Origin of the sequence: Catenuloplanes japonicus (assembly GCF_000717135.1) — a bacterium.
GTDB lineage: Bacteria > Actinomycetota > Actinomycetes > Mycobacteriales > Micromonosporaceae > Catenuloplanes > Catenuloplanes japonicus.
In genome coordinates, this window is record NZ_JNXY01000020.1 from 112,028 (window position 1) to 169,165 (window position 57,138).

General features: G+C 71.8%; 47 protein-coding genes, 1 tRNA gene and 2 pseudogenes (2 of these 50 only partly in view). 23 read left to right on the plus strand and 27 right to left on the minus strand.

Going from position 1 to position 57,138, the window contains the following annotated elements:
- The 3 genes from OP04_RS26370 to ahcY form a co-directional block, all read left to right on the plus strand.
- On the plus strand, positions 1-277 hold the final stretch of the coding sequence (locus tag OP04_RS26370; protein WP_033342516.1) for a citrate synthase 2. It extends 818 nt beyond the left edge of the window; 277 of the gene's 1,095 nt are visible here — the last part of the coding sequence; the start codon falls outside the window, past its left edge; the stop codon is at positions 275-277.
- 964 nt (positions 278-1,241) lie between these two features.
- Positions 1,242-1,685 (plus strand): nitroreductase/quinone reductase family protein, encoded by a 444-nt coding sequence (locus OP04_RS26375; RefSeq protein WP_033342517.1) that lies wholly within the window; start codon positions 1,242-1,244, stop codon positions 1,683-1,685.
- A 174-nt stretch (positions 1,686-1,859) separates the two neighbouring features.
- Positions 1,860-3,266, plus strand: a complete 1,407-nt coding sequence (ahcY, locus tag OP04_RS26380; RefSeq protein ID WP_033342518.1) for an adenosylhomocysteinase — start codon at positions 1,860-1,862, stop codon at positions 3,264-3,266.
- 42 nt (positions 3,267-3,308) lie between these two features.
- On the opposite strand, the gene OP04_RS26385 is transcribed toward ahcY, so the two are convergent.
- Positions 3,309-4,481 (minus strand): LolA family protein, encoded by a 1,173-nt coding sequence (locus OP04_RS26385; RefSeq protein ID WP_033342519.1) that lies wholly within the window; start codon positions 4,479-4,481, stop codon positions 3,309-3,311.
- 99 nt (positions 4,482-4,580) lie between these two features.
- On the opposite strand from OP04_RS26385, the gene OP04_RS26390 reads away from it, so the two are divergent.
- Together OP04_RS26390 and OP04_RS26395 are read left to right on the plus strand one after the other, a co-directional pair.
- A complete protein-coding gene (locus OP04_RS26390) occupies positions 4,581-5,240 on the plus strand; it encodes a response regulator transcription factor (protein ID WP_033342520.1) in 660 nt (219 codons plus the stop codon).
- Positions 5,241-5,302: 62 nt separating this feature from the next.
- On the plus strand, positions 5,303-6,625 hold the full coding sequence (locus tag OP04_RS26395; protein ID WP_033342609.1) for a sensor histidine kinase: 1,323 nt from the start codon (positions 5,303-5,305) through the stop codon (positions 6,623-6,625).
- A gap of 29 nt (positions 6,626-6,654) precedes the next feature.
- Here the strand turns inward: OP04_RS26395 and OP04_RS54825 are convergent, their stop codons facing one another.
- Both OP04_RS54825 and OP04_RS26405 read right to left on the minus strand, forming a co-directional pair.
- Positions 6,655-10,359, minus strand: coding sequence for a tetratricopeptide repeat protein (locus tag OP04_RS54825; protein ID WP_232323746.1), 3,705 nt, complete (start codon positions 10,357-10,359; stop codon positions 6,655-6,657).
- A gap of 104 nt (positions 10,360-10,463) precedes the next feature.
- The gene (locus OP04_RS26405; RefSeq protein ID WP_033342522.1) at positions 10,464-10,928 is read right to left on the minus strand and encodes a MarR family winged helix-turn-helix transcriptional regulator; all 465 of its coding nucleotides are present in this window, start codon (positions 10,926-10,928) and stop codon (positions 10,464-10,466) included.
- A gap of 83 nt (positions 10,929-11,011) precedes the next feature.
- Here OP04_RS26405 and OP04_RS26410 point away from each other — a divergent pair, with 83 nt between their 5' ends.
- On the plus strand, positions 11,012-11,530 hold the full coding sequence (locus OP04_RS26410) for a VOC family protein (protein WP_033342523.1): 519 nt from the start codon (positions 11,012-11,014) through the stop codon (positions 11,528-11,530).
- A gap of 21 nt (positions 11,531-11,551) precedes the next feature.
- Here the strand turns inward: OP04_RS26410 and OP04_RS52010 are convergent, their stop codons facing one another.
- From OP04_RS52010 to OP04_RS26425, 4 genes are all read right to left on the minus strand, one after another.
- Complete coding sequence (locus OP04_RS52010) at positions 11,552-11,728, minus strand: DUF4236 domain-containing protein (RefSeq protein ID WP_085066785.1); 177 nt, start codon at positions 11,726-11,728, stop codon at positions 11,552-11,554.
- 84 nt (positions 11,729-11,812) lie between these two features.
- Positions 11,813-12,268: an RrF2 family transcriptional regulator gene (locus OP04_RS26415; protein ID WP_033342610.1), complete on the minus strand. Its 456-nt coding sequence runs from the start codon at positions 12,266-12,268 to the stop codon at positions 11,813-11,815.
- Positions 12,269-12,343: 75 nt separating this feature from the next.
- Positions 12,344-13,207 carry a helix-turn-helix domain-containing protein gene (locus tag OP04_RS48615; protein ID WP_063746691.1) on the minus strand — a complete coding sequence of 288 codons (864 nt, stop codon included), beginning with the start codon at positions 13,205-13,207 and terminating at the stop codon, positions 12,344-12,346.
- Between the two features lie 184 nt (positions 13,208-13,391).
- A complete protein-coding gene (locus tag OP04_RS26425) occupies positions 13,392-13,823 on the minus strand; it encodes an SsgA family sporulation/cell division regulator (RefSeq protein WP_033342524.1) in 432 nt (143 codons plus the stop codon).
- A 351-nt stretch (positions 13,824-14,174) separates the two neighbouring features.
- On the opposite strand from OP04_RS26425, the gene OP04_RS26430 reads away from it, so the two are divergent.
- Positions 14,175-14,585: a TIGR02611 family protein gene (locus tag OP04_RS26430; RefSeq protein WP_232323747.1), complete on the plus strand. Its 411-nt coding sequence runs from the start codon at positions 14,175-14,177 to the stop codon at positions 14,583-14,585.
- Positions 14,586-14,661: 76 nt separating this feature from the next.
- Positions 14,662-14,733, plus strand: a tRNA-Val gene (locus tag OP04_RS26435).
- A gap of 394 nt (positions 14,734-15,127) precedes the next feature.
- Here OP04_RS26435 and OP04_RS54830 read toward each other — a convergent pair.
- Both OP04_RS54830 and OP04_RS52015 read right to left on the minus strand, forming a co-directional pair.
- Positions 15,128-15,391 (minus strand): annotated as a pseudogene (locus OP04_RS54830) (hypothetical protein); the annotation flags it as partial.
- A pseudogene (locus tag OP04_RS52015) lies at positions 15,383-16,066 on the minus strand (hypothetical protein); the annotation flags it as partial. The pseudogenes OP04_RS54830 and OP04_RS52015, both read right to left, overlap by 9 nt.
- A 356-nt stretch (positions 16,067-16,422) precedes the next feature.
- Here OP04_RS52015 and OP04_RS26450 point away from each other — a divergent pair.
- Both OP04_RS26450 and OP04_RS26455 read left to right on the plus strand, forming a co-directional pair.
- Positions 16,423-17,115: a helix-turn-helix transcriptional regulator gene (locus OP04_RS26450; RefSeq protein ID WP_198153983.1), complete on the plus strand. Its 693-nt coding sequence runs from the start codon at positions 16,423-16,425 to the stop codon at positions 17,113-17,115.
- Between the two features lie 111 nt (positions 17,116-17,226).
- On the plus strand, positions 17,227-18,423 hold the full coding sequence (locus tag OP04_RS26455) for a macrolide family glycosyltransferase (RefSeq protein ID WP_033342526.1): 1,197 nt from the start codon (positions 17,227-17,229) through the stop codon (positions 18,421-18,423).
- Between the two features lie 2 nt (positions 18,424-18,425).
- On the opposite strand, the gene OP04_RS26460 is transcribed toward OP04_RS26455, so the two are convergent.
- The 7 genes from OP04_RS26460 to OP04_RS26495 form a co-directional block, all read right to left on the minus strand.
- Complete coding sequence (locus tag OP04_RS26460) at positions 18,426-19,064, minus strand: DedA family protein (protein WP_033342527.1); 639 nt, start codon at positions 19,062-19,064, stop codon at positions 18,426-18,428.
- 70 nt (positions 19,065-19,134) lie between these two features.
- Positions 19,135-19,785 (minus strand): response regulator, encoded by a 651-nt coding sequence (locus OP04_RS26465; RefSeq protein WP_033342528.1) that lies wholly within the window; start codon positions 19,783-19,785, stop codon positions 19,135-19,137.
- Entirely contained in the window at positions 19,782-21,203 is a 1,422-nt protein-coding gene (locus OP04_RS26470; protein ID WP_033342529.1) for a sensor histidine kinase, read from the minus strand. Before OP04_RS26470 ends, OP04_RS26465 begins: the two co-directional genes overlap by 4 nt.
- Positions 21,204-21,300: 97 nt before the next feature.
- Positions 21,301-22,884 (minus strand): hypothetical protein, encoded by a 1,584-nt coding sequence (locus OP04_RS26475; RefSeq protein WP_157240364.1) that lies wholly within the window; start codon positions 22,882-22,884, stop codon positions 21,301-21,303.
- A 9-nt stretch (positions 22,885-22,893) separates the two neighbouring features.
- Positions 22,894-24,828 carry a DUF4153 domain-containing protein gene (locus OP04_RS26480; protein ID WP_157240366.1) on the minus strand — a complete coding sequence of 645 codons (1,935 nt, stop codon included), beginning with the start codon at positions 24,826-24,828 and terminating at the stop codon, positions 22,894-22,896.
- Between the two features lie 119 nt (positions 24,829-24,947).
- A complete protein-coding gene (locus OP04_RS26490) occupies positions 24,948-26,108 on the minus strand; it encodes a HAMP domain-containing sensor histidine kinase (RefSeq protein WP_332309681.1) in 1,161 nt (386 codons plus the stop codon).
- Entirely contained in the window at positions 26,105-26,782 is a 678-nt protein-coding gene (locus OP04_RS26495; protein ID WP_033342531.1) for a response regulator transcription factor, read from the minus strand. The genes OP04_RS26490 and OP04_RS26495 overlap by 4 nt, the downstream gene beginning before the upstream one ends.
- Positions 26,783-27,032: 250 nt before the next feature.
- Here OP04_RS26495 and OP04_RS26500 point away from each other — a divergent pair, with 250 nt between their 5' ends.
- The 3 genes from OP04_RS26500 to OP04_RS26510 all read left to right on the plus strand — a co-directional run bounded on the left by OP04_RS26500 (position 27,033) and on the right by OP04_RS26510 (position 32,032).
- Positions 27,033-27,314: a DUF2087 domain-containing protein gene (locus OP04_RS26500; RefSeq protein WP_157240368.1), complete on the plus strand. Its 282-nt coding sequence runs from the start codon at positions 27,033-27,035 to the stop codon at positions 27,312-27,314.
- Positions 27,315-27,470: 156 nt separating this feature from the next.
- Positions 27,471-29,537 (plus strand): DNA gyrase/topoisomerase IV subunit B, encoded by a 2,067-nt coding sequence (locus OP04_RS26505; protein WP_033342533.1) that lies wholly within the window; start codon positions 27,471-27,473, stop codon positions 29,535-29,537.
- Between the two features lie 14 nt (positions 29,538-29,551).
- Positions 29,552-32,032: a DNA gyrase/topoisomerase IV subunit A gene (locus OP04_RS26510; protein ID WP_033342534.1), complete on the plus strand. Its 2,481-nt coding sequence runs from the start codon at positions 29,552-29,554 to the stop codon at positions 32,030-32,032.
- A 1,159-nt stretch (positions 32,033-33,191) separates the two neighbouring features.
- Here the strand turns inward: OP04_RS26510 and OP04_RS26515 are convergent.
- On the minus strand, positions 33,192-35,015 hold the full coding sequence (locus OP04_RS26515) for a LamG-like jellyroll fold domain-containing protein (protein ID WP_051799069.1): 1,824 nt from the start codon (positions 35,013-35,015) through the stop codon (positions 33,192-33,194).
- Between the two features lie 228 nt (positions 35,016-35,243).
- Between OP04_RS26515 and OP04_RS26520 the strand changes: the two genes are divergently transcribed.
- The 3 genes from OP04_RS26520 to OP04_RS26530 all read left to right on the plus strand — a co-directional run bounded on the left by OP04_RS26520 (position 35,244) and on the right by OP04_RS26530 (position 38,048).
- Positions 35,244-35,639 carry a YciI family protein gene (locus OP04_RS26520; protein WP_198153991.1) on the plus strand — a complete coding sequence of 132 codons (396 nt, stop codon included), beginning with the start codon at positions 35,244-35,246 and terminating at the stop codon, positions 35,637-35,639.
- A complete protein-coding gene (locus OP04_RS26525) occupies positions 35,636-36,832 on the plus strand; it encodes an RNA polymerase sigma factor (RefSeq protein ID WP_198153985.1) in 1,197 nt (398 codons plus the stop codon). Before OP04_RS26520 ends, OP04_RS26525 begins: the two co-directional genes overlap by 4 nt.
- Positions 36,833-36,941: 109 nt before the next feature.
- Entirely contained in the window at positions 36,942-38,048 is a 1,107-nt protein-coding gene (locus OP04_RS26530) for a glycoside hydrolase family 19 protein (RefSeq protein ID WP_033342537.1), read from the plus strand.
- A gap of 111 nt (positions 38,049-38,159) precedes the next feature.
- Here OP04_RS26530 and OP04_RS26535 read toward each other — a convergent pair whose 3' ends face one another.
- Both OP04_RS26535 and OP04_RS26540 read right to left on the minus strand, forming a co-directional pair.
- A complete protein-coding gene (locus OP04_RS26535) occupies positions 38,160-38,816 on the minus strand; it encodes a class I SAM-dependent methyltransferase (protein WP_033342538.1) in 657 nt (218 codons plus the stop codon).
- A 147-nt stretch (positions 38,817-38,963) separates the two neighbouring features.
- Positions 38,964-39,590 (minus strand): PadR family transcriptional regulator, encoded by a 627-nt coding sequence (locus OP04_RS26540; protein WP_033342539.1) that lies wholly within the window; start codon positions 39,588-39,590, stop codon positions 38,964-38,966.
- An 81-nt stretch (positions 39,591-39,671) separates the two neighbouring features.
- Here OP04_RS26540 and OP04_RS50125 point away from each other — a divergent pair, with 81 nt between their 5' ends.
- Positions 39,672-40,160: a SitI3 family protein gene (locus tag OP04_RS50125; protein WP_051799071.1), complete on the plus strand. Its 489-nt coding sequence runs from the start codon at positions 39,672-39,674 to the stop codon at positions 40,158-40,160.
- A gap of 11 nt (positions 40,161-40,171) precedes the next feature.
- On the opposite strand, the gene OP04_RS26550 is transcribed toward OP04_RS50125, so the two are convergent.
- Both OP04_RS26550 and OP04_RS26555 read right to left on the minus strand, forming a co-directional pair.
- Complete coding sequence (locus tag OP04_RS26550) at positions 40,172-42,304, minus strand: 3-hydroxyacyl-CoA dehydrogenase NAD-binding domain-containing protein (RefSeq protein ID WP_033342540.1); 2,133 nt, start codon at positions 42,302-42,304, stop codon at positions 40,172-40,174.
- A 10-nt stretch (positions 42,305-42,314) separates the two neighbouring features.
- Positions 42,315-43,526, minus strand: a complete 1,212-nt coding sequence (locus OP04_RS26555; protein ID WP_033342541.1) for an acetyl-CoA C-acetyltransferase — start codon at positions 43,524-43,526, stop codon at positions 42,315-42,317.
- Positions 43,527-43,644: 118 nt separating this feature from the next.
- Between OP04_RS26555 and OP04_RS26560 the strand changes: the two genes are divergently transcribed.
- Entirely contained in the window at positions 43,645-44,841 is a 1,197-nt protein-coding gene (locus OP04_RS26560) for a TetR/AcrR family transcriptional regulator (protein WP_033342542.1), read from the plus strand.
- 162 nt (positions 44,842-45,003) lie between these two features.
- Positions 45,004-46,854, plus strand: a complete 1,851-nt coding sequence (locus tag OP04_RS26565; RefSeq protein WP_033342543.1) for an AMP-dependent synthetase/ligase — start codon at positions 45,004-45,006, stop codon at positions 46,852-46,854.
- Between the two features lie 459 nt (positions 46,855-47,313).
- Here the strand turns inward: OP04_RS26565 and OP04_RS26570 are convergent, their stop codons facing one another.
- The 5 genes from OP04_RS26570 to OP04_RS26590 all read right to left on the minus strand — a co-directional run bounded on the left by OP04_RS26570 (position 47,314) and on the right by OP04_RS26590 (position 52,915).
- Positions 47,314-48,207 carry an oxygenase MpaB family protein gene (locus OP04_RS26570; protein ID WP_063746692.1) on the minus strand — a complete coding sequence of 298 codons (894 nt, stop codon included), beginning with the start codon at positions 48,205-48,207 and terminating at the stop codon, positions 47,314-47,316.
- An 86-nt stretch (positions 48,208-48,293) separates the two neighbouring features.
- Positions 48,294-49,709 (minus strand): P1 family peptidase, encoded by a 1,416-nt coding sequence (locus OP04_RS26575; RefSeq protein WP_051799072.1) that lies wholly within the window; start codon positions 49,707-49,709, stop codon positions 48,294-48,296.
- 80 nt (positions 49,710-49,789) lie between these two features.
- Positions 49,790-50,695 carry an oxygenase MpaB family protein gene (locus OP04_RS26580; RefSeq protein WP_033342544.1) on the minus strand — a complete coding sequence of 302 codons (906 nt, stop codon included), beginning with the start codon at positions 50,693-50,695 and terminating at the stop codon, positions 49,790-49,792.
- A gap of 19 nt (positions 50,696-50,714) precedes the next feature.
- Positions 50,715-51,848 carry an acyl-CoA dehydrogenase family protein gene (locus OP04_RS26585; protein ID WP_033342545.1) on the minus strand — a complete coding sequence of 378 codons (1,134 nt, stop codon included), beginning with the start codon at positions 51,846-51,848 and terminating at the stop codon, positions 50,715-50,717.
- On the minus strand, positions 51,845-52,915 hold the full coding sequence (locus tag OP04_RS26590; RefSeq protein ID WP_033342546.1) for a CaiB/BaiF CoA transferase family protein: 1,071 nt from the start codon (positions 52,913-52,915) through the stop codon (positions 51,845-51,847). The genes OP04_RS26585 and OP04_RS26590 overlap by 4 nt, the downstream gene beginning before the upstream one ends.
- Positions 52,916-52,956: 41 nt before the next feature.
- On the opposite strand from OP04_RS26590, the gene OP04_RS26595 reads away from it, so the two are divergent.
- The 4 genes from OP04_RS26595 to OP04_RS26610 all read left to right on the plus strand — a co-directional run bounded on the left by OP04_RS26595 (position 52,957) and on the right by OP04_RS26610 (position 56,159).
- Positions 52,957-53,586 (plus strand): GntR family transcriptional regulator, encoded by a 630-nt coding sequence (locus OP04_RS26595; RefSeq protein ID WP_033342547.1) that lies wholly within the window; start codon positions 52,957-52,959, stop codon positions 53,584-53,586.
- A gap of 76 nt (positions 53,587-53,662) precedes the next feature.
- The gene (locus OP04_RS26600; RefSeq protein WP_033342548.1) at positions 53,663-54,784 is read left to right on the plus strand and encodes an acyl-CoA dehydrogenase family protein; all 1,122 of its coding nucleotides are present in this window, start codon (positions 53,663-53,665) and stop codon (positions 54,782-54,784) included.
- 63 nt (positions 54,785-54,847) lie between these two features.
- A complete protein-coding gene (locus OP04_RS26605; protein ID WP_033342549.1) occupies positions 54,848-55,519 on the plus strand; it encodes a dienelactone hydrolase family protein in 672 nt (223 codons plus the stop codon).
- Position 55,520: 1 nt separating this feature from the next.
- Positions 55,521-56,159 (plus strand): phosphoribosyltransferase, encoded by a 639-nt coding sequence (locus tag OP04_RS26610; RefSeq protein WP_033342550.1) that lies wholly within the window; start codon positions 55,521-55,523, stop codon positions 56,157-56,159.
- A gap of 349 nt (positions 56,160-56,508) precedes the next feature.
- On the opposite strand, the gene OP04_RS50130 is transcribed toward OP04_RS26610, so the two are convergent.
- A protein-coding gene (locus OP04_RS50130; protein WP_198153987.1) for an ATP-binding protein crosses the window boundary here: on the minus strand, positions 56,509-57,138 show its final stretch. The gene runs 1,296 nt beyond the window's last position; 630 of the gene's 1,926 nt are visible here — the last part of the coding sequence; the start codon falls outside the window, past its right edge; it ends in the stop codon at positions 56,509-56,511.

A 57,138-nucleotide genomic window follows, 5' to 3' on the forward strand; every position in this document is an offset into this window, starting at 1 on the left:
CGAGGCGCTGGAGAAGGCCGCGCTCGAGGAGCTCGCCGCACGCCGTCCCGACCGCGTCCTGCCCACGAACGTCGAGTTCTGGGCCGCCGTCGTCCTCGACTTCGCCGAGGTCCCCGCGCACATGTTCACCTCGGTCTTCACCTGTGCCCGGGTCGCCGGCTGGAGCGCCCACATCCTGGAGCAGAAGAAGCTCAGCCGCCTCGTCCGCCCCTCCGCCCGCTACACCGGCCCCGACCCCCGCAAGCCCTCCGCCGTGCCCGGCTGGGAATCCCTGTGATGTCCTGGGGGCGACCCCGGACCCCGGCCCTGACGCTCCGGCGTCGGCTGGTCCGCTGACCGCCTCGCGACGACCCAGGTCAAGATCCAGTTCAGGTCCCGCTTCCGGCGTGGTGGCGGTCCGCATGCTCCCGCGGGCCAACCTCCGGGGGTCGGAAGCCTCCGCTGACGCTCCGCTTCCGACCCCCGATCGGAGCCGGTTCCGCCGCTGGTCACCCCACCCCACGCGAGCCGCGCCGTCCTCGCCCATCGCGTGGCGGCGCGCGTTTCGTTTCCGGCCCCTGGCCGGAGCTGGTCGCCTCGACCCCACGTGATCCCGCTGCCTTCGCCGGAGGGTGGCGGCGCGCGTGGCGTTTCGTTTCTGGCGCCTGGCCGAGCTGGTTCCGCGTGATCCTGCGGCCCTCGCCCGGCATGTGGCATTCCGCTTCCGGCCCCTGGGCGGAGCTGGTGGCCCACCCCGCGTGAGTCGCGCCGGCCTTCCCTCCGCGAGAGCGGCGGCTCGAGGTGGTGGCTCGCATGGAGCCCGACCAGGCCGGGCGCTCCGCGCCCGAAATTTCGGTAAATACCAGTCGGTTGGCCAGCCTCCCGGCCGCGTCCGATTTTCTGCATCCGGAAGGCGGCGGGTCGCCGCCTGGTGCGGTTGCCGTGCGTGTTCGGGCTCGACGCCCTGGGCCGTACTCAGGCCCGAATCGCGGCTTTTGTCTTGCCACAGGTCTCATCGCCCTGCCCGGAGATCGCCCATGAACACGTCGACAACTACGTCAGCCACCTTATGGAGCGTCCATAAGGTGGCTGACGTAGTTGTCGACGTGGATCTTCGTTCGTCACGCTTCGTGCTGGAGCGTTATAAGACGAAATTTCGGGCGCAATGCGCCCAGGGATTGCCGTCATCCCGCGACCTTGACAGGTGGTGTTCACTGTTCTTAAGTGAGAGCACTGCTCTCGAATCAGAGCGGGGGGCGGCTATGCGCTATATCCAGGCCAAGCACGGACAGAACATCTTCAACGACCTCGCGAAGTGGCTGACCGCGCACGGCGTCAGCCTGCTCGGCAGCCGGGTGCTCGCGGTCCGCGGCCGCAGCAGCGGCGAGATGCGCACCACCGTGATCAACCTGTTCACCGACCACGGCGAGCGCTACCTGCTCGCGCCGCGCGGCCACACCCAGTGGGTGCGCAACCTGCGCGTCGCCGGCGAGGCCGAGCTCCGCCTCGGCCGCCGTGTCGAACACGTCACCGCCGTCGAGGTCCCCGACGCGGACAAGGTCCCCCTGATGCGCCTCTACCTGCGCAAATGGGAGTGGGAGGTGGGCATGTTCTTCGACGGCCTGACCAAGAACTCGCCGGACGAGGACCTCCGCGCGGCCGCGCCCGGCTTCCCGGTGTTCCGCCTGGCCACGCAGCGGCGTTAAACTCGTCGCAGGCCGAGGGGCGCTGCGACGGACCGATCTGAGGAGTCCGCCACGCTCGGCCGGTGAATTGTCACGAAGGGCGCCTCCCGCGGTATCGCCGCGTGGCCTGACGAGGCCTCGCGACGTCGCACATCGTCCGCTCAGGGCGAGCGGACGCGGGAGAGGAGAAAAAACGTGGAAGGACAGGACTACAGGGTCGCGGACCTCGGGCTGGCCGAGGCCGGCCGGCACCAGATCCGGCTGGCCGAGCACGAGATGCCGGGCCTGATGGCGCTGCGCCGCGAGTTCGCCGAGGCCCAGCCGCTGCGCGGGGCCCGGATCGCCGGCTCGCTGCACATGACCGTGCAGACCGCCGTGCTGATCGAGACGCTGGTCGCGCTCGGCGCCGAGGTCCGCTGGGTCTCGTGCAACATCTTCTCGACGCAGGACGAGGCGGCCGCGGCCGTGGTCGCGGCCGGCACGCCGGTCTTCGCCTGGAAGGGCGAGACGCTGGAGGAGTACTGGTGGTGCACGATGCGCCTGCTGGACTTCGGCGACGGACAGGGCCCGAACCTGATCGTCGACGACGGCGGCGACGTCACGCTGCTGCTACACAAGGGCGTCGAGTACGAGCGGACCGGCACCGTCCCCGAGGCCACCGCGGCTGACCACGAGGAGCTGCGGATCATCCTGGACACGCTGCGCACCAGCCTCGCGGAGGACCCGCAGCGGTTCACCCGGATCGCGGCCGGCCTGCGCGGCGTCAGCGAGGAGACCTCGACCGGCGTGGCCCGGCTCTACCGGATGGAGGCCGAGGGCGCGCTGCTCTTCCCGGCGATCAACGTCAACGACTCGGTCACCAAGAGCAAGTTCGACAACAAGTACGGCATCCGCCACTCGCTCGCCGACGGCCTCAACCGGGCCACCGACGTCATGCTCGGCGGCAAGCTCGCGGTGATCTGCGGGTACGGCGACGTCGGCAAGGGCGCCACCGCCGCGCTGCGTGGCCAGGGCGCCCGGGTGGTGGTCACCGAGATCGACCCGATCTGCGCGCTGCAGGCCGCGATGGACGGCTACCAGGTCACCACGCTCGACGACATCGTGGAGCAGGGCGACATCTTCATCACCACGACCGGCGGCACGGACATCATCCGCGCGGACCAGATGGCCCGGATGAAGCACAACGCGATCGTGGCCAACGTCGGGCACTTCGACACCGAGATCGACATGGCCGGGCTGGCCGCCTACCCAGGCATCGAGAAGATCGAGGTCAAGCCGCAGGTGCACGAGTGGCGCTTCCCGGACGGGCACTCGATCCTGGTGCTCTCCGAGGGCCGGCTGATGAACCTGGGCAACGCCACCGGCCACCCCAGCTTCGTCATGTCGAACTCGTTCGCGAACCAGGTGATCGCGCAGATCGAGCTGTGGACGGCGGAGTACGCGACGAGCGTGCACCGCCTCGCCAAGCACCTGGACGAGAAGGTGGCGCGCCTGCACCTGGACGCGCTCGGGGTCAGGCTGACCACGCTCACCAAGGAGCAGGCGGAGTACCTCGGCGTGGACGTCGAGGGCCCGTTCAAGCCCGAGCACTACCGGTACTGACAGAGAAAGGGCGGGGCAACAGCCCCGCCCTTTCGCAAAGGATTACTTGGCAGCGGCCTCGTACAGCCGCTCCGGCGAGACCAGGCCCGCGTAGAGCTTGCCGTCGTCCGTCACCAGGATGCTGAAGAGCTTCCCGGAAAGCAGCCGGCCCTTGCCCCAGGCGCCACTGACCTCGGGGAACGACTCGGACAGCGCGGCCAGGTCCGGCGTGCCCCCGGGCGCGTCCTCCGGCTTGGCCGTCTCGCCCGGGGCCGCCTTCTCGGCAGCGCCCAGGTCCGCGGTGAAGACCGTGGTCCAGCCCTCGCCGATCGTCTTCGGCCCGGCCGCGGCGGCGACCTTGTCCAGCTCGGCCTGCTCCTCCGGGGTCAGTGCCTTGTCCGGGTCCTCGACCGCGGGGGCCTCCGGCGAGGCGCCGCCCTCGGTCACCACGCCACCGGGCGGCGGGTTGAACGCGAACTGCTCGTCGCCCGGCCGGTTGAAGTCGACCTGGGTGAACGCGACCTTGAACGCGGACGCGCCGTCCTGCTTCGCGATGATCTCGACGCGCAGCGGCACCTTCTTCTCCGCGTCGATCGCCAGCCGGACCTCGCCGACCAGCGACGTCTTGTCCCGCGGGCGGAGGATCAGCTCGTAGGCGTCGCGCCCGGCCACGCTGGCGGACCGCCCGACGACGACCTCCGTGGTCGGGTCGACGGCCGCGAGCGCCTGGTCCGCGGCCTCCTGCGGCGTGCTCGGCAGGTCCGACGGCATCGCCTCGGGCTTGTGGTCCGCCGACTCGGCCGGAATGGTCCAGTGCTGCGCGGTGTTGCCCGCGCTCTGCCAGATCCACACGTCCGTGCCGTTGCGGATCACGTCGGTCTGGCCGAGCGTGCCGACCAGCGCGACCCGGGACTTGTCCGGGTCCGAGTGCCAGACGCGCAGCGTGTTCGTGCCGGCGACCAGCGAGCCGAGGTTGCCGGTCTCGCCGCCGACGTCCGCGGCCAGCTTCGCGATGCCGGGCAGGCCGAGATCGGCGGTCTGCACGACCGTGCCGGACAGGCCGTCGACCTTCGCGGACTGCAGGTCGACCAGGAGCTCGGCCGCGCTGCGCGGCGGGAGCACCGGATCGGCGCCCGCGGCCAGCGCGCCTACCGCGGCGCCTCCGCCGATGACCGCAACCGCGGCGGCGGTCGGAATGAGCCAGCGTCGTGCGGTCGGGTTGTTCATCAGTGACATGGGTGTCGCACCTCCTGCACACCACTATGAGTCGGCGTGCCTGTGACGAAGCTGAGCGCCTGAGGCGGAGCTGAGACCGGTCGTGGCACTGTAACCATCATGCGACTTCTCGTGGTCGAGGACGAGGCCCGGATGGCACGGGCGCTGCAACGCGGCCTGCAGGCCGAGGGCTTCGCGGTGGACGTGGCAGCGGACGGTCCGGCCGGGCTGGACCTGGCCCGGCACGGCGGATACGACGCGATGATCCTGGACGTGATGCTCCCCGGCCTGTCCGGCTACCGCGTGGTGCGCCAGTTGCGCGCGGAGGACGTGTGGCTGCCGGTGCTCATGCTCAGCGCCAAGGACGGCGAGTACGACCAGGCGGACGGCCTCGACTGCGGCGCCGACGACTACCTGACCAAGCCGTTCTCGTTCGTGGTGCTGCTGGCCCGGCTGCGGGCGTTGCTGCGCCGCGGCGCACCGTCCCGGCCGGCCGTGCTCTCGGTCGGCGACCTCACGCTCGACCCGGCCCAGCGCCGGGTCAGCCGCGGCGGCGAGGAGATCACGCTGACCGCGCGCGAGTTCGCGCTACTGGAATACCTGATGCGCCGCGAGGGCACGGTCGTCTCCAAGACCGAGCTGCTCGACCACGTGTGGGACGCGGCCATGGACACCGCGCCGAACGTGGTCGAGGTCTACGTCGGCTACCTCCGCCGCAAGATCGGCCGGGACGTCCTGGAGACCGTGCGCGGCGCCGGCTACCGTCTCTCGGCCGCGTGATGACGACCCACGATCACCAGCAGCCGGGGGTACGCCGTGAGCGCTCACTCCGTACCCGCATCGTGCTCCTGGGGGTGGTCGGGCTGGCCGTGGGACTCGCGCTCGGCGGCGCCACGCTGATCGGCGCGCTGTGGGCCGCGATCGACGGCACCGCGGACGCGGAGGCCTCGAAGACCGCGCAGGCGATCGTGAAGCTGCTGGAGGAGGAGGCGCTGCCCGACACGGTCCCGGTCGCCGGCACCGACGTGCGCGTCCAGGTCGTCGACGCGCAGAACCGGGTGCACAAGTCGTCCATCGGCGCGGACCGGCTCACTTCCATGCTGCACGCGGACGAACTGCGCGACTCGACGGCCGGTGAGCGCGTGCAGATCGACGGCGTGCGCATCGGCCTGGCCGGTCCGGTGCTGATCGTGTCCGAGAGCACCGGCACCGGCGACGAGCGGCGCATCGTGCTCGTCGCCAAGTCCATGGCCGACCTGTTCCAGAGCGCCCGGTACGTCCGCGACGCGCTCCTCATCGCGTTCCCGCTGCTGGTCCTGGTGCTCGCGGTCGTCGGCTGGCGCGTCGTCGGCGTCACGCTGCGCCCGGTGGAGGCGTTGCGCCGCGGCGCCGAGGAGATCACCGGCGGTGGCCGGGCCGGACGGCTCCCGGTGCCCGCGTCCCGGGACGAGATCCACCGGCTCGCGCTCACGCTCAACGACATGCTCCAGCGGCTCGACACCGCCCGCGCCCGCCAGCGCGCGTTCGTCGCGGACGCCGCGCACGAGCTGCGCAGCCCGCTGGCCAGCATGCGCGTACAGCTGGAGGTGGCACAGCGGCTGCCGGACGACACGGACTGGCCCGCGTTCATCGACGACCTCATGATCGACGCGGACCGGCTGTCCCGGCTCGTCGACGACCTGCTGCTGCTGGCCCGCGCGGACGACTCGGCCGAGGCGGCGCGGCGCACCGCCCCGGTCGAGCTGGGCGAGCTGCTCACGGACCTGACCGGCCGCTACCCCGCGGTGGTGTTCACGCCGCCGTCCGAGCAGTTCTGGGTCGACGGCGACGCGGACGCGCTGCGTCGCGCGGTCGCCAACCTGCTCGACAACGCGGGCCGGCACGCGCGGGCCACGGTCGCGCTGGCCGTCACCACCGAGGGTCCGCGCCACCTGGTCACGGTCACCGACGACGGCCCCGGCATCCCGGCCGCGGACCGCGAACGCGTCTTCGACCGCTTCACCCGCCTCGACGACGCCCGCGCCTCGAACGACGGCGGCAGCGGCCTCGGCCTCGCCATCGTCCGCGAGGTCGTCCGCCTGCACCGCGGCGCGATCACGCTCACCGACGCGCCCGCCTCGGCCTCCGGTCTCCGCGCCGAGATCCGCCTCCCCGCGGCCGACTGACGCGTTGCCCCCACGCGGGTGCCGGCCCGCTAGCGCGTGGTGCAGACCTCGGCGGACTTCTGCACCGACGTGGTGGAGTAGACGACCGCGGCCGTGAAGCAGTAGTCCGCGTCCGGATTGTTCAGGTTCAGCGAGAAGCGCTCGGTGCCGGCCGGCAACTCCGTGATCAACTGTGGCGTCTGGCCCTTCCGGCCGCCGTTGAGGACCACCGGGCCCTCCGCGTTCTCCGGATAAGCCCAGGTCAGGGTCACTTGTGTCCGCCCGTCCTCGATCCTCAGGCCGGTGGGCGGGCCACCGGCCGGGCGCGCCGGGGCCTCCGCGGGCGGCGGCGTGGCGGTGTCCTGCACGGACGTGGCCGGAGCCTGCGGTGGCGGGGTCTGCTCGGTGTCGCGCTCGGTCAGCAGGAAGCCGCCGATCACCACGACCGTGCCGAGCCCGACCACGATCATCGCCGCGAGGATCTTGCCGATCGGACGCTCCGGATATCGCTCCGGGGCCGGACCCACCGGCCGCCGCGTCGGGACCAGCATGCCCGGCTGCTGCTGCACCGGCGCCGGACCGGCCGTCAGCGAGCGGTCCCCCTGGGTACGCCGGTGCGCCTTGATCTGCGGCTGCCCCGGCTGCCCGTAGCCCGGCGCCAGCGGCGAGTAGCGGCCACCCGGCGGCGGCGTGCGGACCCCGCGCGCCTGGGTACGCCACGGCTGCTCCTGCTGGGCCTGCCGCTGCGCGTAGCCACGCTGCTCCGGAGGACTGCCCGCGGCGTCGCTCGGAGCGCCGCCCGGCACGCTGCCCGGCGCGGGATCGGCCGGGACCGGGTGGCGCGGCGGGACGACCGCGGGCGTACCCGCGGCGGGCGGCTCCGGCGGACCGGCGTCCGGATCGTCGAAGACCGCCGGCGGGAGCGGCGCGGCCGTGCCCTCGTCGGCCCACCACTGATCCTCCGCCGGCCGGTGCGCCTGTCCACGCTCGTGCTCGTCGTAGGACGACATCGGCGTGGGCGGCGTCGCATACCGGCCCGGACGCCCCTGCGGCGGCACCACGGCCTGTTCCTCGGGCGCGGCCGGCGGCGGCGCGGACGACCAGGCACCGGCGGCCTCGGGCGGCTGCCAGGCGGGCGGCTCGTCCAACGGCCAGTCCCCGAACGCGGGATCCGGCTCGGCGTCGACCGGATCCTCCGTCGCCCAGGGCGTCGACCTCGGGATGCCGGACGTGGCCCGGCCCGGCGCGGCCTGGGCGGGCGGGGTCCACGGGGTCGCACCGGACTCGTCGTCGTGCTGCGCGCCCCGCGGCCACGGTTCGGACGGACCCGGGGCGGCCGGCGGCTGCCAGGGCTCGGACCGGCTCGCGGCCTCGGGTGCCGCCGATGGGCCCGTCGTCTGCGTCTCCCACGGCGTCGACGGCCGCCACGGTGTCGACGGACTCGGCGGCTCCCACCGCTCCGGGTCCGGCTGCGCCGGCCACTGTCCGGGATCCGGCTGCGCCGGCCACTGCTCCGGGTCGGCCTGTGCCGGCCACTGCTCCGGGCCCTGCTGTGCCCATGCTCCCGGCGCGGGCTCGCCGTCCGGCGTCCAGGTGTTCTTGTCCGCGGCCGCGGCCCGGTTGCGCAGCTCATGACCCGCGTAGAAGCTCACCGCCCGCCAGGGCTCGACGCCCTCGCCGGACTGCAACGGCGGATGCCACGGCCCGACGACGGGATCGTGCTCGGCCGCCAGGATCGACGACCCCGGGTCCTGGACCGGCGGCCGCCACGACTCCGGATCACGGTCCACCAGCGGCGTGTGCCAACCAGAATCAAGATCCTGCCACGGTACGCCCGAGAACTCCGGCTCCCCGGCCGGCACCTGCGCCTCGGCCGTCGGGGGAGCGGCCGGTACCGGATCCGCACCGGCATCGGCCTCCGGGGTGTCCTGGTGCGGCGTCTCGTCGTGAGTGGAGGGCGCGACGTCGTCGACGCCGATCGGCGCCGGGCCGGGCCCCGGCAGGCTTTCGCCGGCTTCGCCGGATCCGTCGTGCGGGATCGGTGTGGCCTCGGAGGCGGCGGGCGCCGCCGCCTCCGGCTCCTGACGATCCTGCTCACCGGCCGGGTCGTGCCTACCGGCCGGGTCATGCTTACCGGCCGGGTCGTGTTCACCGGCCGGGTCGGGCTTACGGGCCGCGCCGGGCTCCACCGCGATGTCCGGATTATTAGTGATGTCCGGATTATCGGCGAGGTGTGGCTCATGCGCGATGTCCGGCTCTACCGTGATGTCCGGTTCATGAGCGATATCCGGCTCATGGGTGAGGGCCTGCGCTGCGATCGGATCGGGCACGCCGGGGGCGGCCGGGGCGGGGCTCGGCTCCCACTCGAGGTTCTGGAGCGCGCTGAGATCGTCCACATCGGGCGGGAAGTCGTCGAAACCGGCGTCCGGCTCCGGAATCTCCGTCGCCCGTTCCACCCGCGGTTCCGTCGCCTGTCCCGCCTGCGGTTCCGTCGCCTGTTCCGCCCGGGGTTCCGGCGTTCGTGCCGCTCGGGGTTCCGGCGTCTCCGGGGTGAGGTTTGCCGCGGGCTGCGGTTCGGAAGCCCAGGGGCTCACCTTCGGCGCCCGCTGCGGCGCGGTTCCCCACGGCGAGCCGGTGCTCGCGGGCGCGCGGCCCGCTCCCTCGGCCGCGGGTGCCGCGTCCCCGCTGCCGTAAGGCGCGGGCAGGGACGCCTCGCTGGGCAGGGGCGAGGACGCCTCGCTGCCGTGCGGTGCGGGGCTGTCGTGCGGTGCGGGCAGGAACGACCCGCCGTCCTCGGCCGCGTCAACCGTCCTCGGCGTCGGCGCGGCGTCATCGTGGGACTCCGGCGCCCCGGCGGTTTCCGTGTCGCCGGGCGCGAAGGCCGGTTGCGGGCCGCCGTCCGGCTCTGCGGTGTCCGGGGCGTCCGGGGTGCCCGCGGCGACGGTGGGATCCGTGGGCACGGCGGGGGAGAAGGAGCTTCCGGGCGTACCGGCGAGATCTGGGGTTGGGGGGTTTGGCAGGGGATCGGCGGAGAAGTCGTCGTCGGCGGGGGAGCTGTTGTGGCAGACGTGTTCGGGGTCGGCGCCGGCGTGCGCGAGCGCCGCGATCTGGGCCGCCATCGGGTGACCGGCCGGCAGGTAGTCGCGGCAGAGGTCGCGGGCGCCGGCGAAGCGCTGGTGGGCCTCGCCGAAGTTGCCGCAGTCGCGTTCCATGGTGCCGAGCCGGGCGAGCATCTTGATGCCGGCGGGATGGCCCTCGCCGTAGGTCTCGCGATGCCGCCGGTACGCGTCGACGAGCAGCCGCCGGGCCGTGTCGCACTCGCCGCGCGCGTGCTCGACCGTGGCCAGGTCGGCCTGTGCGGCCAGCACGCGCATGCTGCCGGGGCCGTCGACCAGCGTCAGGCGCGCGACCACGTCGCGGTAGAGGTGCGCCGCGCCCGCGAACGCGCCCACGCGGTGCAGCACGGCCGCGAGCGTGGCGGCGGCGACCACGGTGCGCTCGTCCGCCGGACCGCGCAGCCGCCGCTGGGCCGTGTGCGCGAACGTGGCCCAGGCGCGGGCGGAGTGCGGTTCACCGAGCGCGACCAGGATGCGGGCCAGCAGGCCGGCCGCGTCGGCGAGGTCGGCCGACGCGCGCAGCGGATCGACGTCGACGGCGGCGAGTGCGTCGCTGAGCAGCATCTGGGCCGACCCGAGGTCGCCGGCGCCGACCAGGTCCTTCGCGTGTGCTGTCAGTTCCGCCAATCCGTGTGACACGTGCCCCATAGTGCTCGGTCAGAAACGATGAGTACAAGTGGGCGGTCTCGGCGGGTCTGTCCCCGCGCCGCCTTACTGGGCGATTCCGGACTGTCGAGAACCCGTCAGCGCAGCTCGTGGTCGGGGTCGAGGTGGTCGAGCAGCCGGGAGCTGATCTGCCCGAGCTGGCCGAGCTGTTCCGGTGTCAGCTGGTCGAAGAGGTGCGCGCGGACGCCGTCGACGTGCCGGGGCGCGGCCGCGGCCAGCACCTCGTAGCCCTGCTCGGTAAGCACGGCGAGCTGCCCGCGCCGGTCCGTGGGACAGTCCTCGCGCCGTACCCAGCCCTGCTCGGTGAGGCGCGTCACCGCGTGCGAGAGCCGGCTGCGGGACGAGGCGAGCGAGTCGGCGAGGTCGCTCATCCGCATGCTGCGGTCGGGGGCCTCGGAGAGCCGGACCAGGATCTCGTAGTACGCGTGCGGCATGCCTGAGTCCCGCTGCAGCTCCTTGTCGAGCGTCTCCAGCAGGGCCCGGGAGGCGAAGAGGAACGCCCGCCAGGTGCGTTGCTCGTCGGGGTTCAGCCAGCGCGTCATGTCCGTATGATAATCAACTAGTTGAACTCTCAACTATCCCCGGCTACCGTTGGCGTGGGATCGCACAGGACAGGGGATTCACGATGGGTGTCGTCAGGCTCAACCACGCAGTGCTCTACATCAGCAACCTGGACCGCAGCGTCGCGTTCTACCGCGACGTGCTCGGCTTCCGCCGGGTGCCGATGACGCCGAACGGGTTCCGGGCCGCGTTCATGCAGGCGCCGGACTCGACGAACGATCACGACCTCGGGCTCTTCGAGATCGGCGAGGCGGCCGGGCCGTCGACGGCCGGCCGGGCCACGGTCGGGCTCTACCACCTGGCGTGGGAGGTCGACACGCTGGACACGCTGGAGCAGGTGATGGCCGCGCTGGCGAATGCGGGCGCGCTGGTCGGCACGTCGGACCACGGCAGCACCAAGAGCCTCTACGGCCGGGACCCGGACGGGCTCGAGTTCGAGGTGGTCTGGCTCATCCCGCTGGATCTGCTGGACGAGTCCGCGCTGGCCGCGCGCAAGTCGATCGGGCGGCTGGACCTCGCCCGGGAGAAGCAGCGGTACGGCGGCCAGACCCGGGGCGGAGTAGGGATCTCCGTGCCGGCCTGACCGCCGTTTATCGCATGACTGTTACGCGGACTTGTCCTGCTTCCAGGAGAACGGACCGGGCAGGTCGACGCGGTGCGCGCGTGCCCGGGAGTTCCAGGACCAGCGGCCGATCTTGATGCTCCAGGACGAGAAACCGTTCTCGGTGAAGTTGAAGATCAGCGGTCCGAACTTCTTACGCTTACGGAACATCAGGCCCATGGCGTGTTGCTCCCTTCGTCTGCATAGCTGCCGGGGTTGTCGAACAAGTGCCCGAAACCCCGACAGCGCAAACGTATGGGTGAATTACCGCGGTTCCCACGCGTCCGGGCGCGTCGTCAGCTTCTTGACGTGGTTGGGCAGCCGGCCGCTGACCACGTCGGACAGGCTGGTCTCGTCGACCACCTCACGCACGGCGCTGCGGACCGCGACCCAGAGCTTGGGCAGGTTCTCCGCGGCGCCGTCGTACCGCGTCTCCTCCGGGCGCATGCCGCGCACGCCGGCGAGCGGGCCGTCGACCGCACGGAGGATCGAGCCGATCATGATCTCGCGCGGGCTCTGCGCCAGCGTGTAACCGCCCTCGGCACCGCGCTGGGCCCGGACGATGCCGGCGCGCCGGAGATCCGCGAGCACCGCCTCCAGGAACTTCCGCGGCATGTCCTGCTCCGCGGCGATGGCCTGGGCGGACATCAGCGACGGGTAGACCGAGGCCAGGCTGAGGGCGGCTCGGACGGCGTACTCGCCACGCGCGGAGATCTGCACCCCCACATTGTGACCCCGAACGTGGGGGGTACGTGCGCCGCCCTACTTTGTCCGAAAAAAGGCTGGCTCGGCGTTCTAGATTTTGTGGAACGCGGTCGTGCGCAGGCGGTGCGGGCCGGGGTCGTAGGCGTCCAGCGGCTGCCCGGTCAGCGCCGACCGGAACGCGCCGGGGGAGTGGCCGGTCTCGCGGTGGAAGAAGCGCCCGAAGTTCGTCGGCTCCGGGAAGCCCAGCGCCCGCCCGATCTCCGCGATCGGCGTGTCCGTGCAGGCCAGCAGCCGTGAGGCCTGCAGCGCCACCCGGTCGTCGATCACCTGTTTCGCGCTGCGCCCGGTCGCGGCCAGGCAGGCCCGGGTGAGCGTGCGGACCGAGCAGCCGACCTCGCGGGCGTACTCCTCGACGCGGCGGGTCACGGCGTACCGCTGCTCGACCGCGACCGTGAACGCGTGGAACGTGTCCGGGTGCACCGCGGTCCCGCCGGTCAGCAGCGCGATCCGCAGCATCAGCACGGTCAGCTGGTGACGCAGCAGATCGTCCGCGAGCGGCGTGCCGGCGTGCCGCTCCCGGTCCACCACCAGCTGGCTGACCTCGCTGATCACCGCGTCCTCGTCCTCGCCGGCGAGCTGCCAGCCGGAGCGGCCGGTGGGCTGCCAGCGGTCGTCCGGCAGATCCTCCGGGCGCCAGGAGATGAGCACCGCGTCCAGGCCGCGGCGGTTGAGCCGGATCGCCTGTCCGGGCCGGGCCCAGAGCAGCGTGCCGGGCCGGCAGTCATGACGGACGAAGTCGATCTCCTGACCGCCCTGTCCGACTGTGACCAGGAGGAGGAGATTCCGATCCAGCAGATGCGGTCCGTCTTCCGTGACGTCGCGGAGCGTAGTGGCACCGATCCCGGTGGCGCGTGCGGGCGTTCCGCCCGGCGGTGTCTGACCGATACCGACCATCCGACTGACGGTAACCGCCGCAGGCCAGGGCCGCATCCCGGCCGCCGTACTATTCCGTTTATTGCATATTTATGGCAATTTCGCGGTTTTTGAGGGTATAAGACTGACCCGCGCGGCCCTTATCGGAGCCGCGCGGGTCAGATCAGTTCTTTTGTCCCTTTTAGTGCGTTAAAAGCGCCCTTTACTACCGCCCCGCCAGCAGCCGGTTCACGGCGGCATCGACATCCAGGTGTTCGCCCTCGCGGCCCCTCGGTACCACCACGTACGTCCGGCGAAGGAACCGGACCAGCACGCTCCGTGGCACCTCGAAGAGGGCGTTCCCATCCGGCGACGACAGGGCCAGGGCGACGAAGTCACCCTTCGGAGTGGCCCACGGCCACACCCGGACATCGCCGATCCCGGCCGGCTCGTCGAGCCCGGTGACCAGCAGCTCCCTCGCAAATGACCAGCTCACGGCCTCTCCGCCGGCCGTTTCGGCGTGGAAGAGGACGTGTACCGCGTACGGATCTGACGGGTCATAGCGAAGGCTGGCGCGCACCGGCAACGCGGTAGCATCCGGTGCGACAAGCCGCAGCGACGTCTCGACCTCGACGGTCGTCGGTCGGATGACACTCATTGACGTTCTCCCCCCGGCACCGCTGCGGGGTACTCACCCCGCGTATCCCATACTCAGCGGATACATCCGATTACGCTCCGTCATACGCTGATCTCACCCAGTAGTAGGAAGTCGGGCCGAACTGCTCTTTCCCAAGAAAGATTTCAAGTACGATCCCGGCGTCTTGCCTGCTGCGCGGTCCGCCGTTTCCGGCGGTACCAACGTCGACTCACTCCGGTAACGTCGAGTTGTCCAGATCAGTGACGGCCCTAGGGCTACCGGGGGTAGGTAATGGCGGCAAATCCCTCCACGGCGTCCGATTCCACCGGGACCACCCTGGGTGATCATGAGGCGCAAGAGGTCCTTGAGGAAGTGACCAAGCCGGTCCCGCGCTGGCGGCGCGGCATCCACGACCGCATGGCCCTCATCCGCGCCAACCCCACCGGCGCCATAGCCCTCAAGATCGGCGTCGGCATCCTCGGCGCCGTCGTGGTCGCGGTCGGCATCGTCGCCATCCCGCTCCCCGGCCCCGGCTGGGGCATCGTCATCGTCGGCCTCGCCATCTGGGCCGTCGAGTTCGCCTGGGCCCGCCACCTGCTCCACTTCACCCGCAAACACGTCCAGGCCTGGACCCGCTGGATCATGCGCCAGCCCTGGCCGCTCCGCTCCCTCCTCGGCCTCCTCTGCTTCGTCTTCATCAGCGCCGTCGTCTGGCTGTCACTGAAGCTCACGATGGGCATCGACCTGTTCCGGATCGGCCTCGATCTGCTCGGCCGCCCCTGAAACCCTGCTGGCCCGGCCGTGCCGCAACCCCGATGTGCGTCCGGGCCTGGGTATCCGGTATTGTTCCTTCTCGCAAGGGCGATTAGCTCAGTGGAAGAGCGCTCCGTTCACACCGGAGAGGTCACTGGTTCGAACCCAGTATCGCCCACGAGATGCAGGGGCCGTGTGTTCGCGGAAAGCGCGAACCGCGGCCTCTCGTCATTCTGCTCAGGGGGCCGAGCCCCCTGAAACCCCGCGGTGTGGTGGGGGCGCTGGGCGGTTACGTACCGCTCTCGGTCTGGCCGTACCCGTTGCCGCAACCGGCCTGCGCACCGTTCTAACGGTCGTCTCAGGATCGTTCAGGACAGTAGGCATTGCCGGGCGACGCGGGTCTCGGCCTCGTCGGGCACGGCTGAGCGCGCCGTGCTGCACGGCGACCAGGCCGGTGCCGGCGCCGTAAAGGACGGCCGCGCTCCTGAGAGGCAGCCACTCATGATCTCTGTGCTCGTGGCGAACGACAGGATCTGTGACTCCCCGTCGTCGGCCGGCGTGCGCCGGCGCAGCAGGGCCCGCACCTGGGCCGGCAGCTCTGCCTCGGTCAGGTTCTCCAGGACCGCGTCCTGCTTGCGGCCCAGGACTGCCAGCAGCTTCTCCTTCTCCAGTTTCTTGGCCGCCGTGGCCTTCGCCGCCTGGTCCTCCGCGAGGCGGACGGCGATGACGTGCTTGACGACCTCCAGCTTGGTCTCCAAGGCTGCCCTGGCCGGGTTGGTCTCGGTGGCCACGAACGACTCGGTGTCGATGGCCTTGAGCTCGGCGTTGACGGCCTTGCTGCGGATCGTGGAGCTGAATCCGAGGCCGGACAGCTGGTCCGGGGACGGCTCGCACCTGGTGCGGTCGCCGAGAACCTCGAACACCTTGCGGTGCGGTTGCAGGTCCCGGCGGAGGAACTCGTTGTAGATCCCCCGCGTCGGCTGGTCGTTCACACACCCCTTCAGCATGAAGAAGTAGTGGCGGTTGCCGACCTCGGTGCTCTCCCTCTTGTTGTACTGATTCACCTCGATCCGGTACTCGCCGTCCGGGACGATGCCGGCCCAGGTGACGTTCTCCACCGGCTCGCGGGAGAACGGACCGCCCGCGTTCATGTCGACGTCGAGTTTGTTGCGCTTCTCCCGGTACCAGATGTGGTCGCCGTTGGGTTCGAACACGTGCAGGTCGAGGTCGTCGTGGTTGAACCGGGACAGGCTCACCCGCACCTTGCCCGTGACGTTGCCGCCGGCCCGCTTCACCTTCTCCTTGATCGAGTCGGTGACGTTGCCGCCGTAGGACCAGCCGAAATCGTTGTCCCAGGTGACCAGCGGCGGGGCGGCCGGGTGCCGACCGGTGGTGAGGCTGACGAAGTGCGGCTCGTGGCTGTTGGCGACCCACAGGTCGATGCTCGCGGCACCGGGCAGGGCGTCCTTCATGAAGGTGACCACCGGAATCTCCTCCGGCTTCGCGTCCTGACGGCGTGCGCTCGGGGCCCCCGAACAGGGCTACCCGGTCCGCCGTGGATTCCCGGCCGAAACCACCTCGACCGGCTCGGTCGATCCCCCACACATCAGCTCGCCGACCCGGCCCTGGCCGCGCGGCTGCTCGGGCTCGACAACGGTGCGCTGCTGCGCGCCGAGCAGGGCAGTACCGAACTACGCGGGTGAGCGCGCCTATCGCCGTCGTCCCGCTGGCACTACTCGGCCCGTGATGCAGACGGCGAACGCGATCTGGTCTCTGGCCGGCACCCACCAGATCCCGCCGCAATAGGCTCGCCGGCGTGGAGCTTTCTGGGTCGCCGATTCTGAGTATCCGGCGTGGGGAAGGGGTGGTGCGGCGGGCGACGCACGTGCATCCGGAGCCGGTGCTGTTGTGGAGCGGGGCGGCGACGCTGGGCGGGACGGTGGGGGGCAGGGAGTGGCTGATTCCGCCGGGGTACGGGTTGTGGGTTCCGGGCGGGGTCGCGCACGGCGGGACGGTGGTGCGGGACGGGGAGTTGTCGATCCTGCACTTCGATGCGGCACGGTGTCCGATCGACTGGAGCGAACCCACCGGCGTCGCGGCCGGGCCGCTGCTGCGGGAGCTGATCCGGCACCTGTGCCGCATCACGCCGGAGGACGTGAGCCGGGACGCCGGCGAACGGTTGCTCTTCGCGCTGATCGCGCCGCTGCCGACCCATGAGGTGCAGGTGGCCATGCCGGAGGATCCGCGGGTGCGCGCGGTCGCGGAGCGGCTGGTGATCGACCCGGCGGACCGGCGTGAGCTGGCGGATTGGGCGGATCACGTGCATGCGAGCGTGCGTACGCTGTCCCGGCTCTTCCTGGCGGAGACGGGGCTGAGCTTCGCCGCGTGGCGCACGCAGGTCCGGATCCGGGCCGCCGTGGCGCTGCTGGCCGAGGGGAGAACGGTCGACGCCACCGCCCGTGCGGTCGGATACGGCAGGCCGAGCGCCTTCATTGCCGCGTTCCGCCGCGCCACGGGGCAGACGCCCGGCCTGTACGTGAATGCGGACGGGCGCCGATGACGGGGTGGCCGTTGCGCGTTATCGGTTGACCGCCATGCGTCCGGCGGCCTGCTTACGGTGATCGGAGCCCGGAGAACCGTGATCCGGGAGACCGAAGTGGAGCCTCATCCGATGCAACGACACCTTGCTTTCGTCGGCCGTGACGGTGCCGGCCACATCAATCCGACGCTGCCGGTGGTGGCGGAGCTGGTGCGGCGCGGGCACCGGGTCACCTACGCGGTCGGCGCGCCGTTCGCCGAGGCGGTGCGGCAGGCGGGGGCCGGGTATCTGCCGCTGCCGGAGAACGACCTCGGTGGCGGGCAGGCGGGGCAGAGCGCGATGCGGAACGCGGACGTGGTCGCGATGATCGCGGGGATGCTGCTCGACCGGACCGGCCGGGAGCTGCCCGTGCTGCGTGACGGGTTCGCCGCGGATCGGCCGGACGCGGTCTGTTACGACGGCAGCTCGGTCTCCGGCGCGATGCTCGCCGAGCTTCTCGGCGTGCCCGCGGTGCAGCTGGTCCCCACGTTCGCCGCGAACGCGCACTATTCGCTGCTGGACGAGTTCGTCCCCGATCCGGAGCGCCTCGCCGCCTCCGAGGCGGCCGCGGACGCGCGGGTGCGTGCCTACGGCGCGACGCTCGGCATCACGCGGACGCTGGGCACGGCGCTGACCCGTACCGCGGCCGACCTCAACATCGTCTTCGTGCCGCGGCGGTTCCAGTACCACGGCGAGACGTTCGGCGACGACTACGTCTTCGTCGGGCCGTCCGGGCACGACCGCGTCGTCGCGGCCGGCTGGGAGCCGCCCGTGGCCGGGACCCCGCTGCTGTTCGTCGCGCTGGGGACGATGATGAACCAGCATCCGGAGTTCTTCCGGCTCTGCATCGACGCGTTCGCGGGCACCGGCTGGCAGGTCGCCATGGCCGTCGGCACCCGGGTCGACCCCGCCGAGCTGGGCGAGATACCGCCGAATGTCGAGGTGCGTCCGTACTTCCCGCAGCTGGAGGTGCTCGCGCATGCCCGGGTGTTCGTCACGCACGCCGGGATGAACTCTGCCATGGAGGCGATCCTCCACCGGGTGCCCACGGTCTCCGTGCCGCAGACGCCCGAGCAGGTCGCGAACGCCCGGCGGCTGGACGAGCTCGGCCTCGGCGTCACGCTGCCGGAGCAGACCGCCGCCGCGCTGCGCGACGCCGTGACCGCGATGGACACCAGCGACGTGGTACGCGGGAACCTCGCCGACCTGGCCCGGCACGTCCAGGAGGCCGGCGGCGCGGTCGCGGCCGCCGACGCCGTCGAGAAGCTGTGGACGCCGACGGGAGGTTAGGGTCAGTCCGCGCTGGTGACCAGCGATCGTGCGGGCTCGGCGACCGTCGTCGGAAGGGGACGGTGCCGCCGCCCGTGCAGCCAGCGCCCGACCTCGATCACCACGGTCAGGGACAGCGCCATGCCGATGGCGAAGACGACGCCGAGCAGCTTGTTCTCCTCGAACGCGTGACCGCCGACGAAGCCGATCACGCCGGAGTAGACGGCCCAGGAGACGGCGGCGAGCGCGCCGAACAGCGCGAACCTCGCCCGCGGATAGCCGACCGCCCCCATGGTGAGCGTGGCGGCGGTACGGCCGCCGGGGATGTAACGGGCGATCACCAGCAGCAGCCCGCCGCGGGTGGCGAGCGCCTGCGTGGCCCAGTCGAACGCGGCCCGGCGCCTGCCGTGCGCGGGGACGCGGCGGGCGAGCCCGGTGGAGCGGCCGATCTGGTAGGAGACGTGGTCGCCGCAGAACGCGCCGGCCGCGGCCACGGCGATGACCAGCGCGAGGTTCGGCTCGCCGGTCGCGGCGAAGACACCGGCGGTGATGACCATGGTCTCCGAGGGGACGATCGGGAAGAAGCCGTCCAGCAACGCGACCGCGAACAGTGCCAGGTAGACCCAGGGCGACGTGATGGCGGCGTCGAGCAGCTCAATCATGGCTCCGACGCTATGAACCGCGGGGCCCGAGCGGCATCCGGCGAAAGTAAGAGCGCGACCCGGAGAAAAGTCAGGGGACGAGCCCGGCCTCGACGGCCAGCACCGCGGCCTGCACGCGGTTGCGGACCTCCAGCCGGGTGAGGATCGCGCTGACGTAGCTTTTCACCGTGCCCTCGACGAAGTGCAGGCGGGAGGCGATCTCGGCGTTGGAGAGACCGGCGCCGAGCAGGGCCAGCACGTCCCGCTCCCGGGGTGCCAGGGCCTGGATCCGCGCGCGGGCGGCGTACCCCCGGCTGGGTATTGCCTGTCGCCACTGGGCGATGACGCGCTGGGCGATCGCGGGGGAGAGGCACGCGGCGCCGCCGGCCACGGCGCGGACGCCGGCGATGAGCTCGTGCGGGTCGAGCGCCTTCAGGAGGAAGCCGGCGGCGCCGGAGTCGAGCGCGCGCACGATGTACTCGTCCTCGCCGAACGTGGTCAGGATGATCACCGCGGTCCCGGGCGACCCCGCGCGGATGCGCTCGGCGGCGGCCAGGCCGTCGAGCACGGGCATGCGGATGTCGAGCAGCGCCACGTCCGGCAGGTGGTGCGCGGCCAGCGTCACGGCCTCGCCGCCGTCGGACGCCTCCGCGACGATCTCCAGGCCGGGGTCGGTGCGCAGGATCGCGCGGACGCCGGACCGGATCATCGGTTCGTCGTCCGCGATCAGCACTCGGATCATCGGGTCAGCAGGTCCTTCGTGATCAGGGCGCCGTCCGCGAAGCACAACCGGTACAGGCTGTCCGACAGGTCGAACAGGCCGAGCCGGTAGTACTCGCAGCGGGCGTGCGCGGGGACCGGCGGCTCGGTGAGCACCGGCGGTGGCGTGCGGATGTAGCTGTGCGGGAGCGCGATCGCGGTGCGTGGCGTGCCGGGCGTGAGGCCGGCATAGACGTCCGGGCCGAGCGAGGTGGTGACGGCCGTGAGGACGTAGGCGCCGAGCAGCACGACGACCGCGCCGGCGCCGAGCACGGCCGGGAGCCGGGCGCCGCGCAGCAGCTCACCGCGCAGGTGCTCCTCATAGGTCCGGCGGGTCGGCGGCGGGGCCGGGCTGCCGGGCGTCCGGGGCAGGCCGGCGTGCACCTCGAAGCCGCCGTCCGGCAGCGGGCCGGTACGCAGCGTGCCACCGGCCAGCCGGACCCGCTCGGCCAGGCTGATCAGCCCGGACCCGCTGCCGGCCGGGTCGGGACGGTGCCGCGGCCGCGTGTTGATCACGCTCGCCGAGGAGTCGGTGAGCGTGATCGTGACCGCCGCACCCGGCGCATGCTTGATCGCGTTCGTCAGCGCCTCCTGTACCACCCGGTACACCGCGTGGCGATTCCCGGGATGCGGAGAACCGGTCAGCGTCACCGTCACCCCGGCCTCCCGCGCGCGCGTGACCAGCGACGACACGTCCGCCCCGGACGGCTCCAGCGCGGCGGGCCCCGGCTCGGCGCCGAGCACGCCGATGATCTCGTGCAGCCGGTGCGTGGCCGAGACCGCGCCGGCCCGCAGCCGTACCGCCGTCTCGTGATGCTCCTCGGGGAGGTCGCGGGCAACCTCCAGGCCGCCGGCCAGCAGCGCCATCAGGCTCAGCTCGTGGCCGAGCGAGTCGTGCATGTCCCGCGCGATCCGGGTCCGCTCGTGCAGCCGCGCCTGCTCGGCGAGCAGTTCCATCCGCGCGGCCCGCTCCCAGCCCGCGCGCGCCAGCTCGGCGCGCTGCCGCCACCAGCTCCCGGCCCACCACGGCAGCGCGCACACGAGGAACTCGGTCAGCACCACGTTGATCGCGTCGCTCGGCGTCCCGTTCGCGGCCGCGACCGGCAGCCCGGCGACGGCCACCACCGCGAACACGATCTGTGGCGGACCCACGCTCTCCAGGCGGCGTCCGGCCGCGAAACAGACCGCCACCGCGCCCAGCATCGGCACGGTGGAGGGATCGCGGAGCAGGCTCACCGACGTGGCCAGTGCCAGCGCGGCCAGCGGGAACCGTTGCCAGGCCAGCACCGCACCGGCGACGAGCGCGGTCCCGGCCGCCACCGGCCCGGACACCCCACCCTGGACGACGATCGAGAGCACCAGGAAAACCAGGATCGCCGGGGTACGCAGTCGTCGCCCCATCCCGGCCACGCTAACAGCGCCCGGCCGCGGCCGGCACCTGCCGAAAGACAGGTGCCGACCCTGAACCACACCACTACCGGGTGCCGCCTGGGCCCGGCTACCGGGTGCCGAGCACCGAGCCCGCGGTCAGCGGCGCGCACGCGGTCACCCGGACGTAGCGGCCGAGCGCGGTGAACTCGACCCGGCCGTTCCGGCCGGTGGCGACGCGGGTCCACCGGCGGCCGTCCGCGGACACCTCCACCTGGAACTCGACCGGGCCACGCCGGGCGAACGAGGCCGTGACGCCGGTCAGTTCGCGCAGCCGGCCCAGGTCCACGCGGCCGTCGACCCAGCGGCGGCCGGCCGCGTGGTCGGACGGGATCTCCTCCGCGGTGTAGCGGCTGTAGTCGTAGAGGCGCTTGGACTGCGGGAGCGGGCGTCCGGTGACCTTCGCGGCCAGGTCACAGGGGCCGTTCGCGTAGAGGTAGGCGCGGTCGCCCATCACGTAGTCGACGACCTCGGTCCGGTCGTCGCCGCACACGTCGCCGCGCATCATGCGGCCGTCGACCGGGAACGTGGCCACGCGCTGACCGTGACCGTCCCAGATGCCGGCCACCTCGCCGCAGCCGCGGTTCCAGGACAGCAGCAGGTCACCGTAGGTGCCGTCCCAGTTGTGCAGCGGTTCCAGCACGGTGCCCCAGCAGCCGAGCGTGGTCCGCTGCTCCTTCCAGAGCGTGTCGCCGGTCGCGGAGACCAGGTAGAGCGAATCCTTACCGGTGGTGGACGTGCGGTCCACGCGGTCCAGCCCGGCCACCTCCAGGCCGGGCAGGTCGGGGCGGAAGTCGCCCATCCCGACCTGCTGAGCCTCCACCGCGTCGAGGTTCTCCCAGAGCAGAGAACCGTCCGAGCGGTACGCGTCGGTGCTGTCACCGCCGCGGCCGGCGCCACCGAAGACGATGTCCTCGCGGCCGTCTCCGTCCAGGTCACCGACCGCGATCGAGTCCGGATGGTCGGCCATCGGCGCGGTCCAGACCAGCGTGCCGTCCGGCCTGACGAAGTCGTACCCGGCGAGGAGTTCCTGCCGCCCGTCGTCGTCGAAATCATGCGGGTACGGCCGGTGGCCGACCGTGCCGGTGTGCGACCAGAGCAGCGTGCCGAACTCGTCGGTCACCCAGACCTGGGCGTAGCGGTCCTTGAAGACCAGGTCGCGCGGCCGGTCCAGCCCGCGGGTGTTCGCGATGACGATGGTGTCCCACGCGTTCGGCCCCGGCACCGGGAACTCGCGGACCAGCGTGCCGGTGCGGCCGTCGAAGACGCGGAACACGCCCTCCATGACGGCGAGGACCTCGTTGTCCCCGTCGCCGTCCAGGTCGTAGATCTCGGCCGGGATGTCGGTGCCGTTGCTGGTCACCCGCGGGTCCGGCGTGCCGACCTGCCACAGCTTCTCCCCGCTGCCCACGTCGAACGCGGCCAGCGACTGGACCTGACGCCCGATGTAGACGTCGCTGGCCAGGTAGGACGGCTGCATGGTGACGATGTCCAGCCGCCCGTCGCCGCTGACGTCGCCGAGCAGCAGCCGCGCGCCGGTGCCACCGGCGCTGGTGTCCACGCTCGTGACGAGCTGCGGTGCCGGCGCCGGTGGGGCCGCGGGTGCCGGTGCGGGGGCGAGAAGGACGGCGACCATCAATGCTTTTATTGACATCGATGGATGTTATCGCGGATAGGGGTACGTGCAGGTGATGCGCCGGTCCTTCAGGAGTTCCCTGGCCCGTGCGCGGGCCAGGTTGAAGTTCTGCGGTGCGTCCTGATGATCCACGTCCAGGTCCCGGGCGATGCCGGCGATCAGGCAGGTGTCGTCGGACTTCACCAGTTCCGGCACCGCGTCCGCGGACAGCGTACTGAGGTAGGCGGTGTCGATCCGGTCCTGTCGCAGGTTGTGCCGGGCGATCAGCGCGTCCGGGTTCACCGCGACCAGCGCCAGCATGCCCACCACGGCCGCGCCGAACACGGCCCGGGGCAGCCAGGACGCGCGCAGCCGGAGGCCGGCGACCAGCACCGTCACGAACACGACGCCGAGCCAGATCTCGCAGGCGAAGACCAGCACACGCAGCCGGGTCAGGCCGTAGACGTCCGCGTAGAGCGACATCCGTGACAATGCGGATGCCACGATCAGCAGCGTCAGGCCGGACAGCACGCCGAGCAGCACGCGGACCAGCACCCGGTCCGCCCGGGACGCGCGCGGCGCCGTGATCGCGGCGACGCTGATCACCACCAGCGTCAGGCCGGTGACCACGAGCAGCTGCCAGAAGCCGGACCGGGCGTACTCCGCGTAGGTCAGGCCGTCCGTCGCCAGCACGTGCCGCATGCCGCCGAACAGCGTCGCGGCCTGCACCAGCACGAACGCGCCGAACAGCAGGTCCAGCGCGACCAGCGGAATCAGCCACTCGGCCCGGCGGAACGGGCGGCGCAGCGGCTCGTTCAGGTCCGCGGTGCGCGGCGGCGCGTTCCGGGTGAACGCCACCGCGCCGAACACCAGCGCCAGCGCCGGGAACAGCAGGATCACGCGGGCCACGATCATGCCGTCCGGCGTGGGGAGCGCGGAGACGATCAGCGAGTTGAAGGCCGCGTCCGCGGACGCGAAGAGCGCGCCGAACACCAGCACCAGCACCACGGTCAGCAGGATCGGCAGCGCCAGGCGGGGCGCCTCGCCGGACCCGCGTCGCCGGATCGTGCGCGCGCCGCGGGCCAGCCAGGGCAGGGCCCGGCCGGCGGCCGCGGGCAGGATCATCACGACGTAGGCCAGCGCCCGGACCGAGCGGTCGCCGACCGCGGCGAGCACGGCCGTGGCCAGCGCGGTCACCAGGCAGAGCGCGAACAGCCAGCCGGCGGCCCGGATCGTGCCGGCGCCGGCGAGCAGCAGCGTGGCCGCGGCCCAGAGGTAGCGGTCGGCCGGGCGCGCGTTCTCCGGCGCGGGCAGCGTGACGCGCGGCGGCGGCATCTCCGAGTGCCCGCGCGAGCGGCCCGCCACCACGATCGCGGCGCCGCCGGCCAGCGCGGTGATCAGCCAGCCGAGACCGGCCAGGTCGACGGTCAGCGTGGTCGCGCCGATCGCGGCGGCGACGAGCAGCGCGATGACGGCGGCGGGCCCGGCCGGCGCGCCGGGACCGGTCCAGCGCTCGGGGAACGGGGCGGGCGGCGGGCCCTGGACCGGTGCGGCCTGCCAGACGGCTCCCGGCTTCCCGGGCACGGTGACCCAGGATCCTCCCGGTCTCTCGGCCGCGGCACCCGGCGCCGGGTTCGCCGCGCCGGGCGGGCCGGACGGTTGCCGGGGCGCGGACGACTGCTGCGGTGCGGCCGGGGCCTGCGGCGACGGGGCCTGCGGCGACGGGGCCTGCGGCGACGGGGCCTGCGGCGACGGGGCCTGCGGCGACGGGGCCTGCGGGCCTATCGGCTGCCGCGGCGCGGCGGATGCGACCGTCGGTTGCGGCACGCCCGCCGGCAACAGCGGCGAGCCGGGCTCGGCCGGCGGCCTGTCGGCCGACGGCGCGACGGCTGGCGGCGTGTCGGCCGGCGGCGTGTCGGCCGGTGCCGGCGGTGGTGGCGATGCGGCGGGTGAGGCCGGCGGTCGGTGCGGGTCGGTGGTCACGGCGGCGTACTCCCGTTGGTAGGCAGGTGGCAGCGCCCGGCCACGCGAACGCGCGGACGGTGGAACGCTGTATCCAAGTGACGTGATCAGCGCGGCGAATCATCACCGCGCACGGCAGGTCAGTTTTTGCGCGGCAGCCGGACCTGCACGTGGCAGCCGGTCATCGCGTCGTCCGGCCCCGGGTCGACGACCTCGATGCCGCCGTGGTGCAGCTGCACCACCCAGCGCGCGATCGCCAGCCCCAGCCCGGTCCCGCCGCCGGTCGCGCGCTCGCCGCGGGTGAACCGCTCGAACACGCGCCCGCGCTCCGCGACCGGGATGCCGCTGCCCTGGTCGGCGACGGAGAACAGCACGTCGTCGTCGCCGTCCGCGGCGACGCGGAGCCGGACCGTGCCGCCGGGCGGGCTGTGCCGGGCCGCGTTGTCCAGCAGGTTCGCGAAGAGCTGGTGGAGCCGCTCGGGGTCGCCGTCGAGCGTGAGACCGGGTGCCGCGTCCAGCGTGATCGGCACGGCCGGGCTGTTCACCTGCGCCTCCGCGACCACGTCCGGCAGGAACTCGTCCAGCGCGATCGCGGTGAGCGTCATCGGCACGACGCCGGCGTCCAGCCGGGAGAGGTCGAGCAGCTCCGCGACGAGCCGGCCGAGCCGCTCGGACTGGGCGAGCGCGGTGCGCATGGCGGCCGGGTCCGGCGCGGAGACGCCGTCGACGATGTTCTCCAGCATGCCGCGCAGCGCGGTGATCGGCGTGCGCAGCTCGTGCGAGACGCTGGCGATCAGCTCGCGCCGCTGCCCGTCCGCCGCGGCGAGGTCGGAGGCCATCAGGTTGAACGCGGCGGCCAGCTCGCCGACCTCGTCCCGCGAGCTGGTGTGCACGCGCCGGGTGTAGTCGCCGCGGGCCATCTGCCGGGCCGCCTCGGTCATCTCGCGCAGCGGCACGGTCGCGCCGTGCGCCGCGATCTGCAGCGTGAGCAGCGCGAGCGCGACCGCGGACGCGATGAACGCCACGTTGAGCGGGATCCACCTCAACGAGTACCACAACACGAGCAGGCCGACGCCGCCGGCCAGGCCGAGCGCGAGCGACAGTTTCGCCTTGATCGAGCGGACCGGGTCGAGCGGGCGGGGGAGCCGGCCGAGCAGGCGCTCCACCACATTCATCACCGGGCCGACCGGTGGGCGGGCCCGCACCCAGCCGCCGACGCGGTAGATCGCGTTGAGCGTCTCGGAGCCGGCACGGATCATCGCATTCAGCCCCGCGGTGGGGCGGCCGCGCAGGTGCGTCACCGATCCACCTCCAGCGCGTAGCCCACGCCGTGCACGGTGCGGATCAGGTCGGCGCCGAGCTTGCGGCGCAGCCCCTTGATGTGGCTGTCCACCGTGCGGGTGCCGGACGCGTCGGCCCAGCCCCAGACATCCGCCAGCAGCCGCTCCCGGGGCAGCACCGTGCGCGGGCGCCCGGCCAGGTGCACCAGCAGGTCGAACTCGGTCGGCGTCAGGTGCGCCTCCACGCCGGCCCGCGTCACCCGCCGCTCGGCCCGGTTGATCTCCAGGTCGCCGAGCACGATCGGCGGCTCGCCGGCTGAGGCCTTGGTCATGCGGCGCAGCAGCGCGTGCACGCGCGCGGTCAGCTCACGCATGGAGAACGGCTTGGTCAGGTAGTCGTCCGCACCGACCGCGAGCCCGATCAGCAGGTCGGTCTCGTCGTCACGGGCGGTGAGCATCAGCACCGGCACCGGGCGCTCCGCCTGCAGGCGGCGGCACACCTCCAGCCCGTCGAAGCCGGGCAGCATCACGTCGAGCACCACGGCGTCGGGGCGGATCCGGCGCGCGGCCTCGACCGCGGCCGGGCCGTCACCCACGCAGTGCACGAGGAAGCCCTCGGCGCGCAGCCGGGCCGCGACCGCATCCGCGATCGCGCGCTCGTCCTCGACGACCAGGATCGTCCGTTGTGCGGCCATGACTCCTCCTCGTGGACCCCCGTTGGGAGTGACTTTAGGGGCAGGTTGTGCGCGCGGGAGGGGCCGGTCGTGAAGGAAGTGTGGAGATCAAGACCAACCTCCGGGGGTACGCGTGGGAAGCGCGCGCTCCCGGCCGTACCCCCGGATGATCTTGATTTTGGGTCGTCTGTCCACAGTGGAAATCGGCTGACGGAGCCACGCCCGGGATCTAGGGTGATGCGGATCTCGTTTGTTTCTCGGAGGTGACGCAGTGTCAGATCTTGACGACGCAGCCATGCGCCCGTTCGTGCGCGACGGCCGTCTGACCGCCATGCCCGCGAAGCTGAACCGGCGTCGCGCGGTCCTGGACCACCTCGCCGCCGCCTCCTTCGCGCCCGGTCGCCGGTACCGCGAACCCGAGGTCAACGACATCCTCCGCGCCTGGTGCGACGGGGTGCCGGGCGTCGATCACGTGGCCGTCCGCCGGTACCTGATCGACCTTGACATCCTGGCCCGCGAGGACGGTCTCTACTGGCGCGCCTACGAGGCGTGACTCGAACATCTGTGCGATAGTCTTTCCGGTCATTGCCCGGCAACGCCTCACATGTGCGGCATGGAGCGACGGTCTCGTCGGACCCTGCGGTTAGGCTCGCGGGGTCGTGTTACGGCGCCACCCAGCACAAGCGCGAGGATCTGGAGTCAAGAACCGGTGACTGCACAGCCCGAGACCCTGTACGGGGCAGCCGACCTCACCCATCTCGAGGGGCTCGACGCGGTCCGTAAGCGCCCTGGCATGTATATCGGGTCGACCGACAGCCGTGGCGTGAACCACCTGTTCAACGAGATCATCGACAACTCGACGGACGAGGGTGTGGCCGGTCACGCCACCCGCATCAAGGTCACGCTGCACGAGGACGGCTCGGTCCAGGTGGACGACGACGGCCGCGGCATCCCGACCGACACGCATGCCAAGTCCGGCATGTCCGGCGTCGAGCTGGTGCTCACCCGGCTGCACGCGGGCGGGAAGTTCGGCGGGTCCGGCTACAAGACCTCCGGCGGCCTGCACGGCGTCGGCGCGTCCGCGGTCAACGCGCTCTCGCTGCGCTACGACGTGACCGTGCGGCGGGACGGGAAGATCCACGAGATCTCGTTCCGGCACGGCGTGGCCGGCGAGTTCCACGGCCCGGGGCCGGACGCGCCCTTCACGCCCGCGGCCGGCCTGCGCGTGACCGGCAAGATGAAGCGCGGCGAGCCCACCGGCACCTCCACGCGGTACTGGTACGACGCCCGCTACTTCGAGTCCGGCGCCGCGCTGGACGTCGAGTCGGTCCGGACCAAGCTGCGCAACACCGCGTTCCTGGTCCCCGGCGTCTCCTACGTGCTCCGCGACGCGAACGTGGATCCGATGTCCGGCAACGGCACCGAGGAGTTCCACTTCCCGAACGGCCTGGCCGACATGGTCGACTTCCTGGCGCCGTCCAGCGAGAAGCCGGTCTCCGGCACGTTGATGATCAACGGCACCGGCTCCTACCGGGAGAACGCCGCCGACGAGAACGGCGTCATGCGGGCGAATGTGGAGCGCACCGCCGAGATCGAGATCTCGTTCCGCTGGGGCACCGGCTACGAGCGGACCGTGGAGTGCTTCACCAACACGATCCGCAACGTGCACGGCGGCACCCACCGCAAGGGCTTCGAGCGGGCCGCGGTCCGCGCGCTCGGCGAGGCCGTGAAGAACACGCGCGGCCTGCTCAAGCCGAAGGAGGACCCGCCGGTCCTGGACGACGTGCTGGAGGGCATGACCGCGGTCATCCACGTGCGCGTGCCGGAGCCGCAGTTCACCTCGCAGACCAAGGACGAGCTCTCCACGGCCGGCCTCACCCGCGTGGTGCAGCAGGTCGTCGAGGCCCGCCTCAAGGAGTGGGTGCAGGACAAGAAGACCAAGGTCGAGGCGCGCACGGTCCTGCAGAAGATCGTCGACGCGGGCCGGGTCCGGCTCACCCAGAAGCAGCAGAAGGACGCTGCCCGCCGCAAGACCGCGCTCGAGGGCGCGTCGATGCCGGCCAAGCTGGTCGACTGCCGCTCCACCGGCGTGGGCCGCAGCGAGCTGTTCATCGTCGAGGGTGACAGCGCGCTCGGCACCGCCCGGATGGCGCGCTCCTCGGAATATCAGGCGCTGCTGCCCATCCGCGGCAAGATCTTGAACGTGCAGAAGGCCAGCCTGCAGCAGGTGCTGGACAACGCGGAGTGCTCCGCGATCGTGCAGGTGCTGGGCGCGGGCTCGGGGCGCACGTTCGACCTGTCCGCGATGCGCTACGGCCGCATCCTGATCATGGCGGATGCGGACGTGGACGGTTCCCACATCCGCACGCTGCTGATCACGCTCTTCGCGAAGTACATGCGACCGGCGATCGAGGCGGGCCGGCTCTACGCCGCGATGCCGCCGCTCCACAAGATCACTACGAAGGGCCGCAGCCCGCAGACGATCTACACGTACACGCAGCCGGAGATGACCCACACGGTCGCCCGGCTGACCAAGTCCGGCAAGCAGATCGTCACGCCGATCCCGCGGTTCAAGGGTCTCGGCGAGATGGACGCGGACGAGCTGTGGGACACCACGATGAACCCGGCCTCCCGCGCGGTCCGGCGCATCACGCTGGAGGACGTCGAGGCGGCCGAGCGCACACTCGAGCTGCTCATGGGCGAGAAGGTCGAGCCCCGCAAGAACTGGTTGATCGAATCGTCCGACCGCGTCGACCGCGACGCCATTGACGCGTAAGGGAATTCTCTGCAATGGCTCGCCGCAAAGACTCCAAGTCCGCCAAGGTCGACCTGTCCGCGTTCGACGCGGCCGGGGCGCGGATCATCGACAACCCGCTGACCACCGAGGTCGAGGACTCCTACCTGGAGTACGCGTTCTCGGTCATCCACTCCCGCGCGCTGCCGGACGCACGCGACGGCCTCAAGCCGGTCCACCGCCGCATCCTGTTCTCCATGTCCGAGCAGGGCTACCGGCCCGACCGCGGGCACGTGAAGTCGGCCCGCGTCGTCGGTGACGTGATGGGTAAGTACCACCCGCACGGCGACGTCGCGATCTACGACGCCATGGTCCGGCTCGCCCAGGACTTCTCGCTCAACGTGCCGCTCATCGACGGCCACGGCAACTTCGGCTCGCCCGACGACGGCCCGGCCGCGGCGCGCTACACCGAGGCGCGCATGTCCCGCGAGGCGATGCTGCTGGTCGGCGAGCTCGGCGAGGGCACGGTCGACTACGTCCCCAACTACGACGGATCGCTCATGCAGCCGTCCGTGCTCCCCGCCGCCTTCCCGAACCTGCTGGTCAACGGCACGTCCGGCATCGCGGTCGGCATGGCGACGAACATGATCCCGCACAACCTCGGCGAGGTCGTCACCGCGGCCCGGTGGCTGATCAACCACCCGGACGCGACGCTGGACAAGCTGATGACGTTCGTCCCCGGGCCGGACCTGCCGACCGGCGGGCTGCTGCTCGGGCTGGACGAGGTGCGCCGGGCGTACGAGACCGGCCGTGGCGTGGTGCGCATGCGCGGCAAGGTGGAGATCGGCCCGCTGGAGGGCTCCCGCGGGCGCCAGGCGATCACGGTGACCGAGCTGCCGTACGGCATCGGCGCCGAGAAGGTCATCGAGAAGATCACCGACGAGGTCAACAAGACCCGCCGCCTCCAGGGCATCGCGGACGTCAAGGACCTCACCGACCGGGAGAACGGCACCCGCCTGGTCATCGAGTGCAAGGTCGGCGTCAACCCGCAGGCGCTGCTCGCCGACCTCTACCGGCTGACCCCGCTGGAGCAGTCGTTCGGCGTGAACAACCTGGTCCTGGTGGACGGTCAGCCGCAGACACTCGGCCTGAAGGCGCTGCTCGAGGTGTTCCTCAAGCACCGCTACGAGGTCGTCACGCGGCGCACCACGTATCGGCGGACCAAGCGGCAGGAGCGGCTGCACCTGGTCGACGGCCTGCTCATCGCGCTGCTCGACATCGACAACGTGGTCCGGCTGATCCGCGCCAGCGACGACGCGCAGTCCGCCAAGGACGGCCTGATGGAGACGTTCGGGCTGTCCGAGATCCAGGCGACGTACATCCTGGACACGCCGCTGCGCCGCCTCACCCGCTTCGACCGGCTCGAGCTCGAGGCCGAGCAGGAGAAGCTCAACGCGGAGATCGCCGAGCTGTCGCTGATCCTGGACGACGACAAGGTGCTGAAGAAGCTGGTCTCGGACGAGCTCGGCGCCGTCGCCAAGGAGTTCGGCACCGGCCGCCGCACCGCGCTCATCGACGGTGACCTCAAGGAGGTGCTGGCCGCGTCCGTACCGGCCGGGCCGCTCGAGGTCAAGGACGACCCCTGCCAGGTCATCCTGTCCGCCACCGGGCTCGTCGCGCGTACCGCCGCCGAGTCCGAGGAGTCCTCGGAGAGCACCCGCCGGGCCGGCCGCGACCGGCACGACGCGGTCCGCGCGCTGGTCCACACCACCGCCCGCGGCCAGGTCCTGCTCATCACGAACCGTGGCCGCGCGTTCAAGGTCGACGTCCTGCCGCTCCCGGTCCTGCCGGAACAGGGCGGCACCGTCACGCTCCGCGGCGGCATGTCCGCCAGCGAACTCGCCGACCTCGACCCCGGCGAGACCGTCATCGGCCTGGCCCCGCTGGTCCCGAAGCCCGGCGAGACGCTCGCGCTCGGCACCCGCCAGGGCGCGGTCAAGGTCTGCGCGCCGGAGTGGCCGGTCCGCGCCGACGTCTTCGAGGTCATCGGCCTGAAGGACGGCGACGAGGTCATCGGCTCCACCTGGATCACCGGCGACGAGACGCTCGCGTTCCTGACCAGCGACGCCGCGCTGCTCCGCTTCGCCGCCTCGATCGTCCGCCCGCAGGGGATAAAGGGCGGCGGCATGGCCGGCATCAACCTCAGCGCCGGCGCGAACGCGGTCTTCTTCGGCGCGATCGGCGCCGGCGACCCCCAGCACGGCGCGCCGCTGGTCATCACGTCCACCGGCCGTACCGTCAAGGTCACCCCCTTCGACGAGTACCCGGCAAAGGGCCGTGCCACCGGCGGCGTCCGCGCCCACCGCTTCCTCAAGGGCGAGGAGGGCATCGTGGTCGGCTGGATCGGCGTCCGCCCCGCCGCCGCCACCGCCACCGGCGAACCCATCGACCTCCCCGAGATCGACATGCGCCGCGACGGCTCCGGCATCGCTGGCATCTGCCCCGACCTCATCGGCCACCTGATCGAAAGGGACTAAGAGCCAGATCAAGATCTGGCTCTTCCCACTCCCGGCGTGGTTGCGGCCCGCACGCTCCCGCGGGCACCGGTCCCGCGCCACTCATGCAAACCGAAGCGGCTCCCACCCTTGGTGGGAGCCGCTTTCCTGTGCGGCTTTCTTGCGTCCTGGGCAAGGTCAAGATCGGCATCGATGAGGCTTCGGGCCTGGCATGTGGTGAAGCAGGACGTGCCGGTTGCGGGGGCGACCCCGTTGCCCGTTCCCGTTCGGTGCGATGGGTCGCGATGCCCGAGCCGGTGCCGGGCTGCTCGGCGCGCCGAGTTCTTCGGGGCAGGGCAGGGCGCTCCGCGCCCGAAATATTTCGGCATATCAGGGCCTGATTCGCGATCGTTGCGGCTTCTGGCCCGGGTCGAGGCTTCCTGGTTCGCTCTTCGTGACGCTCCGACCACCCGGAAACCGTCCGCTTCACCCTCCTGGGCAGGGCAGTCTGTCTTGCGGCATTGGGTCGCGGGCCGGCAGCGGCTTCCGGCCTTGATCGGCGGTCGTATGTACGTTCTCCACGCTGTGAGTGCCTGAGACCGTAGAAACGTACATACGACCGTTGATCAAGTCCCGTAGCGTTCCGTGAGCGGGCGCCATGAGATGACATATCCGGCGTTGCCGGCCTTCCGGCGACAAGGCTGGGTTGCCGGGCCACCAGGCCAGCTATTTCCTGAAATTTCGGGCACGGAGTGCCCGTCGACCGAGATGGTCCCCGGACCTTGACGCCGCAATACCGGCAGGCGCCCGGGTTCTCGCACGGCAGCCCGCGGATCTCACCGCGCTCGCCGTGAATGGGCAACAGAGTCGGGAGCATGCGGGCCGGACCACGCCGGAAGCGGGAAGAGCAATTAGAACTTGATCTTGATTGTCGTGCGAGGCCAGACAGCTCCGAGGGCAGCCAGAGCGTTGGGCTGCCAGTGCGAGGGCAGGGGGCAGGCAAGCGGCGGATGGCTCCCGGGCGGTCGTGAGGCGAGGGAGCGGGAGATGAGGGAAAGCCGCCTCGCGGCCACCGGGACGTGACCGCGAGGCGGCTTGAGGGCGGGCGCCGGGCGGCGCGCAGGGTGAGTGGAGGGCCGCCCGGCGCCCTGGAGGAAGGTCCGGAAAGTGGAGGAAGGTCCAAGAAAAGTGGAAGGTGGGTCTAGTGGGTGGTGGTGAGGAAGTCGCGGGCGGGGAGCGCGCGGGCGGTGATGCGGACGTCGCCGATCCAGCCGTAGAAGCCCTGGCCGAACTTCTCGGCGAACTGGGTGGCGCCGATCGTGAACGGCTTGCCCATGGTGGTGATGCCCTTCGAGGCCTGCGTGGGGTTGCGCGCGATCTTCGAGCCGTCGATGTAGATGGTGGTGCGGCGGCTGTCGTTGACGATCGCGATGTGCATCCAGCGGCCCATCGGGAGCGCGTGGCTCCACGAGGTCGGGTCGGCGTCGCGGTCGTTGGGGTAGACGACGTACTGGAGGAAGCGCTCGCCGGACAGGTTGACGCTGCAGGTGGGCTCGTCCTGGGACCAGCCGCTGGTCTTGCCCGCGTCGCCGCTGCGGCCCTGCCAGCTCAGGATTCCCATCCAGGAGTGGTCGCCCTCGAACGGCGCCGGCAGCTTGATGAACGCCTCGATCGTGTAGCCGGACTCAAACGTGAGCGAATTCAGCGAAGCGTGCGCCGACGTGGCCAGGATCGAGCCGCGGTCGGGGGACTTGCCGCCGTTGAAGCGGAGGCTGGCGTGCGCGGGCGCGCCCGGGTGGTGGTCGGCGGAGGCGAGCAGTGGTGCCCCGGCGCCGATCGACTGCACGGTCAGGTCGTTGCCGCGCTTGGCCAGGTCGCGGACCACGGTGCCGTTCGCGACCGTGGCGCCGTCGGCGAGGCCGAGGCCGTCGAAGCGCCAGTACGCGACCGTGTCGCGCAGCAGCACGGCGGACGCGGGCCGCGGCGCCGGCGGGACCACGCCGGAGAACCCGGCGAACCGGGCGTCGAAGTCGATCTCCAGGCTGAAGCGGTCGACCGGCCCGGTCAGCTCGATCGTCTCCTCCTCCAGCGCGGTGCGCTTCGCCGGGTCCTTGGCCAGGAACCACGGGGAGTACGTGGACACGTCGATCACGCCGCGGGCCACGTCGAACGCGTAGTCGCGGATCATGCCGGCGCCGCCGTAGTAGCGGTCCTGGTAGTTCGTGATGTGGACGTGCACGTCGTGGCCGGCGTCGTTCGTGAGCACGGTGCGGCCGGGCGGCCAGTAGTGGCCGTTGAGCGACAGGAAGATCTGGTCGTTCTTGCGGATCAGCCGGTCCCAGATCTGCTGGCCGTAGCCGGAGAGGTAGGCGGTGCCGTTGTCGTCCGCGTACGCCAGTTCGTGCGTGGTGATGATCGCGGGGAGCGTCTTGTGCCTGTCCAGCACGGACTGCGCCCAGGCGAAGCCGGCGTCGGAGAGCCGCCAGTCCAGCGCCAGGACCAGCCACTGACGGCCGCCCGCCTTGATCACGTGGTAGCTGTTGTAGCCGTCCGGGGACGCGCCGCCGAACGTGCGTGAGGCCGCGAACCGCTTCGGGTTGAACGCCTTCAGGTAGGCGGACGTGCCGCGCTGGTCCGTGGTGCTGCCGTTGATGTCGTGGTTGCCGGCGAGCACGCTGTAGGGGAACTTGCCGTCAAGATCTTTGAACGTCTTCGACGCCAGCTCGATCTCGTGGTCGCTGCCGTGCTCGGTGACGTCGCCGAGGTGCGTCATGAACGCGATGTTGCTGCTCTCGCGCAGGTATCTGAACGTCGCGCGCAGCGGCTCCGGGTCGGAGCTGTCCTCGTCGAACAGGTACTGCGTGTCCGGCAGCACCGCGATCGAGAAGCGCGGGTCGTCCACGTCGAACTTCCCGCTGTTCGCCCAGGCGGGCGCGGCCTCGAACGTGCTGCCGACGAGCAGGCCGGCCGCGGGTGCGGCGACCGCGGTCTGCAGCAACGCGCGGCGGGGCAGGCGCTGGCTCATTGTGGGACTCCCATGTGTGGCGATCTGTGGATCCGGCGTGAGCCTGGCCCCCGTCGATGACGCGGGCATGGCGTGACGGCATCCGCCGCCTGAAAAACTGCAAGATCCTCCGGGTGTACGCCGTGAGACTTCTTTTGCGCGGCATGTCGAGAACCGCGTGACGGCTTCTACCTACCCGTGAGAGCGTCGGAGGCGGCGCACCGATCAAGGAGCAGAACCGTGAAGTACATGCTGATGATGCAGTTCTCCCAGACCGCCGTCGATTTCCCGCGGATCGAGACGTGGAAGCCGGAGGAGATCGAGCGGCACATCGCGTTCATGGGCGAGGTCAACGCCACGCTCACGAAGTCGGGCGAGTGGGTCACCGGCGAGGGCCTGGCCGCGCCGGAGGAGTTGAAGATCGTCCGGGCCGGCGCGGACGGCACCCCGGTGGTGACCGAGGGCCCGTTCCCGGAGACGAAGGAGTTCCTGGCCGGCTACTGGATCGTGGACGTGGAGACGCCGGCCCGTGCGCTCGAGCTGGCCGCGTACGTGTCAAGCGCGCCCGGCCCGGAGGGGAAGCCGCTGAACATGCCGATCGAGGTCCGCCAGATCATGGAGGCCCCGGCCCCTGATTCCTGGTGACGCCGATCGCCTTCGAGGGCCTGCTGCGCGCGCTTGCGCCGCAGGTCCTCGGCGTGCTCACCCGCCGGTCCGGCGACTTCGCGGCCGCGGAGGACGCGGTGCAGGAGGCGTTGCTGGCCGCCTTCCGGCAGTGGCCGGCCGAGGGGGTGCCGGACAATCCGCGCGGCTGGCTGATCCAGGTCGCGCACCGGCGGCTGATCGAGGAGATCCGGCGCGGGTCGGCGCGGCGGGAGCGGGAGTCCGCGGTCTCACGGCTGGAGGCGCCGCTGTCCGACGCGTCGTCCGAGGGCCGCGACGACACGCTGGAGCTGCTCTTCCTCTGCTGCCATCCGGCGCTGTCGCCGGCGTCCGCGATCGCGCTGACGCTGCGCGCGGTGGGCGGGCTGACCACGGCGGAGATCGCCCGCGCGTTCCTGGTGCCGGAGGCGACGATGGCGCAGCGGATCAGCCGGGCGAAGCGGTCGTTCACGTCGTCGTCGCTGCGGCCCGGCAACCTCTCGTCCGTACTCCATGTGCTGTATTTGATCTTCAATGAGGGGCACACCAGCTCGGCCGGGCCGTCGCTGCTGCGGGTGGAGCTGTCCACGGAGGCGATCCGGCTGACCCGGCTGCTGTCCTATCTGGATGATCCGGAGGCGGGCGGCCTGCTGGCGTTGATGCTGCTTACCGAGGCGCGGGCGCCGGCGCGGACCGGGCCGGTCGGCGAGCTGGTGCCGCTGGCGTCGCAGGACCGGTCGCGGTGGGACGCCGCCATGATCGCGGAGGGGATCGCGCTGGTCAACGCCGTGCTGCCGCGCGGGCCGGGGCCCTACCGTGTGCAGGCCGCGATCGCCGCGCTGCACGACGAGGCGCCGTCGGCGGAGGAGACGGACTGGCCGCAGATCCTCGCGCTGTACGGCGTGCTGGAACGGCTCACGCCGAGCCCGGTGGTGACGCTGAACCGTGCGGTCGCGCAGGCGATGGTGGCCGGTCCGGCCGCGGGGCTGGCGACGCTGGACCGGCTGGCGTCCGAGCCGCTGCTGGCGCGCGGGCACCGGCTGCCGGCCGCGCGGGCGCACCTGCTGGAGATGGCCGGGTCGACGGCCGAGGCGGTCGCGGAGTACCGGACCGCAGCGGCGCGGACGTCCAGCGTGCCGGAGCGCAATTACCTCACGCTGCGTGCGGCCAGGATCGCCGCTGCGTCCGGGTTTTAGCTGGTCCGCGAGATAATAAGGTTTATTTACCGTTCCTTTAGCCCGCGCCTGGCACCCTCGCTGACAACATTCTCACGTCCTCGACGTGTGGAATGGGAGTTGGTGCACGGTGAAGCTACGAGTCGTCGCTACGGTGCTGGCGGTCGCGGGCGCGGGAGCAGCCGCCGCGATCCTGCCGATGACGATGGCCTCGGCCGCCGAGTGCGCCAGCGCGTACAGCGCGTCCGCGGTGTACTGGGGCGGCAACACGGCGTCGTTCGGCGGTCACAACTGGCGGGCCAAGTGGTGGACCCAGGGCGAGCAGCCCAGCACGGCCGGCACCGGCGTGTGGGAGGACCAGGGCACGTGCGGCGGGTCGTCCGGCGGTGGAGGCGGTGGCGGCACCACCTCCTGCAACCACCCGGCGTGGGTCGCGGGCAAGTCCTACAACACCGGGGACATCGTCAAGTACACGGACGGCAAGTACTACATAGCCGAGCACGAGAACCCGGGGTACGACCCGATCATCAGTACCTGGTTCTGGGAGCCGTACACCTGCTCCGGCGGCGGCACTCAGCCCACCCCGCCGGCGCCGACGACCGGCGCGCCCAACCCGTCCGGGTTCGTGGTCAGCGAGGCCCAGTTCAACCAGATGTTCCCGGGCCGGAACTCGTTCTACACGTACTCCGGCCTGGTGCAGGCGCTCTCCGCGTACCCGGCGTTCGCCGGCACCGGCAGCGACACCGTGAAGAAGCAGGAGGCCGCGGCGTTCCTGGCGAACATCAACCACGAGACCGGCGGACTCGTGCACATCGTGGAGCAGAACACCGCGAACTACCCGCACTACTGCGACCCGAACCAGTCGTACGGCTGCCCGGCCGGCCAGGCCGCCTACTACGGCCGCGGCCCGATCCAGCTGAGCTGGAACTTCAACTACAAGGCCGCCGGTGACGCGCTCGGCATCGACCTGCTGCGCAACCCGAACCTGGTCCAGAACGACGCGGCCGTCGCCTGGAAGACCGGCATCTGGTACTGGATGACGCAGAACGGTCCGGGCACCATGACCGGCCACAACGCGATGGTCAACGGCCGTGGCTTCGGCGAGACGATCCGCAGCATCAACGGCTCGATCGAGTGCAACGGCGGCAACCCGGCCCAGGTCCAGAGCCGGATCGCCGCGTACCAGAACTTCGCCGGGATCCTCGGCGTCACCCCGGGCGCGAACCTCAGCTGCTGACCCGGTTTCACCTCATGGCCGGTGCCGCCCGTCGCGGCACCGGCCATTTTTCTGCGGGGGTACGGCGTGAGCGCGTCCCTTGTCTAGTCAGACGAGCGGGGGACGCCGGTCTTACGCCGTTTCCTTCTTCAGGGTCAGGCGTAGCCCGATCGTGCCGTGCTTTTTGGTCCCGCCTGTGGCGAACCGGCTCGCGGCAGCCAGCTCGGTCAGCTGGGCGGGAGTGTGGGCGCGACGTCGCAACCAGCCCAGGACGAGCCGGGTGAAGATCGCCTTTCCGCCGGTGAGGCGCATGCCGGCGACCTCCTGTGCGATCTGCTTACGTGTGGCCCCGCGGTGCAGATCCTCGATCAGCGCCACGCCGCCGGGCCGCAGCACGCGGTGCATCTCGTTCAGCGCCTCCACCGGCCGCAGGAAGTTCTTGAACGCGGCCTGGCAGATGATCAGATCGAAGGACGCGTCCGGGAACGGCATCGCGGCCGCGTCACCCTGCCGCACGTCGACCGTGAGGTGCTGCGCTGCCGCCCGCTCCCGGACGATGCCGACGAACGTGTGGCTGATGTCCAGCGCGGACACCCGTGCACCACGTTTCGCCAGCTCCACCGTCAGGTAGCCGGGGCCGGGAGCGATCTCCAGGATGTCGGTCGCGTTGCCGGCCAGCCGCGCGGCGTCCTCGCGCCAGGCCGCCAGCTGACTCTCGGTGCCGCGGATCCGGGCGTAGCGGTGTGCCGCCGCGCCCTCCATCTCCGGGCTCAGCCTGCTCTTGGTCATGTGTTTCTCCTGTTCAGGACAGGATCCGATGGCGAAGAGGCCCGGCTATGCTTCTGGTTGCCACCTTGCGCCGGCCCGCCTCGCGCGGATCGATGTGAGGAAACGCGCCCCGGTCGTGGTGTTGGCGCACCGTGACCGGGGCGTTTGTCATTCCAGCAGCTCGGCCCACCCCTCGACGGCGGTGCCGGACTCGTGGAACGCGCGCCACTCGGCCAGGCCGGGCAGCGTCCCCTCGGTGATCTGCCGCAGCAGGCCGGTCACCCAGGTGGTCTCCGCCTCGCGCATCGCGAGCGCGTATTCGGTCTCGATCAGAAATATCCGGGGTACGCCGGGGGCGTCCAGATCCGCGCGCAGGCTCGTGATCTCCTCGCGCAGCCCGTGCAGGCGCTGGGTGAGCAGGCCCGCCACGTCGTCCGGCGGCAGCACGCCGGCCACGGACAGCGCGGACTCGAACCGGTCCGCGTCGCGCGCGGGCGTGCCGATCAGCTCGCGCAGCCAGTCGTCCAGCTCCGCGCGGCCGTCGCCGGTGATCGCGTACGTGGTGCGCTCCGGCCGCCGCCCCTCCCGGTCCGTGCCGGTCGCGGCGATCAGCCCGTGCTTCTCCAGGCTCCCGATCACGGTGTAGAACGATCCCCACTTGATCGCCATGTCCCGCTCCTTGCCGGTCCGTTTCAGCACGGTCGCCAGCTGGTAGGGGTGCATGGGGGTGCCCGGCGCCAGCATCGCGAGCACGGCGAGCGCCAGCAGGTTCTTCACCGGCCGTCGTCGCGCCATGTCGGGACCTCGCTGATGCTCGCTGGCGATTACTCGTCTACGAGTAGAGTAGCGATGTCGTCAAGGCGCGGGAGGCTGTGCATGGGGATCGAGTATCGGCTGAGCCTCGCCGGGCGCCGGTCGTCCGCGGCGGTGGCGGCGCGCGCGATGCCGGAGCTCGCACCGGGCCTGTCGAGCGCGGGCTCGTCGAGCGCGGGCCTGTCGAGCGCGGGCCTGGTGGGCGCGGATCTGCTGAGCGTGGATCTGTATCGGAGCCATGGTTTCTGTCTCACGATCGTGTCCCGGGACCGGGGGCTGGTCGACCTCGGCCCGGACGGCTGGGAACTCGGCGCGCACACCACGGTCAGCTTCGACATGGAGAAGAACGTGGAGTTCGACCGCTCCGCGCAGTCGCTGCGGACCATGCTGACCGTGGTCGGCCGGGTGCTGGAGACCGGCGCGGAGGATGCCGCCCTGGTGCTGAACGGGGACGTCGTGCTGCTGACCCGCGTCGCCGGCACGCTGGTCAAGTATCGGCGTGCCGACTGGTGGGACCACTACTCCGGCCTGCACGCGGTGATCCGCGGCTGATCACCGCCACGTCACTCGAAGCGCTCGCCCCGCTCCGCCTTCTCCAGCAGCAGGCGCGGCGGGGTGAAACGGTCGCCGTAGCGCTCGGCCAGCTCGCGGGCGCGGGTGACGAAACCGGGGAGGCCGCCCTCGTACTGGTTGATGTACTGCAGGACGCCGCCGGTCCAGCCCGGGTAGCCGATGCCGAGGATCGAGCCGATGTTGGCGTCGGGGACCGAGGTGAGCACGCCCTCGTCCAGGCACTTCACGGACTCGATCGCCTCGATGAAGAGCATCCGCTCCTTCAGGTCCTCGAACGGGATCGCGGCACCGGGCTTCGCGTAGGACGCGAGGCCGGGCCACAGCCGGGTGCGCGTGCCGTCCTCGTACTCGTAGAAGCCCGCGCCGCCGGACCGGCCGGGCCGGCCCGCGTCGATGAGCTGGTCGATGACCGCGTCCGCGGGGTGCGGTGCCCAGGCGGCACCGGCGGCCGCGGCGTTCTCCCGGCGGATGCGCTGCGGGAGCGTGAGCGTCAGCTCGTCCATCAGCTGCAGGACCGGCGCGGGATAGCCCGCCTGGCTGCTGGCCTGCTCGATCGACGGTGCCGGGATGCCCTCGGCCAGCATCGCGATGCCCTCGTTGGTGAACGTGCCGATCACCCGGCTGGTGAAGAAGCCGCGGCTGTCGTTGACCACGATCGGCGTCTTGCGCAGCCGGCGGACCACCGCGAGCGCGCGGCGCACGGCGTCGTCGCCGGTGTGCTCACCGCGGATGACCTCGACCAGCGGCATCTTGTCGACCGGGGAGAAGAAGTGCAGCCCGACGAAGTCGGCCTGGCGGCGCACCCCCTCGGCGAGCATGGTGATCGGCAGCGTGGACGTGTTGGAGCAGAGCAGCGCATCCGGCGCGACCACGCCCTCGATCTCGGCGAAGACCTTGTGCTTGAGCGCGGGGTCCTCGAAGACGGCCTCGATCACCACGTCCACCCCGGACAGCGCGGCCGGATCGTCCGCCGGGGAGATCCGGGACAGCAGCTCCGCGCCGGCGGCCTCGGTGAGCCGGCCGCGGGAGACCGCCTTCGCCACCAGGCGCTGGGAGTAGCCGAGGCCGCGGGCGGCCGCGTCCACCGACACGTCCTTGAGCACCACGTCGAGCCCGGCCTTGGCGCACACGAACGCGATCGCGGCGCCCATCATGCCGGCGCCGAGCACGCCGACCCGGTGCGCGGGTGGCACGTCGCCGACGTCGCGGGCATTCGCCGCATTCAGGTCGAAGAAGAACGCCTGGATCATGTTCTTCGCGATCTGGCCGGTGACCAGCTCCACGAAGTATCGATTCTCGATCACGAACGCGGTCTCCACGTCGACCTGCGCGCCCTCGACGGCGGCGGCCAGAATGTTGCGCGGCGCGGGGTAGGGCGCGTTCTTCAGCTCCTTGCGCAGCGTGGCCGGGAACGCGGGCAGCATCGCCGCGAGCGAGGGCGACGACGGCGTACCCCCGGGGATCCTGAAGCCCTTGACGTCCCACGGCTGGGCCGCGCCGGGATTCGCGTGGATCCACGCGCGGGCGGCGGGGAGCAGGTCGTCGGCGGCCGGGACCAGCGCGGAGATCAGCCCGAGCTCGTGGGCCGCGGCCGCGCGGTGCCGGTTGCCGCGCAGCAGCACCTGGGTCAGCGCGGTGGTCAGGCCGAGCAGGCGGACGGTGCGCACCACGCCGCCGGCACCGGGCAGCAGACCGAGCGTGACCTCGGGAAAGCCGACCTCGATCGTCGGGTCGTCGACCGCGATCCGGTGGTGACAGGCCAGCGCCAGCTCCAGGCCGCCGCCGAGCGCGGATCCGTTCAGCGCCGCGACGACCGGGCGGCCCAGCGTCTCCAGCCGGCGGAACTGCGCCTTCACGAACGCGGCCCGCGCGAACGACTCCGCCCCCTGACCCGGGCCGGGCGTGCGGAGCTGGTCGAGGTCGCCGCCGGCGAAGAAGGACCGCTTCGCGGACACGAACACCACGCCGGTGACGGTGTCGCGCTCCGCCTCCAGCCGGGTGACGGTCTGCTCCATGCTCTCCAGGTAGGCCGCATTCATGGTGTTGGCGGCGCGGGCGGGGTCGTCCAGCGTCAGGACGACGATGCCGTCGTCCTCGCGGTCCCAGCGGATGGTGGACGTCATGTCAGGCCTCCTAGAGTCGCTCGACGATCGTGGCGATGCCCATGCCGCCGCCGATGCAGAGCGTGACCAGGCCGTATCGGCCGCCGCGCCGCTCCAGCTCGTCGACGATCGTGCCGAGCAGCATCGCGCCGGTCGCGCCGAGCGGATGGCCCATGGCGATCGCGCCGCCGTTGACGTTGACGCGCTCGGGGTCGAGCTTCAGGTCGTCGACGTAGTGCAGCACCACGGCCGCGAACGCCTCGTTGATCTCGACCAGGTCGAGGTCGTCGACGGTCAGGCCGGCGAGGTCGAGCGCCTTCCGCGAGGCGGGGGCCGGGCCGGTCAGCATGATCGTCGGATCTGCGCCGCTGAGCGCCGCGGAGACGATGCGCGCCCTGGGCGTCATGCCGGCCCGCTCGCCCGCGGCCTGCGATCCGACCAGCACCAGCGCGGCGCCGTCCACGATGCCGGACGAGTTGCCCGCGTGGTGCACATGGTCGATGCGCTCGACCCAGTGGTACTTCTGCAGCGCCACCGCGTCGAACCCGCCCTGCGCGCCGATCTGCGCGAACGACGGCTTCAGGCCGCCCAGACCCTCCAGCGTGGACTCGGCGCGGAGGTGCTCGTCGTGGTCGAGGATCGGCAGGCCGTTGCGGTCGCGCACCGGCACGACGCTCCTGGCGAACCGCCCCTCGGCCCAGGCCTGAGCCGCTCTCGCCTGCGATCGGAGCGCGAACCGGTCCACATCCTCCCGGGAGAAGCCGTCGATCGTGGCGATCAGGTCGGCGCTGATGCCCTGCGGGATGAAGTCGGTCCTCAGGCTGGTCTCCGGGTCGAGCGCCCAGGCACCGCCGTCCGACCCCATCGGCACGCGGGACATCGACTCCACGCCACCGGCCAGCACCAGCTCCTCCCAGCCGGAGCGGACCTTCTGCGCCGCGATGTTCACCGCCTCGAGCCCGGAGCCGCAGAACCGGTTGACCTGCACGCCCGCGACCGTCGGCGGCAGGCCGGCCGCGATCGCCGCGGTCTTGGCCAGGTCGGAGCCCTGATCGCCGAGCGGGGACACGATGCCGAGCACCACGTCGTCGATGCGCTCCGGATCGACGCCGGGGAAACGGCGGCGCAGCTCGTCGATCAGGCCGACGACGAGTGAGATCGGTTTGACCCCGTGCAGCGAGCCGGTCTTCTTGCCGCGGCCGCGCGGGGTGCGCACCGCGTCGTAGATGAACGCCTCGGTCATCGAAGCCTCCCGGTGTGTGCGAACCGCCGTTAACTTTCCGCGACGTTTCGCCTCTGTGTCAAGCACTTCAACAATTCACCGGTGCGAAGCGTGCCTCACCGGCGGTAAGCTTCCGCCGGTGCGCAGCGCAGACACGATCGACCCGTCCCGGCGGCGGCCGAAGAACCGCAAGGACCAGATAGCCCTGGTCGCGGCCGAATTGTTCTGCGCACGGGGCTACCACCGCGTCGGCATCGACGAGATCGCGGCCGCGGTCGGCATCAGCGGCCCGGCCGTCTACCGGCACTTCCCCGGCAAGTACGCCATCCTGGTCTTCGCCACGCGCAGCCTGATCACGCGCGTGCTGGAGGCGGTGGAGTCGGACGAGGCCGATCCCGGGGCCCGGCTGGACGCGCTGCTCACGGCGCTGGCCAGGGTCGCGGTCGAGGGCCGCAACGTCGGCGGCCTCTACCAGTGGGAGTGGCGCTACCTGGAGATCGTGCACCGCGCCGAGTTCGCGGAGGGCCAGGAGGCGCTGGCGCGCCGCTTCGTCGTACCCCTGATGGCGCTTCGGAAAGATCTTGATGTGAAGGCCGCGTCCGCGCTGGTCCGGGCGTTGCTGAGCGTCTTCGCCAGCCTCTCGACGCACCGCGCCGCGATCGCGCGCGGCCGTGCCGAGGAGACGTTGCGCCGCGTCGGTCTCGCGCTGCTGCGCGCCGAGCCGCCCGTGCCCCGCCCCCTGACCAAGAAGCCCAGACCAGATCAAGATCCCGCGGGGGTACGCCCGGGAGCGCGCCGCGAGCTCGTCCTGGCCGAGGCGATCCGGCTGTTCCACCGGTACGGCTACCACGCGGTGGGGATGGGGGACATTGCGCGCGGGGTGGGCATCAACGCATCAAGCGTGTACCGGGTGTTCCCCGGCAAGGCGGACATCCTGGCCGCCGCGTTCTACCGTGCCTCCGAGCGGGTGTCCGAGGCGACCACGGTCGCGCTGGACGGCGCCGTCGACGCGGCGGACGCGTTGCGCAGGCTGACCGAGTCCTACGTGGAGCTGACGTTCGAGCGCAGCGACCTGGTCTCCGTCTACCTCGCGGAGAACAGCAACCTGCCCGGCGGCGACCGGCACGAGCTGCGCAAGGTGCAGCGGCTGCACGTGGAGGAGTGGGTGCGGCTGCTGACCGAGGTGCGGCCGGAGCTGCCGGCGCCGGAGGCCCGGGTGCTGGTGCATGCGGCGCTCAACCTGGTGACCGATCTGAGCCGGTGGGTCCGCTTCGACCGGCGTACCGGCATGGACGCGCACCTGGTCCGGCTAGCGATGCTGATCATGACAGCGTGAAGTTAATCCCGATTCGCGGCCTCCGAACGCGTCAGCGTGACCGATCGAGCAGAATCGCTTCCCTCGGAAGTTAACCGGCGTTTACAGTCTCGACATGAGCGACGCGTCCCCGTCCGTCCCTGCGCCGCCGTCCTCGGCCCGGCGCCGAAGGAGGCTACCGCTATGCCGTCCACCGTCGACACCGCCGACCGTGCCGCACGCTGCGCCGAGACCGCGCGCGGCCTGACCGTCCCGCACCTGCTGCACCGCAACGCCACCGAGTTCGCCGGCCTGCCCGCGCTGACCTCCCTCGGCGCGGCCGACACGCTCACCTGGTCCGCGCTGCGCGACCGGGTCGCCCGCACCGCCCGCGGTCTCGAAGCGCTGGGCCTCGGCGCCGGCGACCGCATGCTGATCAACATGTCGGCCCGGCCCGAGCACTGGATCACCGACCTCGCCGCCGTGCACCTCGGCGCGATCCCCTCCACGGTCTACGCGACGCTCAGCCCCGACCAGCTCGGCTACCTCGCCCGCCACAGCCGCGCCGAGATCGTGGTGCTGGAGGGCGACGCGGAGCTGGCCCGCTGGGCGCCCATCCTCGCCGAGGTCCCCACGATCCGCCACGTGGTGACCGTCTCCGGCCCGCCCTCGCCCGACGGCCGCGTGGTCACGCTGGCCGGCCTGGAGTCCGCCGGCGCGGCCGCGCACCGGGCCGATCCGGGCGCGTTCGAGAAGCGGTGGCGCGAGGTCCAGCCCGGCCAGCCGGTCACGATGCTCTACACGTCCGGCACCACCGGCGACCCCAAGGGTGTCGTGCTCACCCACCACAACGTCGTCGCGCAGTGCGTGCTGATCGCAGACTCGATCGACTCGCCCGACCATCCGACCTCGCTGGCCTACCTGCCGCTCGCCCACATCGCGGAGCGGATCCTCGGCATCTACAACCCGCTCTACCGCGCCGGTCACGTGACGATCTGCCCTGACCAGAAACAGCTGCTCGCCGCGCTGATCGCGGTCCGGCCCACCTCCTTCTTCGGCGTGCCGCGCGTCTGGGAGAAGATGGTGGCCGGCGTGCAGGCACAGATCGCCGCCGTCGATCAGAGCGTGCGCACCGCGTTCGAGACGGCCAGCAGCCTCGCGCTGGAGAGTTACCGGCTGCGCGCCGCCGGCACCCCGGTCCCGCCCGAGCTCGCCGCCCGCGCCGCCGCGCTCGACGAGGCGGTGTTGCGCCCGCTGCGGGCCAGACTCGGGCTCGACAACCTGATCTGGGCGGGCAGCGGCGCCGCGCCGATCCCGGTGCCCGTGCTGCTCTACCTGGCCGGCCTCGGCATCGACGTCTTCGAGGTCTGGGGCATGACCGAGACCGCCGGCACCTGCACGCTCAACGTGAAAGAGGCGTTCAGCACCGGCAGCGTCGGCCGCGCCTACCCCGGCATGGAGGTGCGGCTGGCGGAGGACGGCGAGATCCTGGTCCGCGGCCCGCTGGTCTGCGCCGGCTACCTCGCGGCGGACGGCAGCGTCGACCCGGTGACCGATGCGGAGGGCTGGCTGGCCACCGGCGACGTCGGCGTGCTGGACGACGGCTTCCTCACCATCACCGACCGGAAGAAGGAGCTGATCATCAGCTCCGGCGGCAAGAACATCTCGCCCGCCCAGATCGAGTCGCTGCTGCGGGCCCACCCGCTGATCGGCCAGGCCGTGGCCATCGGCGACCGCCGGCCCTACGTCACCGCGCTCATCGTCCTCGACGAGGAGATCGCACCCCTCTGGGCCCAGGCCAGGGGCCTGCCCGACGTCTCCATCCCCGGTCTGGCCGCCGACCCGCTGCTCCGCGCCGAGATCACGGCCGCGGTCGACGCCGCCAACGCGAAACTCGCCCGCCCCGAGCAGGTCAAGGCGTTCCGCATCATGCCCGCCCCCTGGTCCCCCGAGTCCGGCGAGCTGACCCCCACGCTCAAACTCCGCCGTCGCATCGTCTCCACCCTCCATGCCGACGCCATCGACGCCCTCTACGACACCCCGTCCCCCACCTGACCCGCCGCCACCCGACGCCGCGCCGCCTGGTTCCCGTCCGGCCCTCCCGCCGACGCCGGCCGCGGCTTCGGAGCGTCGGCGAGCCTGCCCCGCGCGGCGGGCCTGCCCCGCGCGGCGGGCCTGTGCGCACGGCGAAGCCGTTCGCACGGCAAGGCCGTTCGCACGGCAAGGCCGTTCGCACGGCAAGGCCGTTCGCACGGCAAGGCCGTTCGCACGGCAAGGCCGTTCGCACGGCGAGGTCGTTCGCACGGCGGGGCTGTGCGCGGCGCGGGGCTGTGCGCGCGGCGAGGTCGTTCGCAGGGCAGAGCTGTCCGTGCGGCGGGGGCGTCCGTGCGGCGGGGCCGTTCGCACTGCGACCGCCTGGCTGATACGGGCCGGCCCTGTCCTGCGGAAAAGCGGTGCTACCTGCGGGGCAGGCCGGGTCGGCTGGTGCTTGGCCGTGCCGGGACCGCGGAGTCCTCAGCCGACCGGGAGGTCGACCGGGGAGGGATCGGTGCGGTCGGCCGCTCGGCGTTCCCTGCGGTCGGCGAGTGTCATCTGTATTCGCGCGGCGCTGAGCGCACCGGCTATCCGCAACGGAGGGATGACCAGGGACATCAGGATTCTGACGAGACGGGCGAAACGGCGGAGACGGCGCTCCTGGTCCGTGGACCAGGACAGGCCGAGGCGGTCGCGCATCACCTGGGGGAGCGCGCCTGCCAGGACCAGGAACGCCAGTCGGCCGGTGGCGGCGCCGAGCGGACGCCAGACGACGTCCGGTACGTGCCGCCAGGGCTTCTTCGGCCGGCGGACGCTGTCGATCACGTCCCAGACCGCCTGGTTGTCCTCCAGGCGGTGCAGGACGCGGTCGTCGTAGTAGGCGCGGAAGCCCGCCCAGTCCGCGGGGAGGTGGTGCTCGCGCAGGCCGAGGAGCAGGCCGACCTGGCGCATCTCCGCGTAGTACTCGGCGGTCTGCGCGTCGGTGAGCGGACGACCGAAGATCCGGTGCGAGTCGACGCCGCCCTGGACCAGGGTGGCGTGCACCCACAGGTAGGCCTCCGGGTTGAGCGCGTGGTAGCGGCGGCCCTGCCCGTCCACACCCTTGATCTTCTCGTGCATGTGCCGGAGCCGGGCGGACTCGCGGGCGGCGCCGCGCCGGCCGCCGTAGATCAGGGTGGAGAGCGAGAGGTAGGTGCGGATCAGGCGCTGCCACGGCTCGTCGCGGTAGTTCGAGTGCTGGAGCACGCCCGCGCCGACCACCGGATGCGCCACCTGGAGCACCAGTAGCGGCGGCCCGAGCAGCATGTTCCGCGAGTCACCGAAGTACCGCCAGACCACCGACCCGCGCTCCGGGACCTTCACTTCCGTCGGCATGTCGCGCCTCTCCCTGCCTTCCTGCTCAACCTCTGACAACAATGCGCCTGGTCATTGCCCGCCGCCCGGCGGGGACGGGGCTCGGTTCAGGTGGGGACGGCGTTGCGGATCGCGGCGGCGACCACCTCGATCGCGGTGGCGCGGATGGTGTCGAGGTCGTTCTCGCCGCCGAGGGGGCGACTGCCGGTGGCGAGCGAGACCACCGCGTCGCCGTCGAAGCGGGTGTGCGAGGGATGCAGCGCGCGTGCCATGCCGTCGTGCCCGCTCTGCGCGAGCAGCAGGCCTGCGGTCTTGTCCAGCGCCGCATCCGTCACCACCACGACGAGCGTGGTGTTCTCCCGCCCCGACCCCGTCCCCGGTCCGAAGGCGGGCCTCACCGGCGCCGGAGCGTCACCAGGCGACGCGGTCCCGAGCTGATCGGCGGCCGGCCCCGCCGGCCCGACAGCCGTCGCGCCGTCCGGGGAGGCCACAGACGCGGGAGGCACCTCGCTCGGCGCGGCAACCGGCGCGGCGGGCCCGGTGGGCGTGCCCGGCGGCGCGGCGGGCCCGGTGGGCGTGCCCGGCGGCGCGGCGGGCCCGGTGGGCGTGGCCGGCGGCGTGGCATGTGCGGCGGACGGTGCAGCCGACGTAGCGGGCGTGGCATGCGGCTCGGCGAGCGTGGCGGGCAGGTGGGCGGGTGCGGGGGCCTCGGGGGCAGCGGCCCCGGGAGCGGGGATGATCGAGCCGAGGGCGTTGACCACGGCGAAGGCGGTCACGACCGCGCCGCTGGGGTCGAGTGCGGAGGCGGCGCCGAAGCCGCCGGGGTCGAGGCGCCCGTGCCAGCGGCCGCTGGCGGCTCCGGTGCCGGCGCCGACGCGACCGGTCGGGACCGTCCCGCCGATCGAGGACAGGGCGTCGAGGAGCGCGGACCGGCCGGCGGCGGCGTCCGGCGGGGTGGTGGCTACCGAGGCGTCGAAGATGGACATGCCGACCACGATCGGGACCGGGCCGTGCGCGGTCGGGAAGCCCTCGCCGCGGGACCGGAGTTCGCGCATCACGCCGTCCGCCGCGGCCAGCCCGAAGGCGGAGCCGCCGGAGAGCACCACCGCGTCCACCCGGTCGACCATCCGCTCCGGCTTGAGCAGCTCGAACTCCCGCGTCGCGGGCGCGCCGCCACGCACCTCGCCGGACCCGACGGTGCCGGCCGGCGGCAGCACGACCGTGACGCCGGTACCGTCGCCGGTCCAGTGACCGACCCGGACTCCCGCCGGCAGGCGCACGGTGGTGATCCACGCGGATCCGCCGTCGGCCGAGGCCGCGACCGCGGCGTCAGGTCCATGGCCGGTTGTGATCGTCGCGCCGAGCCCACTGCCGGACGCGACGGCCGGGCCGGAATCCCGCGAGGCCCGACCGGCATCCGGCGAAGGCCGATCGTCCGCGGGGGACGTGCCCCCAGCGGCAGCGGGCACACCCGCCGCCGGTCTCGGCGGGAACTGGTCGGCGTCGTCACGATCGGAGCCCATGTCCGCGATGGTATGCGCGGGTGGTGCGATCCGGCCCTGCCCTCCACAGTCGTGCACCGAATGCACACCACCTGCACACCTCACAGATCCGGCCGCGGCGGCCGCAGGCAGTGTGTGGGAATGTCCGCCGGTGGGGGAGGCGCGCCCAGGTCGGACGGCCGGTAGCCCGACGGGTAGCCGGGATAGGTCCGGTTCGCGGGCGCCACGGCCAGCACCGGCACCGTCCGCGCCGGGAGGCACCAGCGCACCGTCCGCGCCCGCGCCCGCAGCCCGGCACGTCCCAGCAGCCCGACCACGGCCGGCGCCGGGCGCAGGCCGAACGCGCGCAGCATCGGCGGGTCCAGCATCCCGCGCACGGCCAGTCGCACGGCCGGGCGAAGGAATCCCGGGAACCACGCGGCGAACAGGCCGACCGTGTACGCCCCGATCTCCCGGTTGCTCTCCGCGAAAACGAAGCGGCGCGACTCGTACCCCTCCTTGAAGCTCTTGAACGAGGCATAGGAATCGGGGATGTCACGGATCCCCATCCGCGTGCCGACCTCGCGGTAATAGTGATAGGCGGCGAGCCGTTCGTGCGAATGCAGCCGCCGCCACCCGTAGCGATCCACCCAGGTGATCGGGTCGTAGACGAACGTCGACAGCACGTACAGCATGTCGTCGTTGGAGATGGCGTAACGGCCGTGCGCGCGGTTGACGACGCGCAGTGCTTCCCGTCCGCGCGGCGAATCGTAGCCGTGCGCCGCGATCTCGGCCATCAGAATGGCGGTGTCGTCATAGCGCTGCTGCGGCCGGACGCGGAATTCACCGGTGGCCGACAGCAATGCCGAGATCGAGGGCACGCAGTACGTCCGGAACAGCCCGAACTCCAGCGCCCGCGTGTAGTCCCAGGGGAATTCCAGGCCGGCGGAGATGCGGTAGATCTCCTGGTGATCACGGACCGGGTCGAGCCGTTCGATTTCCCGCAGCCACCGGTATCGGTCGCGCATGACGCCTCCACAAGAGAATTCACAGTCCGAGCGACCGGCCGATGACCTCCTTCATGATCTCGGTCGTCCCGCCGTAGATGGTCTGGACGCGAGAGTCGAGGTACGCCCGTGCGACCGGGTACTCACGCATGTATCCGTACCCTCCGTGCAACTGCAGACAGCGGTCCACGACACGCTGTTGCAGCTCGGTCGTCCACCATTTCGCCATGGCCGCGTCCGCCGCGGACAGATCCGGCGTGACCAGGCACCGGTCGACGAAGACGCGGCCGAGCTGCAATTCGGTGGCGATTTCGGCGAGCACGAATCGGCTGTGCTGGAATCGTCCGATCGGGCGGCCGAACGCCTCCCGCTCCCGGCAGTATTCGAGCGTGATCCGGAAGATCTCCTCGGCCGCGGCCATGGCGGCGACCGCGATGGAGAGCCGCTCGGCGGGCAGGTTCTGCATCAGATATGCGAATCCCATGCCCGGCGAGCCCAGCACATTGGAGTCCGGCACGCGTACGTCCGAGAAGAACAGCTCCGCCGTGTCCTGCGCGTGCATCCCTATCTTGTCCAGGTTGCGGCCGCGGGTGAAGCCCGGCATGTCCCGCTCGACCACCAGCAGACCGATGCCGCGGTGCCCCGCAGCAGGGTCCGTGCGCGCGGCCACGATGATCAGGTCGGAGATGATGCCGTTGCTGATGAACGTCTTCTGCCCGTTGAGCACCCAGTCGTCGCCGTCGCGGACCGCGACGGTCCGCATGCCCTGCAGGTCGCTGCCGGCGCCCGGCTCGGTCATCGCGATCGCCGTGATGATCTCCCCGGTGCAGAACCCGGGCAGCCACCGCTCCTTCTGCGCGGGGCTCGCCAGCGACGTCAGGTACGGCCCGACGATGTCGTTGTGCAGCGAGAACGCGGGCCCGGTAGCCCCGGCGCGCGCCAGCTCCTCGACGAGCACCGCGTTGAACCGCAGGTCGGCCGTGCCCCCGCCGCCGTACTCGGACGGCACGAAGAAGCCGAGCAGTCCGGCCCGCCCGGCCGCGGTCCAGACCGCCCGGTCGACGATGCCGTCCCGTTCCCACCGCGCGTGGTGCGGCACGATCTCCTTCGCCACGAACGTGGCCACCAGCTGCCGGAACGCGTCGTGATCCGCGTCGAAGATCTCCCGCTTCACGAGCCCAGCCCCCATTCGGTGAGTACGTCGTCGGTGTCCCGTCCGGGCAGCGCCGGTGGCCGGCCGAGCGTGGCCGGCGTGCGGGAGAAGCGGGGCGCCGGCGCGGGCTGCACCACGCCGTCCCGCTCGGCGAAAGTCCCACGTGCGGCCAGATGGGCGTCGTGGGGCGCCTCCGCGAGCGAGAGGACCGGGGCCACGCACGCGTCGCTGCCCGCGAAGACCTTCGACCATTCCTCACGGGTACGCCCGGCGAACGCAGCCGCGACGCGTGAGCGCAGCGTCCCGTCCGTCTGGGAGACCGGCGCGATCCCGAGCAGTCGTGCGAACTCCTCGAAGAACCGGGGCTCCAGCGCGCCCACCGCCATGTGCCCGCCGTCCGCGGTCTCGTACACGTCGTAGAACGGCGCGCCGGTGTCCAGCAGGTTCACCCCGCGCTCGTCCCGCCACGCGCCGGACGCCAGCAGCCCGGACAGCATCGTGGTCAGGTGCGCGGCACCGTCGACTACGGCCGCGTCCACCACCTGCCCCGTCCCGGACCGCAGCGCCGCCAGCACGCCCACCACCAGGTAGAGCGACCCGCCCGCGAAGTCGCCGAGCAGGTTCACCGGCACCTGCGGCGGCCCGCCCGCCCTGCCGATCGGGTGCAGCGCGCCGGAGAGCGCGAGGTAGCCGATGTCGTGCCCGGCCGTCCGCGCCAGCGGCCCGTCCTGCCCCCAGCCGGTCATCCGCCCGTAGACCAGGCGCGGGTTGCGGGCCAGTGCCGCCTCCGGTCCGACGCCGAGCCGTTCCGCGACGCCGGGCCGCCAGCCCTCGATCAGCACGTCCGCGCGGGCGGCCAGCGCCAGCACCCGGTCCACACCGGCCGGTGTCTTCAGGTCCGCGAGCACCGAGCGTTTGCCGCGGTTGAGCAGGTCGTACGCCGGATCGCCGGACAGCGGCGAGCCGGGGCCCGGCCGGTCGACGCGCACCACGTCCGCCCCCAGGTCGGCGAGCAGCATGGCGGCGAACGGCGCCGGCCCGATCCCGGCCAGCTCGACGACCCTGAGCCCGTCCAGCGGACCACTCACACCGTACCCCCTTATATTGCGATATTTGATAATGTGAACGGATGCTCGCGGAAGAAGTGGCCGCCGCGCTGCGGGCCCGGATCATGTCCGGCGAGCTGCGCCCCGGCGATCGCATCCGGCTCGAAGAGGTGGCCGGCCGGCTCGGCGTGAGCATCACGCCGGTGCGGGAGGCGTTGCTGCACCTGCGCGGCGAGGACATGGTCGAGCTGGAGCCGCGCCGTGGATACGTGGTGGCGCCGCTGTCCCGGCAGGACATCCGCGACGTGTTCCAGCTGCAGGGCGACATCGCCGGCGAGCTGGCCTCGCGCGTCGCCGCCCGGATCACGGACGGGCAGATCGCGCAGCTCACCGTGATGAATCGGGCCTTGACCCGCACCCGGGCGGCGGATCAGGTGGAGTCGCTGGAGTTCGACTTCCACCGGGCGGTGAACCGGATCGCGGAGGCGCGCAAGCTCAGCTGGTTCCTGCACACGGCCACGCGGTACACCCCGGCGCGCTTCTACTCCTCGGACGCGGGCTGGCTGCGCGGGATGCGCGAGGACCATGAGGTGCTGCTGGCCGCATTCACCTCACACGATGCGGATGCGGCACGCGCGGCGATGACGCGCCACTTCACGGACGGCGCCGATCGCCTGGTCAAACACCTCGACGGCCTGGGTGTCTGGTCCTGACATCCGTACCCCCAGATTTGATATTTGATATGCTACGGTCGATGTCAATGCCCTGCTGGACGCGGGAGAATTGACGATGAAGCTCGATCTTGTTGAGTTGACCGACGAGCAGAAGGCCTTCGCCGAGGCGCTCCGTGAGTTCAGCCGCCGCGAGGCCGGCACCCGGGCCCGCCGCGACGAGCTGACCGAGCACGGCAGGCACGCCCACCACCAGGGGCTCTACGAGAAGATGGCCGGGCTCGGCTGGCTCGGCGCCGGCGGCATGACCGACGCGTGCGTCTTCCTGGAGGAGACGGCCTACGGCATGCTGCCGATCGGCGGCTACACCACGTCGCTGATCGTCGCCGGCGCGGTCGAGCGGTTCGGCACCGACGCGCAGAAGGCGCACATCCGCAAGGGCCTGGAGGCCGGCCGCACCTACTCGATCTCCATGTCCGAGCCGGACGCCGGCTCCGACGTCGCCGCGCTCGCCTGCCGCGCGGCTCAGGACGACGACGGCTGGATCATCGACGGCCAGAAGACCTGGTGCTCCAACGCCCACTTCGCGGACGAGATCCTGCTGGTCGCGCGCACCGACGGCGCCCCCGGCGCGCACGACGGGCTCACCATGCTCCTCGTCCCGGCGGACGCGGCCGGTCTGCGGATCTCCGGCATCGACACGATGGGCGGCCGCGAGGTCAACGACCTGTGGTTCACCGGGTGCCGCGTCGCCGCGGACGCCGTGGTCGGCACGCCCGGCGCCGCCTGGAAACAGCTGATGGCCGGTCTCAACGTGGAGCGCCTCATCCTCGCGGCGGTCATGCTCGGCACCGCGCGCCGTGCGTTCGACGACGTGCTCGGCTACATCAGGGAGCGCCGCCAGTTCGGCCGGCCGATCGGCAGCTTCCAGGCGCTCCGCCACCGCATCGCGGACCTCGCGGTCGAGATCGAGTGCACCCGGCTGCTCGTCTACCGCACCGCGCAGCTGGTGGACCTCGACCCCGCGCGCGTGCTGCCCCGCGAGTCGTCCATGGTCAAGCTCAAGGCCACGGAGACGGCGCGCCGCGTCGCGCTGGACGGCATGCAGATGATGGGCGGCTACGGGTACGCGACCGAGTTCGACATGGAACGGCACGTGCGCGCCGCGCTGGTCTCCACGGTCTACGGCGGCACCAGCGAGATCCAGCGCGACATCATCGGCAAGACGTACGGGCTGTAGCCGTTTACCTCAGGCGCACGCGGGTAGCCAGACCTATCCGCAGGTCAGAGGGGGTTGATCGAGATGGGACTCCAGACGCTCGCCACCGGCATCGAGACCGCCGGGGTCCGCCTCACCGCCGACATCGTGATGCCGGCCGAGGCGATCGGCGTGGTGCTGTTCGCGCACGGCAGCGGCAGCTCACGGCACAGCCCGCGCAACACGGTCGTCGCGGAGGAGCTGCACCGCCGCCGCCTCGGCACCATCCTTCCCGACCTGCTGACCCGGGACGAGGGCGACCGCCGGTTCGACATCGGCCTGCTCGCGGACCGGCTGATCGGCATCATCGACTGGATCCAGGCGCAGGACTGGCGCCGCGGACAGCCGTACCAGGGCAATCACGAGCCCGACGTGCCGCCCGCGATCGGCCTCTTCGGCGCCAGCACCGGTGCCGCCGCCGCACTGGTGGCCGCGGCCGCGCGCCGCGACCTGGTCCGCGCGGTCGTCTCCCGCGGCGGACGCCCCGACCTGGCCGGGCCCGCGCTGGTCCAGGTGGCCGCGCCGACGCTGCTCGTCGTGGGTGAGCACGACCCCGAGGTCATGGCGCTCAACCGGGACGCCCGCACGCAGCTCACCACCGTCTCCGACCTGCTGATGATCCCCGGCGCGACGCACCTCTTCGAGGAGGAGGGCACGCTGGAACAGGTCTCGTCCGCGGCGTCGGTCTGGTTCGCCGACCATCTGCGCAAGGGCTGACGTGCGCTTCGCCGACCGCGTCGACGCCGCCCACCGGCTCACCGCCGAGGTGGCCGCGCACCTCGCCACGCTGCCCGCCACCCGCCCGCTGATCCTGGGACTCCCACGCGGTGGCGTACCGATGGCCGCGATCATCGCCCGCGCGGTCGGCGGCGACCTGGACCTGACCGTCGCCCGCAAGATCGGCGCGCCCGGACACCCGGAGTTCGGCATCGGCGCGGTCTCCGGCTCCGGCGACCCGATCTTCGACACGCGCTCGCTCGACCGCCTCGGCCTCGCCCCGCACGACCTGGCCCCCGACGTCGTCCGCGAACGTGCCGAGGTCCGCCGCCGCCTCGCCGCCTACCGCGGCACCCGCCCCGGCCTCTCCGTCACCGCCCGCGTCGTCATCCTGGTCGACGACGGCCTCGCCACCGGCGTCACCGCGCTCGCGGCCGTCCGCGCGCTGCGCGCCGACCACCCCGCCCACCTGGCCGTCGCCGTCCCCGTCTGCACGCCCGAGGCCCGCGCGCTGCTCCTCCGCGAATCCGACGCCGTCCTCTGCCTGCACTGCCCCGCCGACTTCCGCGCCGTCGGCGCCTACTACGACGACTTCACCCAGCTCACCGACGCCGACGTCCACGCCGCCCTCACACCCTGAACCCGCGCAGCAGATTTTTTGCTTCCGGCGTGGCCGCGGTCCGTATGCGCCCGCGGGCGCTCTGCTGATCTGGGGCCGAGCCACAGACCCCACGATCAGGATTTCCCGCTTCCGGCGTGGTCCGGCAGCGTTGCTCCCGCGGGCCAACCTCCGACGTGCCGAAGACTCCGCCGGCGCTCCGCTTCGGCCCGCCGATCGGAGCCGGTTCCGTCGTTGGTCACCCCAAGAGCCCGCGATTCCCGATCCCGTGGCTTCCCGGCCGCGCCGCCGGGATCGCTCGCCTGGGTCCGGGCGCTTCGCGCCCGAAGGCCTCGGCAGGCAATGTGAGATCAAATAGGCATTTATAATTTTAAATCAGTGCGGGGACCATGGTCGTCGGGAGGCTGATCGTCACGTGGGTGCCGGCGCCGAGCTCGGAGACCAGGGTGATGTCGCCGCCGTGGCCCTCGATGATGCTGCGGGTGATGGCGAGGCCGAGGCCGGAGCCCTGGATGGCCTGCTCGCTGGCGTTGGCGGCGCGGTAGAAGCGGCGGAAGAGGTTGGCCTGGTCGTCCGCGGGGATGCCCATGCCGGTGTCGCTGACCGTGATCTCGACCAGGTCGGGGCGGCCGGCCGGCAGCGCGCAGCGGATGATCACCTGGCCCTGGCTGGGGGTGAACTTGATCGCGTTGGAGAGCAGGTGGAGGACCGCGCGTTCGAGCAGTTCCGGGTTGCCGTCGACGTGCGCGTCACGGGCGCGGTTGTCGATGGTGAAGGACAGCCCGGCGCTGTCGGCCATCGGCGCGAGCGACGTGGCGGCCAGGTCGACCACGCTGGCGATGCGGACCGGGCGCTTGTCCAGCTCCTCGCCGGCCGATTCCACCTGGGAGAGCGTGAGCAGATCCTCGACCAGGTTGAGCAGCCGGCGCGCGTTGCGGTCGACGACGCCGAGCATGCGCTGCTGCGCGGACGGGATCGCGGACATGTCGTCCTGGATCGC

What these genes read in the sequence shown, in the direction of transcription:
- OP04_RS26405 (WP_033342522.1), bottom strand. Translation starts at nt 10,928, where the DNA reads ATGACGCGCTGGCTGAACCCCGACGAGCAACGCACCTGGCGGGCGTTC.
- OP04_RS26540 (WP_033342539.1), bottom strand. Translation starts at nt 39,590, where the DNA reads ATGGCGCGACGACGGCCGGTGAAGAACCTGCTGGCGCTCGCCGTGCTC.
- OP04_RS26455 (WP_033342526.1), top strand. Translation starts at nt 17,227, where the DNA reads ATGCAACGACACCTTGCTTTCGTCGGCCGTGACGGTGCCGGCCACATC.
- OP04_RS26535 (WP_033342538.1), bottom strand. Translation starts at nt 38,816, where the DNA reads ATGACCAAGAGCAGGCTGAGCCCGGAGATGGAGGGCGCGGCGGCACAC.
- OP04_RS26465 (WP_033342528.1), bottom strand. Translation starts at nt 19,785, where the DNA reads ATGATCCGAGTGCTGATCGCGGACGACGAACCGATGATCCGGTCCGGC.
- OP04_RS26570 (WP_063746692.1), bottom strand. Translation starts at nt 48,207, where the DNA reads ATGCCGACGGAAGTGAAGGTCCCGGAGCGCGGGTCGGTGGTCTGGCGG.
- OP04_RS26390 (WP_033342520.1), top strand. Translation starts at nt 4,581, where the DNA reads ATGCGACTTCTCGTGGTCGAGGACGAGGCCCGGATGGCACGGGCGCTG.
- OP04_RS26520 (WP_198153991.1), top strand. Translation starts at nt 35,244, where the DNA reads ATGCTGATGATGCAGTTCTCCCAGACCGCCGTCGATTTCCCGCGGATC.
- OP04_RS26425 (WP_033342524.1), bottom strand. Translation starts at nt 13,823, where the DNA reads ATGAGTGTCATCCGACCGACGACCGTCGAGGTCGAGACGTCGCTGCGG.
- OP04_RS26605 (WP_033342549.1), top strand. Translation starts at nt 54,848, where the DNA reads ATGGGACTCCAGACGCTCGCCACCGGCATCGAGACCGCCGGGGTCCGC.
- OP04_RS26410 (WP_033342523.1), top strand. Translation starts at nt 11,012, where the DNA reads ATGGGTGTCGTCAGGCTCAACCACGCAGTGCTCTACATCAGCAACCTG.
- OP04_RS26510 (WP_033342534.1), top strand. Translation starts at nt 29,552, where the DNA reads ATGGCTCGCCGCAAAGACTCCAAGTCCGCCAAGGTCGACCTGTCCGCG.
- OP04_RS26600 (WP_033342548.1), top strand. Translation starts at nt 53,663, where the DNA reads ATGAAGCTCGATCTTGTTGAGTTGACCGACGAGCAGAAGGCCTTCGCC.
- OP04_RS26580 (WP_033342544.1), bottom strand. Translation starts at nt 50,695, where the DNA reads ATGCGCGACCGATACCGGTGGCTGCGGGAAATCGAACGGCTCGACCCG.
- OP04_RS26495 (WP_033342531.1), bottom strand. Translation starts at nt 26,782, where the DNA reads ATGGCCGCACAACGGACGATCCTGGTCGTCGAGGACGAGCGCGCGATC.
- OP04_RS26550 (WP_033342540.1), bottom strand. Translation starts at nt 42,304, where the DNA reads ATGACGTCCACCATCCGCTGGGACCGCGAGGACGACGGCATCGTCGTC.
- OP04_RS26595 (WP_033342547.1), top strand. Translation starts at nt 52,957, where the DNA reads ATGCTCGCGGAAGAAGTGGCCGCCGCGCTGCGGGCCCGGATCATGTCC.
- OP04_RS26375 (WP_033342517.1), top strand. Translation starts at nt 1,242, where the DNA reads ATGCGCTATATCCAGGCCAAGCACGGACAGAACATCTTCAACGACCTC.
- OP04_RS26475 (WP_157240364.1), bottom strand. Translation starts at nt 22,884, where the DNA reads ATGTCAATAAAAGCATTGATGGTCGCCGTCCTTCTCGCCCCCGCACCG.
- OP04_RS26575 (WP_051799072.1), bottom strand. Translation starts at nt 49,709, where the DNA reads ATGGGCTCCGATCGTGACGACGCCGACCAGTTCCCGCCGAGACCGGCG.
- OP04_RS26385 (WP_033342519.1), bottom strand. Translation starts at nt 4,481, where the DNA reads ATGTCACTGATGAACAACCCGACCGCACGACGCTGGCTCATTCCGACC.
- OP04_RS52010 (WP_085066785.1), bottom strand. Translation starts at nt 11,728, where the DNA reads ATGGGCCTGATGTTCCGTAAGCGTAAGAAGTTCGGACCGCTGATCTTC.
- OP04_RS48615 (WP_063746691.1), bottom strand. Translation starts at nt 13,207, where the DNA reads ATGGTCGGTATCGGTCAGACACCGCCGGGCGGAACGCCCGCACGCGCC.
- OP04_RS50125 (WP_051799071.1), top strand. Translation starts at nt 39,672, where the DNA reads ATGGGGATCGAGTATCGGCTGAGCCTCGCCGGGCGCCGGTCGTCCGCG.
- OP04_RS26565 (WP_033342543.1), top strand. Translation starts at nt 45,004, where the DNA reads ATGCCGTCCACCGTCGACACCGCCGACCGTGCCGCACGCTGCGCCGAG.
- OP04_RS26515 (WP_051799069.1), bottom strand. Translation starts at nt 35,015, where the DNA reads ATGAGCCAGCGCCTGCCCCGCCGCGCGTTGCTGCAGACCGCGGTCGCC.
- OP04_RS26555 (WP_033342541.1), bottom strand. Translation starts at nt 43,526, where the DNA reads ATGACCGAGGCGTTCATCTACGACGCGGTGCGCACCCCGCGCGGCCGC.
- OP04_RS26460 (WP_033342527.1), bottom strand. Translation starts at nt 19,064, where the DNA reads ATGATTGAGCTGCTCGACGCCGCCATCACGTCGCCCTGGGTCTACCTG.
- OP04_RS26470 (WP_033342529.1), bottom strand. Translation starts at nt 21,203, where the DNA reads ATGGGGCGACGACTGCGTACCCCGGCGATCCTGGTTTTCCTGGTGCTC.